Origin of the sequence: Phocaeicola fibrisolvens (assembly GCF_025567125.1) — a bacterium.
GTDB classification, from domain to species: domain Bacteria; phylum Bacteroidota; class Bacteroidia; order Bacteroidales; family Bacteroidaceae; genus Phocaeicola; species Phocaeicola fibrisolvens.
Genome location: NZ_JAOQJI010000003.1, coordinates 1 through 57000 on the forward strand (window position 1 = coordinate 1; position 57000 = coordinate 57000).

General features: G+C 43.6%; 63 protein-coding genes (1 of these 63 only partly in view). 22 read left to right on the forward strand and 41 right to left on the reverse strand.

Annotation, left to right across the window (positions count from 1 at the left end; translation table 11 throughout):
• The coding region (locus tag OCV81_RS01625; protein WP_317259221.1) for a restriction endonuclease subunit S at window positions 1–579 on the reverse strand (579 nt) is incomplete at its 3' end.
• A gap of 36 nt (window positions 580–615) precedes the next feature.
• Between OCV81_RS01625 and OCV81_RS01630 the strand changes: the two genes are divergently transcribed.
• Window positions 616–1542 carry a tyrosine-type recombinase/integrase gene (locus OCV81_RS01630; RefSeq protein WP_057249887.1) on the forward strand — a complete coding sequence of 309 codons (927 nt, stop codon included), beginning with the start codon at window positions 616–618 and terminating at the stop codon, window positions 1540–1542.
• Window positions 1543–1863: 321 nt separating this feature from the next.
• Here OCV81_RS01630 and OCV81_RS01635 read toward each other — a convergent pair whose 3' ends face one another.
• From OCV81_RS01635 to OCV81_RS01675, 9 genes are read right to left on the reverse strand one after another with little or no spacing between them, the layout of a single operon-like run.
• Window positions 1864–2538, reverse strand: coding sequence for a hypothetical protein (locus tag OCV81_RS01635; protein WP_057249771.1), 675 nt, complete (start codon window positions 2536–2538; stop codon window positions 1864–1866).
• Window positions 2535–3080 carry a hypothetical protein gene (locus OCV81_RS01640; RefSeq protein WP_057249770.1) on the reverse strand — a complete coding sequence of 182 codons (546 nt, stop codon included), beginning with the start codon at window positions 3078–3080 and terminating at the stop codon, window positions 2535–2537. Before OCV81_RS01640 ends, OCV81_RS01635 begins: the two co-directional genes overlap by 4 nt.
• On the reverse strand, window positions 3077–3622 hold the full coding sequence (locus OCV81_RS01645; RefSeq protein ID WP_057249767.1) for a topoisomerase C-terminal repeat-containing protein: 546 nt from the start codon (window positions 3620–3622) through the stop codon (window positions 3077–3079). Before OCV81_RS01645 ends, OCV81_RS01640 begins: the two co-directional genes overlap by 4 nt.
• Before the next feature lie 26 nt (window positions 3623–3648).
• Entirely contained in the window at window positions 3649–4389 is a 741-nt protein-coding gene (locus tag OCV81_RS01650; protein ID WP_057249765.1) for a hypothetical protein, read from the reverse strand.
• A gap of 5 nt (window positions 4390–4394) precedes the next feature.
• Window positions 4395–5582: a toprim domain-containing protein gene (locus OCV81_RS01655; RefSeq protein WP_057249764.1), complete on the reverse strand. Its 1188-nt coding sequence runs from the start codon at window positions 5580–5582 to the stop codon at window positions 4395–4397.
• Window positions 5583–5612: 30 nt separating this feature from the next.
• The gene (locus OCV81_RS01660) at window positions 5613–6938 is read right to left on the reverse strand and encodes an ArdC family protein (protein ID WP_057249762.1); all 1326 of its coding nucleotides are present in this window, start codon (window positions 6936–6938) and stop codon (window positions 5613–5615) included.
• On the reverse strand, window positions 6922–7152 hold the full coding sequence (locus OCV81_RS01665) for a hypothetical protein (protein ID WP_005837618.1): 231 nt from the start codon (window positions 7150–7152) through the stop codon (window positions 6922–6924). Before OCV81_RS01665 ends, OCV81_RS01660 begins: the two co-directional genes overlap by 17 nt.
• A gap of 29 nt (window positions 7153–7181) precedes the next feature.
• Window positions 7182–8498, reverse strand: coding sequence for a MutS N-terminal domain-containing protein (locus OCV81_RS01670; protein ID WP_057249760.1), 1317 nt, complete (start codon window positions 8496–8498; stop codon window positions 7182–7184).
• An 11-nt stretch (window positions 8499–8509) separates the two neighbouring features.
• Window positions 8510–9295 (reverse strand): DUF4099 domain-containing protein, encoded by a 786-nt coding sequence (locus tag OCV81_RS01675; RefSeq protein ID WP_081023362.1) that lies wholly within the window; start codon window positions 9293–9295, stop codon window positions 8510–8512.
• An 83-nt stretch (window positions 9296–9378) separates the two neighbouring features.
• Here OCV81_RS01675 and OCV81_RS01680 point away from each other — a divergent pair, with 83 nt between their 5' ends.
• The 6 genes from OCV81_RS01680 (at window position 9379) to OCV81_RS01705 (ending at window position 16558) form a co-directional block, all read left to right on the forward strand.
• The gene (locus OCV81_RS01680) at window positions 9379–10014 is read left to right on the forward strand and encodes a glucosaminidase domain-containing protein (RefSeq protein ID WP_036723701.1); all 636 of its coding nucleotides are present in this window, start codon (window positions 9379–9381) and stop codon (window positions 10012–10014) included.
• A gap of 132 nt (window positions 10015–10146) precedes the next feature.
• On the forward strand, window positions 10147–11955 hold the full coding sequence (locus OCV81_RS01685; protein ID WP_057249759.1) for an FEKKY domain-containing protein: 1809 nt from the start codon (window positions 10147–10149) through the stop codon (window positions 11953–11955).
• A gap of 31 nt (window positions 11956–11986) precedes the next feature.
• Complete coding sequence (locus tag OCV81_RS01690; RefSeq protein WP_057249758.1) at window positions 11987–12457, forward strand: immunoglobulin-like domain-containing protein; 471 nt, start codon at window positions 11987–11989, stop codon at window positions 12455–12457.
• A 34-nt stretch (window positions 12458–12491) separates the two neighbouring features.
• The gene (locus OCV81_RS01695) at window positions 12492–13841 is read left to right on the forward strand and encodes an energy transducer TonB (protein ID WP_005649266.1); all 1350 of its coding nucleotides are present in this window, start codon (window positions 12492–12494) and stop codon (window positions 13839–13841) included.
• 14 nt (window positions 13842–13855) lie between these two features.
• Complete coding sequence (locus OCV81_RS01700) at window positions 13856–14908, forward strand: immunoglobulin-like domain-containing protein (protein WP_260303631.1); 1053 nt, start codon at window positions 13856–13858, stop codon at window positions 14906–14908.
• A 63-nt stretch (window positions 14909–14971) separates the two neighbouring features.
• Entirely contained in the window at window positions 14972–16558 is a 1587-nt protein-coding gene (locus tag OCV81_RS01705) for an energy transducer TonB (protein ID WP_057249757.1), read from the forward strand.
• Window positions 16559–16578: 20 nt separating this feature from the next.
• Here the strand turns inward: OCV81_RS01705 and OCV81_RS01710 are convergent, their stop codons facing one another.
• The 18 genes from OCV81_RS01710 to OCV81_RS01795 all read right to left on the reverse strand — a co-directional run bounded on the left by OCV81_RS01710 (window position 16579) and on the right by OCV81_RS01795 (window position 32565).
• Window positions 16579–17268 (reverse strand): TraX family protein, encoded by a 690-nt coding sequence (locus OCV81_RS01710; protein ID WP_057249755.1) that lies wholly within the window; start codon window positions 17266–17268, stop codon window positions 16579–16581.
• Window positions 17269–17279: 11 nt separating this feature from the next.
• A complete protein-coding gene (locus tag OCV81_RS01715) occupies window positions 17280–19589 on the reverse strand; it encodes a type IV secretory system conjugative DNA transfer family protein (protein ID WP_057249752.1) in 2310 nt (769 codons plus the stop codon).
• A 24-nt stretch (window positions 19590–19613) separates the two neighbouring features.
• Window positions 19614–20087 (reverse strand): hypothetical protein, encoded by a 474-nt coding sequence (locus OCV81_RS01720; protein WP_057249751.1) that lies wholly within the window; start codon window positions 20085–20087, stop codon window positions 19614–19616.
• Window positions 20088–20090: 3 nt separating this feature from the next.
• A complete protein-coding gene (gene traN, locus OCV81_RS01725; RefSeq protein WP_057249749.1) occupies window positions 20091–20978 on the reverse strand; it encodes a conjugative transposon protein TraN in 888 nt (295 codons plus the stop codon).
• A 73-nt stretch (window positions 20979–21051) separates the two neighbouring features.
• The gene (traM, locus tag OCV81_RS01730; protein WP_057249747.1) at window positions 21052–22263 is read right to left on the reverse strand and encodes a conjugative transposon protein TraM; all 1212 of its coding nucleotides are present in this window, start codon (window positions 22261–22263) and stop codon (window positions 21052–21054) included.
• Window positions 22260–22748, reverse strand: coding sequence for a hypothetical protein (locus tag OCV81_RS01735; protein WP_057249745.1), 489 nt, complete (start codon window positions 22746–22748; stop codon window positions 22260–22262). Before OCV81_RS01735 ends, traM begins: the two co-directional genes overlap by 4 nt.
• A gap of 12 nt (window positions 22749–22760) precedes the next feature.
• Window positions 22761–23357, reverse strand: coding sequence for a conjugative transposon protein TraK (gene traK, locus OCV81_RS01740; RefSeq protein WP_005815599.1), 597 nt, complete (start codon window positions 23355–23357; stop codon window positions 22761–22763).
• A gap of 18 nt (window positions 23358–23375) precedes the next feature.
• Complete coding sequence (locus OCV81_RS01745) at window positions 23376–24503, reverse strand: hypothetical protein (RefSeq protein ID WP_057249743.1); 1128 nt, start codon at window positions 24501–24503, stop codon at window positions 23376–23378.
• Between the two features lie 60 nt (window positions 24504–24563).
• Window positions 24564–25214, reverse strand: coding sequence for a DUF5045 domain-containing protein (locus tag OCV81_RS01750; RefSeq protein ID WP_370867199.1), 651 nt, complete (start codon window positions 25212–25214; stop codon window positions 24564–24566).
• A gap of 25 nt (window positions 25215–25239) precedes the next feature.
• Window positions 25240–25893 carry a hypothetical protein gene (locus OCV81_RS01755; RefSeq protein WP_057249883.1) on the reverse strand — a complete coding sequence of 218 codons (654 nt, stop codon included), beginning with the start codon at window positions 25891–25893 and terminating at the stop codon, window positions 25240–25242.
• A gap of 65 nt (window positions 25894–25958) precedes the next feature.
• Complete coding sequence (locus OCV81_RS01760; protein WP_057249739.1) at window positions 25959–26705, reverse strand: hypothetical protein; 747 nt, start codon at window positions 26703–26705, stop codon at window positions 25959–25961.
• Complete coding sequence (locus tag OCV81_RS01765) at window positions 26699–29533, reverse strand: TraG family conjugative transposon ATPase (protein WP_057249737.1); 2835 nt, start codon at window positions 29531–29533, stop codon at window positions 26699–26701. Before OCV81_RS01765 ends, OCV81_RS01760 begins: the two co-directional genes overlap by 7 nt.
• A 15-nt stretch (window positions 29534–29548) precedes the next feature.
• Entirely contained in the window at window positions 29549–29839 is a 291-nt protein-coding gene (locus OCV81_RS01770) for a hypothetical protein (protein WP_057249735.1), read from the reverse strand.
• Window positions 29840–29851: 12 nt separating this feature from the next.
• A complete protein-coding gene (locus OCV81_RS01775) occupies window positions 29852–30208 on the reverse strand; it encodes a DUF4134 domain-containing protein (protein ID WP_057249733.1) in 357 nt (118 codons plus the stop codon).
• Window positions 30209–30277: 69 nt separating this feature from the next.
• Window positions 30278–30712, reverse strand: coding sequence for a hypothetical protein (locus OCV81_RS01780; RefSeq protein WP_057249729.1), 435 nt, complete (start codon window positions 30710–30712; stop codon window positions 30278–30280).
• The gene (locus OCV81_RS01785; protein ID WP_172676545.1) at window positions 30694–31311 is read right to left on the reverse strand and encodes a MarR family transcriptional regulator; all 618 of its coding nucleotides are present in this window, start codon (window positions 31309–31311) and stop codon (window positions 30694–30696) included. The genes OCV81_RS01780 and OCV81_RS01785 overlap by 19 nt, the downstream gene beginning before the upstream one ends.
• Before the next feature lie 3 nt (window positions 31312–31314).
• Window positions 31315–31713, reverse strand: a complete 399-nt coding sequence (locus OCV81_RS01790; RefSeq protein WP_057249728.1) for a hypothetical protein — start codon at window positions 31711–31713, stop codon at window positions 31315–31317.
• A gap of 27 nt (window positions 31714–31740) precedes the next feature.
• Window positions 31741–32565, reverse strand: a complete 825-nt coding sequence (locus tag OCV81_RS01795) for a ParA family protein (RefSeq protein WP_057249726.1) — start codon at window positions 32563–32565, stop codon at window positions 31741–31743.
• A gap of 270 nt (window positions 32566–32835) precedes the next feature.
• Between OCV81_RS01795 and OCV81_RS01800 the strand changes: the two genes are divergently transcribed.
• Together OCV81_RS01800 and OCV81_RS01805 are read left to right on the forward strand one after the other, a co-directional pair.
• Window positions 32836–33279 (forward strand): hypothetical protein, encoded by a 444-nt coding sequence (locus OCV81_RS01800; protein ID WP_057249724.1) that lies wholly within the window; start codon window positions 32836–32838, stop codon window positions 33277–33279.
• Window positions 33280–33297: 18 nt separating this feature from the next.
• Entirely contained in the window at window positions 33298–33843 is a 546-nt protein-coding gene (locus OCV81_RS01805; RefSeq protein WP_057249723.1) for a GNAT family N-acetyltransferase, read from the forward strand.
• A 65-nt stretch (window positions 33844–33908) separates the two neighbouring features.
• Here the strand turns inward: OCV81_RS01805 and OCV81_RS01810 are convergent, their stop codons facing one another.
• From OCV81_RS01810 to OCV81_RS01825, 4 genes are all read right to left on the reverse strand, one after another.
• Window positions 33909–34457 (reverse strand): GNAT family N-acetyltransferase, encoded by a 549-nt coding sequence (locus tag OCV81_RS01810; RefSeq protein WP_057249721.1) that lies wholly within the window; start codon window positions 34455–34457, stop codon window positions 33909–33911.
• Window positions 34458–34613: 156 nt separating this feature from the next.
• Window positions 34614–35144: a P-loop NTPase family protein gene (locus tag OCV81_RS01815; RefSeq protein ID WP_057249719.1), complete on the reverse strand. Its 531-nt coding sequence runs from the start codon at window positions 35142–35144 to the stop codon at window positions 34614–34616.
• Window positions 35145–35155: 11 nt separating this feature from the next.
• Window positions 35156–35728 (reverse strand): GNAT family N-acetyltransferase, encoded by a 573-nt coding sequence (locus OCV81_RS01820; RefSeq protein ID WP_057249877.1) that lies wholly within the window; start codon window positions 35726–35728, stop codon window positions 35156–35158.
• 1 nt (window position 35729) lies between these two features.
• The gene (locus tag OCV81_RS01825) at window positions 35730–36482 is read right to left on the reverse strand and encodes a class I SAM-dependent methyltransferase (protein WP_057249717.1); all 753 of its coding nucleotides are present in this window, start codon (window positions 36480–36482) and stop codon (window positions 35730–35732) included.
• Window positions 36483–36701: 219 nt separating this feature from the next.
• Between OCV81_RS01825 and OCV81_RS01830 the strand changes: the two genes are divergently transcribed.
• Window positions 36702–37232, forward strand: coding sequence for a Crp/Fnr family transcriptional regulator (locus OCV81_RS01830; RefSeq protein WP_057249875.1), 531 nt, complete (start codon window positions 36702–36704; stop codon window positions 37230–37232).
• Window positions 37233–37307: 75 nt separating this feature from the next.
• The gene (locus tag OCV81_RS01835; RefSeq protein ID WP_057249715.1) at window positions 37308–37727 is read left to right on the forward strand and encodes a DUF4405 domain-containing protein; all 420 of its coding nucleotides are present in this window, start codon (window positions 37308–37310) and stop codon (window positions 37725–37727) included.
• A gap of 27 nt (window positions 37728–37754) precedes the next feature.
• Here the strand turns inward: OCV81_RS01835 and OCV81_RS01840 are convergent, their stop codons facing one another.
• Both OCV81_RS01840 and OCV81_RS01845 read right to left on the reverse strand, forming a co-directional pair.
• Window positions 37755–39320: a relaxase/mobilization nuclease domain-containing protein gene (locus OCV81_RS01840; protein ID WP_057249713.1), complete on the reverse strand. Its 1566-nt coding sequence runs from the start codon at window positions 39318–39320 to the stop codon at window positions 37755–37757.
• A 118-nt stretch (window positions 39321–39438) separates the two neighbouring features.
• Window positions 39439–39825 (reverse strand): plasmid mobilization protein, encoded by a 387-nt coding sequence (locus tag OCV81_RS01845; protein WP_057249873.1) that lies wholly within the window; start codon window positions 39823–39825, stop codon window positions 39439–39441.
• Between the two features lie 874 nt (window positions 39826–40699).
• Here OCV81_RS01845 and OCV81_RS17750 point away from each other — a divergent pair.
• Entirely contained in the window at window positions 40700–40912 is a 213-nt protein-coding gene (locus OCV81_RS17750; protein ID WP_057249711.1) for a hypothetical protein, read from the forward strand.
• Window positions 40913–41002: 90 nt separating this feature from the next.
• On the opposite strand, the gene OCV81_RS01850 is transcribed toward OCV81_RS17750, so the two are convergent.
• Together OCV81_RS01850 and OCV81_RS01855 are read right to left on the reverse strand one after the other, a co-directional pair.
• On the reverse strand, window positions 41003–42499 hold the full coding sequence (locus tag OCV81_RS01850) for a tyrosine-type recombinase/integrase (RefSeq protein WP_057249709.1): 1497 nt from the start codon (window positions 42497–42499) through the stop codon (window positions 41003–41005).
• A gap of 518 nt (window positions 42500–43017) precedes the next feature.
• Window positions 43018–43476, reverse strand: coding sequence for a helix-turn-helix domain-containing protein (locus OCV81_RS01855; protein WP_005649185.1), 459 nt, complete (start codon window positions 43474–43476; stop codon window positions 43018–43020).
• 144 nt (window positions 43477–43620) lie between these two features.
• Between OCV81_RS01855 and OCV81_RS01860 the strand changes: the two genes are divergently transcribed.
• From OCV81_RS01860 to OCV81_RS01890, 7 genes are all read left to right on the forward strand, one after another.
• A complete protein-coding gene (locus OCV81_RS01860) occupies window positions 43621–43812 on the forward strand; it encodes a hypothetical protein (RefSeq protein ID WP_005649187.1) in 192 nt (63 codons plus the stop codon).
• Window positions 43813–43830: 18 nt separating this feature from the next.
• Window positions 43831–44145, forward strand: coding sequence for a hypothetical protein (locus OCV81_RS01865; RefSeq protein WP_005649189.1), 315 nt, complete (start codon window positions 43831–43833; stop codon window positions 44143–44145).
• A gap of 205 nt (window positions 44146–44350) precedes the next feature.
• Window positions 44351–44554 carry a hypothetical protein gene (locus tag OCV81_RS01870; RefSeq protein ID WP_005649194.1) on the forward strand — a complete coding sequence of 68 codons (204 nt, stop codon included), beginning with the start codon at window positions 44351–44353 and terminating at the stop codon, window positions 44552–44554.
• On the forward strand, window positions 44551–47829 hold the full coding sequence (locus tag OCV81_RS01875) for a DNA primase (protein ID WP_057249799.1): 3279 nt from the start codon (window positions 44551–44553) through the stop codon (window positions 47827–47829). The genes OCV81_RS01870 and OCV81_RS01875 overlap by 4 nt, the downstream gene beginning before the upstream one ends.
• Window positions 47830–47985: 156 nt before the next feature.
• Entirely contained in the window at window positions 47986–49074 is a 1089-nt protein-coding gene (locus tag OCV81_RS01880) for an AAA family ATPase (RefSeq protein WP_036723629.1), read from the forward strand.
• 4 nt (window positions 49075–49078) lie between these two features.
• Window positions 49079–49759, forward strand: coding sequence for a hypothetical protein (locus OCV81_RS01885; protein WP_005649199.1), 681 nt, complete (start codon window positions 49079–49081; stop codon window positions 49757–49759).
• 268 nt (window positions 49760–50027) lie between these two features.
• Entirely contained in the window at window positions 50028–50276 is a 249-nt protein-coding gene (locus tag OCV81_RS01890) for a hypothetical protein (protein ID WP_005649201.1), read from the forward strand.
• 20 nt (window positions 50277–50296) lie between these two features.
• Here OCV81_RS01890 and OCV81_RS01895 read toward each other — a convergent pair whose 3' ends face one another.
• The 3 genes from OCV81_RS01895 to OCV81_RS01905 all read right to left on the reverse strand — a co-directional run bounded on the left by OCV81_RS01895 (window position 50297) and on the right by OCV81_RS01905 (window position 52360).
• Window positions 50297–51190 (reverse strand): helix-turn-helix transcriptional regulator, encoded by an 894-nt coding sequence (locus tag OCV81_RS01895; protein ID WP_057249797.1) that lies wholly within the window; start codon window positions 51188–51190, stop codon window positions 50297–50299.
• Between the two features lie 116 nt (window positions 51191–51306).
• Window positions 51307–51795 carry an SLOG family protein gene (locus OCV81_RS01900; RefSeq protein WP_057249795.1) on the reverse strand — a complete coding sequence of 163 codons (489 nt, stop codon included), beginning with the start codon at window positions 51793–51795 and terminating at the stop codon, window positions 51307–51309.
• Window positions 51796–51799: 4 nt separating this feature from the next.
• Window positions 51800–52360 carry a phosphoribosyltransferase gene (locus tag OCV81_RS01905; protein WP_057249793.1) on the reverse strand — a complete coding sequence of 187 codons (561 nt, stop codon included), beginning with the start codon at window positions 52358–52360 and terminating at the stop codon, window positions 51800–51802.
• 763 nt (window positions 52361–53123) lie between these two features.
• Between OCV81_RS01905 and OCV81_RS01910 the strand changes: the two genes are divergently transcribed.
• A complete protein-coding gene (locus OCV81_RS01910) occupies window positions 53124–53345 on the forward strand; it encodes a helix-turn-helix domain-containing protein (protein WP_007835189.1) in 222 nt (73 codons plus the stop codon).
• On the opposite strand, the gene OCV81_RS01915 is transcribed toward OCV81_RS01910, so the two are convergent.
• Together OCV81_RS01915 and OCV81_RS01920 are read right to left on the reverse strand one after the other, a co-directional pair.
• Window positions 53342–53725, reverse strand: a complete 384-nt coding sequence (locus tag OCV81_RS01915) for a hypothetical protein (RefSeq protein WP_057249791.1) — start codon at window positions 53723–53725, stop codon at window positions 53342–53344. The two genes, OCV81_RS01910 and OCV81_RS01915, sit on opposite strands and share 4 nt — an antisense overlap.
• 99 nt (window positions 53726–53824) lie before the next feature.
• Entirely contained in the window at window positions 53825–54184 is a 360-nt protein-coding gene (locus tag OCV81_RS01920; RefSeq protein ID WP_057249789.1) for a DUF2958 domain-containing protein, read from the reverse strand.
• A 1376-nt stretch (window positions 54185–55560) separates the two neighbouring features.
• Between OCV81_RS01920 and OCV81_RS01925 the strand changes: the two genes are divergently transcribed.
• Window positions 55561–55860, forward strand: a complete 300-nt coding sequence (locus OCV81_RS01925) for a helix-turn-helix domain-containing protein (protein ID WP_005649220.1) — start codon at window positions 55561–55563, stop codon at window positions 55858–55860.
• 16 nt (window positions 55861–55876) lie between these two features.
• Window positions 55877–57000: the beginning of a type I restriction endonuclease subunit R, EcoR124 family gene (locus OCV81_RS01930; RefSeq protein ID WP_057249785.1), read on the forward strand. 1705 nt of this gene lie beyond the right edge of the window; only the first 1124 of its 2829 coding nucleotides appear in the window; the start codon lies at window positions 55877–55879; its stop codon lies off the right edge, out of view.

Below are 57000 nucleotides of genomic sequence, written 5' to 3' on the forward strand. Positions count from 1 at the left end.
CTCAATGATTTTGTTTTGAGTAGTAATGCGTTGTTCAATAAGCAGTAATAAATCTGCAATTTTCTTTTGTTCTTCTACTGATGGCAATCCGATTTTAATAGATTTGATTTGCTCAAAATTTAGCCCCTGTCTATTCCCTCCAGCTTGAAAACTTTCTATTTGTTTTTGACCATATTGAGACAGCAAAAAATTGCAAAGAAAAGAGGGTATAAGCTTTTTATTCGCACGAATAATGCAAACGTGCTGATTTACGTTACCACCCACTATCTGTTGATTTACCAAGGCGCTACGACCAATGGAAGCTCCCGTTATATTAAGAAGTACGTCATCTAACTGTAATTCTGTATTCTTTTGCCGTTGATGGGTATCTTCATCTATATATGCAATATCATCTAATATCAGATGTCCTAATCCAATATTCTGACTACGGACAAAAGGATGACCTTCAGATTTATATACAGCTTCACCTCCTCTTGGTGTCACCCCGCTACCTACTTTAGTAGTTAATTCACCTATAATACACTTTTTCCATTCCCCCGTAAACTCAGGGAATCTCAGATTTGGAACATCTCTTATTATATTTCTTTAATTATGAGAATTAATTATCAGAATTTTATGAATAACAAGACTATTAGAGAAATTGCGGTTGCCTGGAAAGAGTACAAGCGACCTTACGTGAAGCAGTCCACAATGGCTGCATATTTATTGATTTTGGAAAACCACCTCCTTCCTGCTTTTGGAGAGAATGACTCACTTCCAGAACAGAGTGTACAGAGTTTCGTATTAGAAAAGATTGAATGTGGATTGAGTGTTAAATCAATTAAAGACATTCTGATCGTTCTGAAAATGGTGATGAAGTTTGGAGTAAAGAATGAATGGATGAACTACTATGAGTGGGACATCAAATATCCTACAAATTCAGCGAACAAGGAACTGGAAGTATTGTCTGTTTCTAATCATAGGAAAATACTTGATCATATTCAGAGTCATTTTACGTTTACAGGGCTTGGCATTTATATAAGTCTTAGTACAGGTTTACGTATCGGTGAAATATGTGCCTTGAAATGGAATGACATCAATATAACAGAAGGTACTATAACTGTTAGCCGTACCATTGAACGTATATATATGGTTGAAGGAGAAAAGAAACATACAGAACTTGTTATCAGTTCCCCAAAAACAAGAAACTCATGCAGAGAAATCCCCATGAGCAAGGAATTGCTTGCTATAGTTAAACCACTAAAGAAGATTGTCAATGATGATTTCTACGTACTTACCAACGATGAACATCCCACAGAACCACGTACGTACCGTAACTATTATAACGGACTGATGGAAAAGCTCGGTATTCCCAAATTGAAATATCACGGTTTACGTCATAGCTTTGCAACACGCTGTATTGAGGCCGGATGCGATTATAAAACAGTGAGTGTTTTGTTAGGTCACTCTAATATTTCTACCACACTTAATCTTTATGTTCATCCTAATATGGAGCAGAAGAAACGTTGCATTACAAAAATGTTCAAATCATTAGGAAAGTAAGAGTATATTTACCTTTTATATAAGATTACAAAAAATCAGTAGATTATAAATACAAAGCCAAATGCCTTTTTCACATAGAGGCGTTTGGCTGTATTAGTAGGGGTGTATATAGGTTATACTTGTTACATAAGTTAACATTTCTTATATGCTATGGTAGGAAGTGAGCATCAGCTCACTCCATGCCAGTAAAGGTAATAAAATTCTTTTCAGTTTCATAACAGAGGGATTTCAAATCAAAATGCACAAAAATAAATGTCTGTTAAGAAGAAAGTCTAAATATAGTATCTGAAATTCTACAGATAACTATATTTAGACTTTTATTTATTTGGTCGTATATATAGAAATTACCGGCCTGGATTTATGAGGTTGATCTTTCGGTGTCTCCTGAATAGTTCCTGACTGCATAGAGTAAAGCCAAGCCTTATTCTCCTTTTGCCCTTCCACTTCAGTAGAAGACCATAACCAGCATTCACCCGGATTCAGATTAATCGGAGTTCCCCCGACTTCAGTTATACATTTATTAATCTGATGCCGAACAGAAAACAAATAATAGAGTTGCCGGACAGAAGGAATATAGGCCGATTGTCCATAACTCCACAGATCAAAAGACTTGATAGCCATTGGTGATTGGACTTCATCATTGTTGAACAAAGAATAGGTATTCTCATTTCCGTCCTCATCAGTCAATGATGCAGAAGTCCCCTGGTCAATACCGAGACTGTCGGCAAAAGCCAGCGGTTCCATATCATGAATGTAAACTGCATAACCAAGATTGTCAGCATCAGGACTACGGTTTACATGGAAAACTATGGCAACAGCTTCTTTGTCAGATTGCTTGAATTTGTCCATGGACAATATATTTCCGTCCGAACAAACTACATTGCCGACTTGAAGGGAAGATAAAAGACCGTCATCTTCTTCATGTTCACAATGACAGGAAGTGAGCAACAGCCCACTCCATGCCAGAATCGGTAATAAAAATCTTTTCAGCTTCATAACAGTGGAATTTCAAATGACCTGATAACACATTGCGCTTCCTTATCCATAATGAACCAGTATTCAGAACGGTATGGCTGTCCGTCAAAATCAGTGGCTTCATACTCTATCTTTACCTTCCAACCGCTGAACGGCTTGCGTTCCTGAATGGCTTCATCACCTGCAGGCTTCAGCTCCCCCGTAACCATCAGAGAGCGGAGTGCCGTCATGGCATCCATCTGACGCTTCATCTGCCCTGACATCCCGTGACATTCTACGTTCGGATTATCAAAATCCGTATCCTCCATAAACCTGCGGCTGATTTTCATCATGGCAATAGAAAGAGCCATCTTCTCCTTCATGGTAACATACTCACGGCCAAATACAGAATCCGGTTTGCTGATTCCGACAATCTTTACGGATTCCGGATTGTCCACCGAAGCCATCAGTGCCTTTTTGGCCATATCCTGTGCCTTATTTTCGCTGTTGTCGGAACAGCCGGTTCCCATTCCGAGCAGAACTGCCACTGCAGGCAGTATCAGTAGTTTCTTTCCCTGTTTCATATCTTTACGATTTGAAGTTTGTCCGGAGCAAGACCGAGGCGTTTGCGGTAAATGGAACCGTCCTCCCGGTACATCTCCAGTTCGGATGAAGTAATGTTCTTCTCACAGAGCTCTTTCGCCTCTTCCAGTGTCAGCTGATGGCCTCCTATATTCCTCCAGATGGCGAATGAACACGGTGCTTCCTGATTGCTGTAGTTGGAACAGTTGAAAGCCCTTGTTCCCACACGTACCTCGCCGCCGCAGTGCGGACACCTGCCGATAACAGACTGCATATTGACTGCACCGTCATCAGCAAGTTCCAGCACTGTCGGGAAAGTCTTTCCTTCCTTGGTGGAAAAGCCGTCCAGAAGGATACGGCGTTTCTCTAAAAATTCAGCAATCTCCCCGTCATTCATTTTCCGGTTGCCGATGATGGCATTGATGTTGAGCATACATGAAGGATGCTCACCTGTGTTGTTCTCGCAGCGATAGCCCTTGCATGTCTTCACCACGTTGCCGCCGCAGAACGGACAGCGTCCTATAATCTTCTTTTCTGAATCCATATTCCTGATAAATTACAATGTTTGAATTAATTGAATGAGAACCCCTGGTTCCAGTCCGCAACGATTCCTCCTATGATGTTCTTGCCGGACATCACGTTTGCCCATCCTTCCGGGTCAAGAGAGAACCAGAGGTCGTTCCATGAGAGTGTGCGTACCTGCCATGCCAGGATAAAGAGGTCGGTATTAACAGCCTCCAGTCTGGTCAGTACCTCGTTTGCTATGTAGTACCGCTCGGAAGAACTGAGCAGGTTTACCTTGTGCTTCTCCTTGCCTCCGTCAGAACCGCCTGTATCATAGCTTCCGGAAGTCACCAGCTGCTTCATGAACGGATAAAGCGCAGCCATCTGGGTTGCGGCATCAGCCAGCTCGTCCGAGACGATTGCAGCAATGGCCGTTCCCTTCAGGTTACTGCCGACCGATTTGAGCAGCAGGCTGCAGTTCTGAGGTATCTCCGTGGCCACCAGTTCCCCGGCACGCTTAATCTGATAGAGATTCTGCATGGCACCCTGTGCATTGGAAAGATATTCCAGCATCTTGTTCTCCACACTGTGTACCCTGTCGAGAGCGACCGTTACGGCAGTCTCGGCAGCAATGATTTTCTCATGAGCCTTCTGACGTTTGTCATAGATATTCTTCAGAGTGGAAGTCTGTGCAAAGACAGCCCCCGTCAGAGTCGGGTCTGTCTGTTGTGCAAAAGTGTCTGTACCTTTCAGCAGAAAAACCGCCAAAGCAGTCACTACCGTTATTCTTAACTTGATTTTGTCCATATCATTCAGATTTTACGTCCTTTATTCCTTTGTTCGCTCAGATTCTGTTCACGTTCCTCTTTGTGTGGTGAAATCACCGGCTCCATCGGCCTGTTCAGCAGACAGTCGTTCCAGTCCTTGAAAACCTTCGGAGGAAGCCACTGTCCCATACGGTAGCGGATGTTCAGCTGTCTGGCAACCTGAGCCAGTAGGGGACGCTCCATGTCAGGCTCGAATACCTTTCCTTTCGCTTCAATCCGGATGCCGCCGTCAGTCCTGCTTATCTTCATCTGAATACCTTCCTGCAGAGCCATCATGCGCAGTCCGTATATCCTTCCGGCCAGGTCGTTGTCAAAACAGTCGAAGGCACGTGCATTGGGAAAGCGTTCCATAACTCCGGTTATCTGCCTGTCGGAAAATGTGCCGCCCAATGAAACCAGAGCCGCACTGTCCCCAATCTGTATCCGATTCATCTGGTAGAAGGCCATGGCATCAAAAGCTGATTCACAGAAAAACACGCTTCTTACATTGTCCGGACTGATACCCGAAGGAACAGCCACCCATGCCGAAGATGACGAATCCGTACCGGCAGCCTTTGACTTGTAGCCGCCATGTCCTCTGATTTCATACCCTCTGACTTCATTTCCCTTTCCGTCAGTATATGGGAATCCGATATTGTAGCCTTCAAACTTCCCGTTGTTCCTGTCCCTTATAAGGGAAATAAAGGGTGAAAGAACCGTAACTGTCGCTTTGGACAGTCCGCGCCGGAAGAACAGTCCCGGTATTTCACCTGTATCAACCGGCTTCACCTCATATCTGGAAGCGTCAAACACACCGCATGATTTTCCCGCCGATTTAACATACTCCCTGTCCTCCCTGTATTCCGGTTCCGGCATGTTGGCAAAGCGTGCCATGACCTTGGCTATCTTCTGCCATTCATCCTTTCCCGAAACGGTAAAGGAAGACAGATTCTCACGTATGAGTGTCACCACATCGCCCTTGGAACCGTCACGGCGGAAGAAGGTCTGTGCCGCCTTGTCGTTCGGATGGCTGACAATCAGCGTATCCCTTTTGTTACCGCCTTCACCGAGTACCAGCTCGATATAACGTCCGACACCGGCCTTCCTGTCCAGACGGTATCCCAGGGCGTATGCAATGTCATCAATCCCCACACGGGATTTCATTTCCCTGAAATTAACCTTGTAGTCACTCATGCTTTCCGATTTAAGATGTCATACAGAATTTCATATACCAAGTCCTGTACCGGCATTCCGGTTTCTGCCCATCATAGTAATCTCCGGTTCGTATGTCTTCCGTGCCGTCATGTTCAGGAAAGCCTCCTTGTCCTTCCAGTCCGTAAGCTGGAAGAATGTTCTGGCCGTTTCCTTGGAAACCTTCTTCAGCCCCAGCTCTACACCATCGTATGACGCACGGATGGCATAGTCTCCGGAACGGGTCTTGACAATAGCTGCATTCTTGAAAGGCATCTCCTCGTCCGCACTAACAGGAGTCAGCGGGTCATTCTTTGCCAGATAAGGCTGCTCGCCGAGAGCCAGACGTTGTTTGTCCACATGGTCAAGAATCAGGTCGGAAGCCTTGTTCACGTCAGCCATGACTGATACTATAAACTTCGGTTCCTGTTTCAGTACACCAATCCACGAGTCCAGATAAGCAGCCGAGTTGTCCGTTATTCTGGAATCAAAGCCCATGGAATGGCTGATCATGGCAGCCGTAAGTTCCGCCACCAGCTCCTCCTTGGCATATTTCGGGTCACCGAACCTGCCGCCCATCTCCCTGTTCAGACGCTCAGGTGTCATGGTGGAGTGAGTCATTTCATGGAGCATGGTAGAATAATACTCCATTCCACCACGGTAGGTTTCTTCCAGGGAATCACCGATATTGAACTGCGCTTTCATGGGCAGCACCACAATATCCTTTGAGGGAGAATAATAGGCACCGTTCTCACGCTTGTCGGCACATATCGGACAAAGCCACTGTTGCGTCTCCACCATACGGTCGAGTGCGGCATGTGTGTACATACCTTCCGTATCCCGAAGTTCCGGAACCTTGAATCTGTCCATGAGCTTCTGCATCCTCTCCGGCTGTACTTCTGCCAGATTGGTCTGCGCCACATTGTACACCGGGAATGACTTGATGAAAGGAATGACATCCATATTCTTCTTCTCTTCCTTGCTCATTGCACGGTATTCCTCCGTGCTTATCCTCTTGCCGTGACTGTCTTTTATCATCATATCCCAGTACACCACCGGGAAGGCCTTTTCACCCTTCAGGACATGAGCCTTCAGATTATGCGCCTGCTTGAAGGTCAGATATACCGGAAGCTGGTAGTTCATGGCTGCGGTATGCATCTGAAGAAAGAAGGAATTGGAACCTGAATAGTTGCGGCCACCCACATTCTGCGGCAGTCCGGCATAACCCGATGCGCCGCCAATCCATCCCTGTTTCCATCCGGTATCCTTCATCTGCTGCATACGCTCAATCATCATTGCAGCGAAGCGGTCTATGGCCGCCTGTCCGCTGTTTCCCTGAGAGTCAGTTCCAGATGCCATAGCTGTCGTCATCCATTACCTGACGGTCCATCTGCTCGATGTCCGTCTGTTCCACATAGAACTCGGCCGATTCATCCGAAGGGTCAGTACCGTGTGAACGGCACCACTCCAGATAATCATCTGCATTCTCACTGTCCATAACAAAGCGGAGGAAACCTATCTTGCCCTCCTGCAGAAGCTCCACAAGCTCCTCATGATTCATTTTAGCTGACATATAACTTGTATTTTATTTTTCTGATTATGTTACATTTTCATAGAAGCCGTTTTCTCCACCTTTGCGGTATTGGCTGCAAGCATACCGGTTATTTCCGTATTCAGATATTTGGCCGCAATCTGTTCCCTTGTGGCTGTCTTGGTCTTGAAAAGCGAATAACCGTCATCAAAGGAGATTTCATGCCGGGAAGTCTGTCCCTTTTCTCCGAGGTCAACCGACACCTTCCATTTGTTGTCGTTCCTGTCCTTGGCCACACGCACACCCTTGGGGTCAACACCTTCAGGAAGCTGATACTTCTCGTATGCGGATTTCAGATGCAGACGTTCCCCGAAGTTCTTCTCAATAAGCTGGTTTGGAGTGGCCACCCTGTCGAAGTAGGCATTCAGGTCCTGGCGTGAAGCCACGGCAGACATGTTCGTATCCCCAACCTGAACATAGAACTTGTATTTCCCAAAGTCAGGACGCTGCTCGTTTTTCTCCTTATAGACATTGAACTTGTTAACGGTTATGGAACCGTCCGGTCCTGCAATCTCCATTGGCATACGGAAGGCTTCCTCAGAAACCTTTGGCATCAGCTTTGTCGGATAGTAGCGTTCCATGAGTTGCGGTACAGTCATTTCCTTGTTCTGATAGGCAGCAAGGTCTGCTGCATCCATCTTCTGCGGCTTGAGCTGCTGTCCGTCAATCTTTGCGGTAAAGTACCATTCGGCAGGATTCGTGGTACTCTGGTAGGCATGGCCGTGAGTAACCTTCTCACCGTTGGCAGTCACCATCTGCGGCTCACGGGGCTTTCGTTCCTGGGCTGTCTCCGTTTTCTGTTCGTCCTTCTTTTCGGTCTTTACCTCATTATCCGTCCCGGTCTCAGCTTTGGTTTCAGCTTTGGCTTTCGACTTCTTTTCCCTTGCTGGTTTTACATCAACAGTGTTCTCCACTGTTCTGTCAGGAGCTTCCTGCATACCCTGTTCCTTTTTCTTCTTTCCCATATCTGTATTGTTTTGAATGGTTCTGTCATTATTCTCAGCCTTGTCCTGTCCGGTCTTCTTCAAAGAACTGTCCAGTGCATCACAGATTGCAACCCTTATTCCGGAACGTATCAGTCTGGGCAGATAAACGTCAAGTGCTGATTGAGGGAATGATGCAACCTTTACAGGTCTCTTGTAGTCAGGCAGCATCCTGTCTGTAATCTCGATGGCAAGCACTGCGGCAGCCTTTACGGCATCCTGCTTATAGAGTTCATAGAAACTGTTCCGTCTGAACAGCAGCATGGCATCCGGATGCTTCTTCTTCAGTTCGTTGAACTGCCGGATGATACCGTTATTATTATCTGAATCTGTCTTTTTGGCCATAGAAATCAGTATTAAAGTTTAAGGCAGTTTGCTTTTGTTTCCTTTCTGGATGGAGAGAGGGAAATGGCACGCTCCACGGTCTGTTTGTCTACCACCTTCTGATACTCCCATCGGTTCTTGTCAGTCATGACAAGGCCGAGGTATTCAGGATGAATCTCGTCATAGCGGAGCTTCTGCTGCCTTTCCCATTCCTTCATGTCACCCTTGATAAGCCTGAATCCCTGCTGCTCCTTCAGGTCAATGCCGACTGAAACCTTCTCGCCGCCCACATTCAGCTCAACCGGTTTTCCCTCCCGTACCTGCTGCTTCTGCTGCATACCCAGTTCAATGTCGTTTACCTTCTCCATGTCCTTCAGACGCTGCTCCAGCTTGATGTCTGTAACACGTCTGTGAATGACGGATTTCGTTTCCGGATCAAGCTGGAGATACTGCTGAGTCTTTTCACCGTTTACGTTGACCGCCTTCTGTATTACCTCACCTCTGGCCAGGCGTTCAGCCTCCTGCTGAGTGAGATTGAGAACCTTGTTGCGTTCCCGGTCCAGTTCGGCACGTACCGGATAAGCTATAAGAGCCGGAGCACCGTTCTTGTCTGTAGTCATCTGTAGCTTCATCGGCATGGTAATGATGCTGCCGTTCCTTGCGTTGATGGATACCTGCATGATGGGAGTCACTTCACCTGCCATCAGCTTCTCCTTCACTTCCATGGGTAAGCTGTCCGCTTTTTCACGGTCGATACCCAGTATTGCCAGTTTCTCGTATGGCAATAAATCGGACTGATTTCTGTTGTGCATTTCCATATTACTGTAATTAAGCTGTTATATTTGCGGTTCTAACCGCCTGAATGCCACAAATGTATTTACGGCAATCCCCTGAAAAAGAAATGCGCAACACTATTCTGATTTCACTGCTTCTGATGCTACTGCCGGTAAGCGTATCGGCACAGTTCTATACGATAACCAGAGATTCGGAAATTCTGCCTACAGAAAGACGAAAAGAGTCTTATAACCGTGCAGCAAAGGATGTTACAGAAGGGAAAAAGAATAAGATGATGGTAAAAGATACCCTGATTGTCGGGCCGGACAATCAGAAAAAATTGGAAAATATCAGCCGGAATAGTGACAGGAATGCATCCCTAAAAACAGAACTGCAAAAGAAAACAGATGATATTACTAAATCAGAAAATCATCTTCCTGAACTTACCATCCCCAACCTTTATAAAGAAATCATTAGAAACGGAATCCTATATCCCAAAATCGTATTGGCTCAGGCTATACTGGAAACCGGATGGTTCCGTTCATCGGTATGTCGAAATAAGCATAATCTTTTCGGACTTACCAATCCACGTACAGGGAAATACTATGAATTCAATCATTGGACGGAAAGTGTTCGGGCTTATTATACAAAAGTTCAATACAAATATAAAGGTGGTAACTATTTGCTTTGGCTTGATGAGATCGGTTATGCGGAAGATAAGGATTACATTACTACTCTTACAGATGTAATAATGATATTATAGATTAAAACTCAGCATTATCTATTTACTCTTGTTGAAAGTAAGGCAAAGTATAAAGTATACGGAGAAACCTTGTATTTTCAAATAGTTTTTGCTATTTTAGAGGGGAATATCATACATATGAGTAAATAAGCTATGCGTATAAAATTTTTTATTGTTGCGATATTACTTTCACTTATCGTCACCTTTGCAAAGGCTACAGGACAATCGGGTGATGTGATTCGTCTGGAAGGAGAAGAATGGGTTTTGATGGCAAAGCCGATAGGATACGACTCCCTGCTATGCAGGCGGATGGGAGATTTTCTTCCGGAAAATGTCAGTCGGTCCACTGGCAATTATAGCGGATATACCGCTTTCTGGGAGGTGCGTGACGGGTATCTTTGCCTGCAACGGGTAGAGGCGGATGTCTATGAAGAGGTCGGCAAGAAGAAATCTACACGGGTGTATGAGGTGAAGGACTTGCAGCCGATTTTTGCGGCCTATTGTCGGGCGGGGACGATTCAAGCCCGCTGGTTCAGTGGGGAACTTCGGGCCGGAAAAGGTGATTTGGTGAGATACGTGCATGACGGTTTCGACCGTAACATGGAAACGGAGCAGGTACTGACCGTCCGGAACGGTAAAGTGCTGGAAACGCAGACTTATCATAATTACCGGAGAGCCGGACTGAATCTGGCAAAGGCATATGGGGAGATTGTGCGTCGGTTTCCTTGGGAGCGGTTTCCTGAATACCGTGGAGAACGGTTCCTTTTTTCGCTAAGTGATTTTCAGACGACGGAGGACGGTCACTTCGTAGACTGTGACGTACGTTTCATTTTTCTGCGTACTTCGCGAAAAATGATAAACGACGGAAATCACCCGCTGGCTCTTGCCCTCAAAGAAACACTGAAATCCATTTATCCATGGGAGGTGCTTTTTATCAACGGGAAGTACACTATGGAATATCGGAGTTTTACTATGCCTTTGAGGGGGGATATAACGCATAATAAGGGTGATTCTGCAAAATACACGATTGTGGGTCGGGTGTATGGTGAATCTGTCCGTCAACGTCCTCCTTATGATGTAGTACATGATGTACTGGTAGGCTCCAATTTGAGCATAGCTGAACAACCGTTTCAAGGATGGCTGACAGATTCTACCGGCTGCTTCCGGATAAAGGGACTGGAGACCGGAACTTATCATCTGAAAGCGGAATATGTGGGACCGGCTCCTTGTGATACGGTAATAACTCTCCCTTCGCAGCATAATGACACGCTGCGTATGGTGCTTCCTTTATGGTATGATTATATTTTGAAATATGACTGTTCGCCGGAGTTGTCGAAAGAAAACATCCTCAATGGACATCCCAAGTTGCGTCTGGTAATACCGGAAAAGCATGAACAGAAAATCCGAACACACTTTTTCTGGAAAAAGTACGGCGTGGGTTATGACGTTTTTTATCCATTGAAGAAAGATGGAACACTGGACTGTTATCTAGGTGTTCCCAATCATCTGCTGACGGCTTATAATCAGGTGGTTTTTGATTATCTGGATAAGAAGTTTGGCACTTCATGGCGCAAGGAGGCTCCGAAAGGAATATTTGGTCTGGATAAATCTTTAGATGAATTTCGTGACTATAAATGGTTTATTAAAACCTTACATAAGGAAAGCAAATATCCGGTAAAGTTGCTGAGCAAGGGAAAAGAGTGTCTGCTTCGCATTGAATATGCAGTGGACAGTAACGGATATATCGTGCAACCGAAAATCATTTCTTGCAGCAACCGCTCGTTTCGGAAAGCAGCATTGGACACTTTTAAAAAAGTGATGAATGTCCCTACTTTATTGAAGGCAGGTAAAGATACACTTGTAATTCAATATAAACTGGACTCTTCTACTATTGTTAATCCGGAAGCTGATGTGCTGGTTATCGGCTATACATCGTGGGATAAACCAGTGCTGATGAAATAGATATTTTTAATCAAAATAGAATGTGTAGGACATGAAAAGCAAATATATTTATTTCGTGACGATAATGGCAATATGCGGACTGGGATGCAATCGCACGGCATCAAAAAAACAGGTTGTACAGATTGGACCTGCCGATGCACAATGCCTGAACTGTGATACGTTAGGGACTACTGTGCGGATGAATATGATACAGAACCATTATCCGCTTGATACGAAGAATGTGTATTCTATCCTATTGAATCCTAAGCGTAAGTCGCTGATTTTTGGTGGTGACTGGACATTGCAGAAATGGGAAAACGGCTCGTGGATAGGTGCAAAGATGAATGGAATGTATGGCTTTGGAGATGTAGGTATGCAGTTAAACTTTGCTCCTGATTATTATTGTTTTAGTTATCCTGTCAGTTGCTATGGAATTACATCCGGAAAATATCGGATTATTCAATCATTTCATGACGGGAGGGAAGAAATTACAGTAAGTGCCGAGTTCTGGATAGACAAATAACGGAAAATTGTTTCACGGAAAAATCGATAATACAATGAGAAGAAAAGGACTATATTTACCGGCTTGCGTTTTCTTGCTGATGGTAGGCTGCATCAGTAATGCGGAACAAAAGAAAGCGGAAGCCTCAGAAGTCGTACCTTATGTGCCTGTTCCTAACCAGGCTGAAGGTCATAAAGTTATTGATGCCTTGAGTAAGGCTTACGGTGATGATCCGAACAGCATCGGAGATTTTATCGGGAGTCCCCGTTGTCCGGATTTTCTAGAGGGACATTATTTTGACGGAAACACACTGGTCCTTCAGGTACGGGGTGATACGCTGCGGGCACGGAAGATACTGGAAGAGGTGTCGAGAAGCAAGGCTTTCCGTATCGAAATGATGACCGACAGTATTTTCTCAGAAAAACAGCTTAAAGATTTATTGGATGAACTGAACAGACGGTATAATGCTTTGCCGGAAGGTAAATTGAAAGCTAATATGATGATGTGGGGAAGTACGCTCCATTTCATTGAAGTGACCTTTATCCGTAACACTCCGGAAGCCCGTGCGGAATTCCGCAGGTTGCTGATGGATTCGCCTGCCATTCGTTTTTCTGGTCCGGAAGAGCCCGTTCGGAATAATGTCACTGGTGTGTCCGAAGCGCACGGTATTTGCCTGTATCCGGAATACACTGTTTATGCTGATACGGCTTCCACTGCTTCATTCATTCTCATGAACGGAAGTAATGAGGCGATTACTTGTGGAGAGCATTATTTCATTACTTACGAAGGGAAAGATGGTCAATGGTATGAACTGCCTATTAATACATTTGCAGTGGATATTGCCTATTATGTTACTCCTGGTTCATCACGTCAGTTTGTTGCGAGATTGTATCCAGAAGTCAATGGGAATGCATCGGGACGCTACCGATTCTTCTATGAGGTGTCTTTGGAGTCAAGAGAAAATATCCGGATGATGGCAGAATTTCGTCTGACGGACAATTACGAGAAAGCCAAACGGGCTGAAAAAACTCCGATACCAAAAACGACAGTAAAGAATTATGTGGAGGCTCCAAAGGAAGATGAGCAAACAGTTTATCAGGTAGTGGAGGAGATGCCAGAGTTTCCCGGTGGTATGCCTGCTTTAATGGAGTTTATCCGGAAAAACCTGCGGCATGACAAGGCTGAAAAGAATGAGCGTGTCATCATTCAAATAGTAGTAGATAAGAAGGGAAATGCCACTAACCCTGTGGTGTTGCGGAGTACAAATCCGGCGTTGGATGAAGAAGCCTTACGCATCGTTAGTCTGATGCCGAAATGGAAACCGGGCAGACAAGCCGGGAAGAACCGGAACGTACAGTTTGTTTTTCCTGTTGCATTTAAACCTTCTGTGCAGAATACGAATTAAATTGAGTGTGAATAATGAACAGAAACAGATTTTTAGCTTGTTTTTTCTTATGGGGCATTCTGGTAGCAAATGGATTGCTGGCAGGTTGTATGGAAACCCATCATCAGTCGAATACATCAACTGATAAGAATACGCATTTGGCGTCAGACGATTTGATTGATATATCGGCAGAATATGATTATTATCCGTTGAAGACGACGAAAGTGGTGCTTCAAGTGACTAACCATTCTAAGGATATTTGTGGAGGCCGGCAAGCATATACTTTGGAATATTATGATGAGGACCAGAATATGTGGGAAGCCTTGCCGGTAGATACGGTTCCGGATACTCCCTTGCTCATTCCATCTGGATATAAAGGCGTGTGCCAGCTTGTTCCTTTGGATATTACTGGTTTAAAAAAACGGGTGGGTAAATACCGTATTGGTAAATGTTTTGTTAATAGTGTGAAGAAGCATTATGCGTTTTTTGAATTGGTAGATTCCAAGGGAGTGTTGGAGTTACGCAGACGAATCGATGACTATAATAGAAAAGGTGCAAACGATAAGACTGATACAGTAGCACAAAATATTCTTATGACTTATACTCAGGGCGATACTATTTTTGTAATGTTGATGAATAACGACCTCCGGTTTCAGGAAATGTTTCGTCGTAAAGTATTAAGTTATTCGTCTGTAAGTCACGGTGCTTTTCGAGGAGATATACCGTTGATTCAAGCTACTTATAGCGATACGTTGCAGATACGGATGAGGACAGAGCATCAATCTTATCCGGTTGGGACGGAAACAGTATCGGTGACGTTGACCAATCATAGTAAGAGGACTCTTTTTTTCGGCGAGGATTATGGAGTGGTCCGTAAAGAGGGCAACCAATGGATTCTTTTGAATGGTAACAATTCTTGGTTAGATATTGGAATTGGGGTTCCCTCGGGTAAGGATTACCATTTTGATGCGTGTCTTTACCCTATCTTTAATGAAAATTGTCCGGGTATTTATAAGGTATTTAAGGAGATTTCTTTTATTGGCGGGCAAAAGAAATGGTTGATGTCGGCAGAATTTGAGATTAAATAATGCGTTAAATACCCTTTTATTCTTATTAGGTGAACAGGGAAATAGAATTTTATTGTATAGCGTATGAAAACAAATGCACTTTTTCAATTGTTTGTGGCGGTGGCTTGCATGATGTGTACCGGCTGTACGGGCAAGCGAAAAGCACAATCGGATGTTGCTTTGGTAAAGGAGACTCCTCCGGCAGTACAGAGTCCGGAAGTAACGGATGACACACTTGCAGTAGAGGAACCGGATACGGAAACTTCGACAGACAATCTGCCTCGACCGGTGGCGATGGTGCTGGAACCGGTGGCACGGGATATTCCTGTTGGCCGTCCTCTTTCTGCAGATTCGCTTTCCATGCGTACGGAATATGATTATTATCCTGTAGCGACTTCCAAGGTCAAGGTCTTCATTACCAATCGTGCAAATCAGAAATATGACAGTGGGGAAAGGTATAGTCTGGTATATTACAACGAAGCACTAAAGCAATGGGAACCTCAGCCGACCAATCCGATAATCAACGATGTATTGTGGGTGTTTACGCCCGATTACCCTACGCACCGGCAGACCATTCAGTTTTATACGGACAAGAACCGTCCCGGCAGGTATCGCATTTACAAATCATTCAACCGGAATACACGTACGGCATACGCTGAGTTTGAACTCGTATCAAAGGCCCAGCATCAGAAATTGCTTGACAAAATTAACTGGTATGGAGAGAAGCATCCCAAGGACCGTGTCATAGAAAACCTGAATACTTGGGGATTCCAGGACAATGACACATTGTATATGTCGTGTATGGTGAACTCGGAGGCATTGCAGAAAGAGTTCCGGCAGAAGGTGCTGAATTATGCGGCAATCGTGGTGAACGATGGAAAAGAGGATGTGGTTACTTATTTCACCCAACCGATGTGTACGGATACTTTCGGCATCAAGATGTACACGGAGAAAGCGGTGTATCCGCTGAATACAGAATCCGTAGCGGTGAGAATCGTGAACCGGAGCGGACGGAGTATCTCAATGGGGTCGCCGTACCAGGTACTTCGGAAAGAAGGTGAAAAATGGCTGTCTTTGCCTGGAGCAACGGTTTGGACACTTGAAGAACGTTTTCTTCCATCCAATAAAATCTATCCCTTTTCAGCCAGTTTGTATCCGTCACTTCATGTGCTTACGCCCGGCATCTATCGTGTGGTGAAGGAAATGGATATTGGGGATAATTATCGCGACTGGTATTTTGCTGCGGAGTTTCGGATTGGCAACGAGGTGGAAGAGCGGGACGCAGCGGACAAGGAGCCTTCTTCAAAGCCTTTGCAGGAAGTTGTAGAGGAAAAGGATATGGATATTGCGTATGACGTGGTAGAGGAGATGCCGGAGTTTCCTGGAGGTATGTCGGCTTTGATGGATTTTATTCGGAAGAACCTGAACTATGACAAGTCGCTTGTGCCTGAAACAGTTGTAATTCCTCGGGTCATCGTGCAGTTTGTGATAGATGAAGAAGGAAACATTATTCATCCAGTGGTGCTGCGGGGACTTAATCTGGAGTTGGACGAAGAAGCCCTTCGTGTAGTGAGACTGATGCCGAAATGGAAACCGGGTCGGCAGAGTGGAAAACCTCAGAAAGTGAGGTATGCCATTCCTGTTTATTTTTCCTCGTACACAACAAACTGAAAGTTATTAAATATATGTTATTAGTATTTCATATAGAGATTGATTAGCAAAATATGAATTGGGTAAAAAGCATAGAGACCATATTTGGCTATGCTTCCCTGTACAAACCCTCTTGTACCATTATACAGATATAGAATCATGCAGGCCATTATAGCACCAATTATCCCGTAGTGCATCATCAAAACAAATGTGCAAAAAAATTGCATACCTCTACTATATGGGAAAGAGTGACCATATACATTAAAAAGATAAAATATAACGATAACAATAATCCCTCTCCATTCATAATCCACTCCAAGCCAAGAAGCGAGTCCGGCCATGCCAATTGTCCAAAAGAATCCCAGTACCAGACTACGTTGCAGAAGATTTTCAAGAACCATAAGCGTGGCCACACCCAAAGCCAGTGTAAACATCACATTATGTGTCCTGTCAGCACCATTCAGCAGATACCAGGGTATTTCACTGATTACGGCAAAGCCCAGCAGGGTAAAGAAATACCTGTACCTGCTTCTGGTATGAATAAACCCTTCCGCTATCAGGAAGGCAAATACAGGAAAAGCGATGCGCCCTACACAGCGCATCGTTTCGTATAATACGGTACCATGCTCCATCAGATAGAGAGCAATATGGTCTATCACCATGGAAATCAAAGCAATGACTTTCAGCGCACTGCCGCTAAGTCCGAATGCCGGTTTTAAGGTCAGATTCATAGGCTATATGTTTAGCTGATACCGAGAAGTTCCTTTACCATATCCTCCACTTCCTGATTCACACGCTTGAAGTTACGGTTGAGCAGGATTTCCTTCTCTTTGTCATTCTTGAACTCATAGATTTTAGGAAGAGGAACATAGTGTTTTTCCTCGTCCTTAATCTTCTTCATGTCAAAATGCGTCTTGCAGAAATACTTTGTGGTCTTGAATTCTTCCGACTGTTCGATGTCAAAATGGTCAAGCATACTGTCATCGGTAGCCGTAAAGTCACGTGCAGCCTGTCCGGCCAGCCAGCCTGTTGCCATATCCGCAATCTTGGCTGCAGGAACCAGAAAGTCCATCTTCTCAGATATTGTGGTTGATACCTTGTGGTCATTGATGGAAATGGAGCGTGAAGTCTGCTTGGCCTTTCCGAACACATCATTCTGTGCCCACTCCAGCGTTTCCTTGTTACGTGCCGCACCCATGAAGATATTACCGCAGGTGGTGATAATCTTCTGCATACCTACCTTGCCGTAGTCAGCTTCCAGCTGAGGAAGCTCCTGGAAACCTAAAGTCACGGCAACCTTGTTGGAACGAGCCGTACCGATAAGACGGTCTATCTTGTGAAAGTACAGTGTCGGAAGTTCATCCACGATGATGCTCACCGGGATGTTACCCTTTGAGTTCACCCTTGTAATCAGGCGGTTCAGTACCAGGGCATTGAGCGAGCCGATAACTTGTTCCTTTTCCGGGTCATTGGCAATCACCAGATAGCTCGGATTAGCCTTGTCAGAAATCTTCAGGTCGAAATCATCCCCGGTGAATACCCAGTACGCTTCCGGAGACACAAGACGTGCGGCATTCACACGAAGCGTACCGACCATACCTTCAAGCTGGTCATTCGCCTTATTCTCGTATGCACTCTTGAAAGGAGCCATCAGCGAAGCAATCCTGTCATCCTGCATCAGAATATTGAATACCTGGTCGTATGGTCTCCCAAGAAATGAAAGCACATGCGGCATATCCGAAAACTCTCCGGTTACGGTATCCGGTTCCACCTCATTGCCATGTTCGTCCTCATACCAGCACCTCTGAATCAGAATCTTCCTGCCGGTCCTGTCCTTATAACTGTATCCGTTCAGGTCCACAAACATACGGTCCTCGTCAGTCGATACGTCATTGCCGTTCTCATCCACGAAATCAAGGACCACATTGCCGTCCTTGTCTATGGCATTGAAGTCATCCCAGTTGCGTATGACAATCTCCAGCTTCTTTCCCTCCAGTGATATGAAACGCTTCAGTTTCCTGCCGTTCCTGAATCCTACCGGATGGAAGTTTACAAAGAAATAGATGATGGCAGCCAGGAAGTTTTCCGCAGAATTAGTGAAGAATGCTTCCGATCCGCCCTTCTTCTCTCCACCTCCCTTGTTGAGCGAGGCCAAAAGAGTAGCCGCCGTTTCAGAAGCGGCAGCCAAATCGGGGATATATTTCCGCTGAATCGGATTGATACGGTTGGAGTATTCCACATCGGTAAAATTTACTATACGGAATCCGCAGTTCTGAGGCAGTTTACCAGCTTTCCTGTTCTTACAGTACTGATAGAAAAGCGTCTGTGCAAGTGTCGGAAACTTGAAGTCATATACCATCATGGCAAATCCCTTTGCTGAATGCTGCCTGATGAACGGGTCAATGATACCGAAAGACTTACCCGAACCCGGCGTACCCAGTACAATCGTGCCACGGAACGGATTGATGATATTGATCCATCCTTTGTGCATTTTCTTTTTCCAGTAGTATATCATTGGAATGTTCACCGAATAATCATTGCTGACCAGCGTTTCAGACTGTTGGAACGATTCGTTCTCAAAGTTGAAACGGTCCTCACCAACCTTGTAGTTGTAATACTTGGCAATGCCGTCCAGTCCCTGATGTACCAGCATGGTACCGACTACCGAACAGACCGCATACATAAGCCTGTTGGCCGGAAATCCCAGCCAGCTGAACCCGAAACTCATGCCGTGGAATACAAAACAAAGCCCTACAAGTGTCAGACCGGCCAGTACCGGATAGATGACCATAGTCCTTACATTGAACTTCAGCGACTTTTCAGCTTTTGTGCCGATACAGACAATACAGATGCATATCAGTTCGGCCACCTTGCATCCCGATACGGAATTGAATACCCTGAACCGTGCCAGCAGGTCGAGTACGAACTGTGTAACCCTGTTGTCTGCCGTAACAGGCAGATTCATGATGATTTCAATAATCAGAAAGATATAGATGCAACTCCTGAAGTAGTTGTACATCTGCTGCTGTTCCCTTGTCTCTTCAAATGCCATACGCTCTAAATGTATATGAATTTGCTAAAATGGAACCTTTATACCCAACAGCAGACCGTTGCGGAAGGTATCCCCATGCAGGAAGTTCACATTGTTCTTCTGTATGACAGAGAACTCCAGTCCGCTGCGGAACACATAGCTGTATTCAAATCCGGCCTCCAGTCCGAAGAAGAACTTCTTCTGTACCGCACCGAACTGAGGCCCCAGACGAAGGCGCATCATGCCGTTCTTGTACCGTGCCAGACGGTGCTTGTAAACCATACTGCCATCCCAGAAATATCCTTTCCAGAAATTGTGACATACCGGCTTCTGCCAGTGATTCCCGACCTCACCGTATACTTCGACCGCATTTCCGTATGAAAGCGGAAACTCATAACCCAAAGTGGCATTCAGCGTACTTGGAAAAAGGAATCCGGCATTGACGGAAACCTTTCCGGTCTGTGCCGATGTACCGATGAATGCAACCGAGCACAACAGAATGAACAGAATCTTTTTCATGGCCTATCTTTTTATGGAATGATCAATATAATAGTAGGGGTAATAGTCGGCACCGTCCAGAATATCCGAGTCGAAGCCGTCTGCATTGAGAATGTCCTCATACTCGATGGTGAGTACCACTACACGTCCGCTTATCTGGTTCTCGGAAATCTCCAGACGGAGCACCTTCTCTTCAGGGAAAGTCAGCTTCGGAATCACAAGCACGTTCCTGTAGTCCTTTTTGAACTTACGGGTGTTGTTCATGGAGAATACCGGAGTAAGCTCTATGGTCTGTGAGTTGGTTGCCTTTGTCTCCTTTTTGTCAGTAAGTTTTACCCTTATTTCCTCAATGTCGTATGCAATCCTAGTCCTGTTCTTCAGCGTATAGTCCAGAAAGAAATAGTCACCGATGGAATAGATGTTGTTGATGTATGCCCTTATTCCGTTTTTGTCTGATACAATCTGGTTGAACTTTCTTCTGCTTCCATAGACAGCCCAGGCATATCGTGCAATCTCGGCCATAGGCATGGAAACCTCCGGATTGATATAGGACTGCGTCTCATTGTAGGATACATTGTAGATGGTAGAAGCACAATCCGGTGATTCGGTATAGAGAATGTCATACTGGGCAATATGACGCTCACCGATAATGGTGAGTGTACCCAGCAGTTCGTTTTCCTTGTAACCTTCCGACGATATGGAATCATTCTCCAGATAAGGCTTGATGCGGACGATATTGTCTGTACACTGGTTGCCTATAATTTTAGTAGTGGAAATATCCACCATTTTGATGTTCTCGGGCATGACAATGTGCGTAGTCACTTCTCGGTTGATGTATATCTTCTCGTTGGCCGACAGATGTACGGCTATGCCTGTGATAAGGCATATTATCAGAAAAATTCTGGTTTTCATATTGAGTAATCTTTATAGTTTATGAATGGTACTGTTATAATCGGATATAAACGCAATATTAAGTAGCGGTATATTAGCGTGCATCCTCCGAATTTATCAGATAAACAATAGTATTGTACTTGATTTTCGCCTTGTTCTTTCTGATATTGGAAGATATGGCAGAAGTTGCAGAGTTATACATATTCTGCAGTGACTGGAGTGCAATGGCCTCCGTGGAAATACCTGTACTGTAACCGTCACTGGATTCAAAACTGATATTCTGCTGTACCGTATTGGAACCTGCATCCTTCATAAAATCACGGAATGCCGATTCAGGCACATAGAAACCTTCCATACCGTCATTGTCAAATACAGAAAGCTTGACCTTGATGAACCTGTCGCCGATAAGGATACTGGTTATGGAAGCCCTGACACGCTGCTGTCCGAAACCTGTTACCGTTCCATAGAGGTAAGTTCCCTTTTTCAGCTTTGTACCGCTTACCGTCACATCGTCCAGAAGCTTGAACCGCAGACGTGTACCTTCATGCGCCTTTGTAGTCTGGTCAATCATGGCACGTATCAGCTTGTTTTCGGCAAATTCATCCGGAGCAGTAACTGTATTGAACCTGTCGGCATTGGTGTCATCAGACTTGATTACCAGACTCGGACGGTTGCGTTCCCTTTCCTCCTGACGTACTCTGGCTATGGAATCAGCCCTGTGCTTTCTTTCCGCTTCCTCTGCTTCCGGGTCTTTGATACCCAGTCCGCTTTCAATGGCCTTCTGCCGTTCATAGCTCCTTCGCTGAATCTCTTCAAGGTCACGTGCAAACTCATCCTGTGAGGAATAGCCCATACCTCCGTAACCCGTTTCACTGTTTCCCGAAGGACCGTTCCCGTAAGCATATGCATTGATATGCTTTCTTGATTCGGCAAGGGAACGCTCCAGTTCTTCAAGTTCCCTCTGCTGTCGCTGTCTTTCAGCTTCGGCTGCATCCAGACGGTTCAGCTCTTCCTCGCTGTAGCCGTGTTCCAGTTCCTCCTTCTTCTGCTCTTCCTCCCCGATACCGCTTACGGCTGTGAAGGCATCCTCGTCACCGAAACGTCTGGACATCTCATACATCTTGTCTCCGGCTTCCTCGGCATTGGCCTGGGGAAGCTCCATGTTGATACGGTCTGTAGCTACCGTTCCGGCAGTCTCCTCACCACCGGAGAAGGTCTGCATCACAAAGTATACCAGTGCGCACAGCGGAACGAATATGACCAGCGGAAAGATATACTTGGGCTGTTTGAAATTAATCTTAATCATGGGTTATCATTGTTTTTAATGGATTTGACTATATTTTCCAGCTGCCGGTATTTGAGGATGATCCGCAAGGAATCCTCACGGCTCTTTACAGGTATGGCAATCATGGAGTCCAGTTCATGACGCAGTAACTGTCCCTTCACCGTCATGTCCGTCAATACACTGCGGTGAATGTCCTTGTTTGCCTGGATGGTACGGAATCCCTGAAACACCGGTTCCATTGCGGCTATCGAACTGACATCCGGCTCACTCTGTTTCCCGTTGCCGGAATCTATGGCAACGGTACTGACAAGCAGTAGAAGCAGTGTCCCTGCTACACCTGCGAATGTCGTTTTCGGATGTTTAGCCGCCCATCTGTTGGCCAGTCTGATTCTTGCGGCCAGACGGTATCTTGTTCCGATGACACCCAGTTTGGGCTGCAACCACGACCTGACAAGCAGTTGCGTTTTCAGACGGCTTTCCTGTATCTTTTTTCTGAATGATTTCATAATATCAGTATATCAATAGTCCAAATCCTTGTTTTCAAGAGTCCTCCAGCCGGTAATGAGCAGACCGTGCGGATTGTTCCTTGTCCTAGGTACGGACTCGATGTAACCTGTTGTCACCATCGAGCGTCTGATGTCCCTGGTCCTGCGCTTGATAAGCTGCGTACCGTAATAGGTAAACTTCCGTTCATGTTCGTCAAACTGAATGGAGTCACACATGATGGTACAGACAGCCGAAGAGGAAATGATGTCCGAGTAGAAACCGTTCTCGTCCATGGCCTGTTTCTGTTTCAGTGCAGTCCCGTCAGCCATATACATCGCTTTCCCTACTGTCCATTTGATATAGTCGTTGTCGGGCGGCAGGTTGAAGAAATACTGGTGGAACAGCTGTATGTGCGCCTTGGCCTCCATGGTGAAGTTGGCTTCCAGCCGTGCACGCTCGGCAAGAAACGGAATGTCTCCGTCAAGTACATAAATCTGCTGCCTTTCCTCGTTGACAAGGGAAATGCAGCACCAGACCGTAAAGGCACAGATGACGGTGCAGCCTCCAATTACCGCAAATACCGTCATCATGGCCAGTCTGGTTTTCTGTGCAAGTGATTCGATAAGCATATAATGAAAGATTTTAAGTTATTTGACCAATGACCTGACAGCTGAACCTGTTCCTTTCATGGCAGAACCTGCCATACTTCCGGCCATACCACCTGCAGCCGAAGTGATGCCCATTGCAGCCGAACCGGCAACGGAACCCGTACCCGAGCTTACACCTCCCGGAATCAGCCATGATGCCACTTCAGGAACGAAGCGTATGATATAGGCACCCACGAGCATACCCATGGCATACATACAGTTGGAGCCTATTCCCTGCAGTCCCAGTGCGCCGATCTGTTCCCATGAGTTTACCGAGCCGTGCAGCAGATGGTCGTATGCCACCAGGTCCTGCTGCAGGTTATAAAGAAGGATGAAGTCTATATAATAGATGCACATATAGGTAACGAATCCCCATAACGAGAGGGAAAGGAACTTGGACATCCACTGGCTCCAGGCCGAGTTCCATGGCGGTGCCAGCGAGAGAGCAAACATGATCGGACAGAATATCATCATGATGGCCATGAAAATCCTCTGTGCCACGAGCATCCCGTAATACGACATCTGGAAAATCAGTTCCCCGACAAAACGTATGACATCGTTTATCCATTCACTGACCTTCGTCTCAGCCGCCACGGCAGCCCTCTGTGCGTAGTTGTTGATGGTCGAGCCCAGATTCTCCACATTATATATAAGCTTGTCCCACCAGGCAGCATCCTGACCGATTTCGGCCACCTGCTTTGCCGTGGCTATGGAATCCTGCACGGTTCTCAACCTGTCAAGATATTCACTCTGTTTCTGTGCCACCTTCAGCTCGAAGGCAGCCACTTCCTTGTTCTTTGCCTTGGCCATAGCCCATGTAGCGGACTCCAGACTCTTTCCCGGAACCTGCAGAGCCGAGCATATCCATGAAGAGGATGAAATACACAGGGAAATGCCGATGATGCGCAACAGCTTCATGACATCCATACCACGCCTTCCGAGCATCATCATCCAGCATTCGTATGAACCGACACACAGGGCCAGACACAGACCGAGAGCCTTTGCCATTGAAACGGCATCACCGAGAACGGCCACATTGGGAAATGTCTCCATAGCTGTCAGCAGCTTTTCCAGACTTTCGTCAATGGCCGGAAGTCCTATTGTCAGCGGAATAAACAGTAGATTCATGTTTGATTTTATTATTTGTTTAATATTATTACCTGAATTGTCATCAATAATAGAGAATGTCTAATAATGTGTAGCGGCAACGGCACAAAGGTGTGCAGTCCTGTTGACCAGTTCTGCCATCCTGGATTTGGCTTCCTCGTATGCCTTCTGCCGCTTGGCGTTCTCCAGTCCATAACCGACACCGGTTTTGTGTATATAGGCTATATCCGCACAGAGTATTTCATTCTGGCGGCTCAGCTCGTCCACCTGATAGCGGAGCTTGCCGTCACTCTTCTGCATACAGTAGAGCAGTCCGTCCGTGATACAGTCCTGCATACGGTTGAACTCGTCCTTGTAAGTGGCATACATCAGGTCAACATTTCTGTCAGCCTCCCTTGCCAGTTCTTCCTTATACAGTTCCTCGATATATTTGCGCTCACTCTCCACTTTCTTGATTTTCTGCCTCTGCGTCTCTTCGGCAGTCACACGCACCGGCATGATACGTTTCACATCAGACTTGGGTTCCTTGAAACGGACACGGAATCCGGAGTTGAACCAGTCCCATTTCCAGTACATTTCCGCACCTGAGTATTTCTTATGCAGGAAAAAGTAATACCAGTCCGGAGCAAAATCCCACGGACCGTTCTCCATTGACTTCCACTGCTTCTGCTTTTCACTGTCACTGACTATGCTTTGGGCATTGGCAACAGTAACTGTACCTGAAACTGACATGCAGAACAGGCATAATAATATAATTCTAACCTGCATATCCCTGATTCCATTTGTTGATTACACGCTCAGCTATCTCATTCTTCACATTGGAGTTCAGTATCTCCCAGATATAGTCCGGCTTCCATCCGCAGTCCGTGACAAGGAAACAGTACAGATTAGCATTGTCTATTATGTACCTTGCCCTGTCGATGGAAGCCTTCAGTGTCATTACCAGATTCAGCTTCTCATCCATGGAAGCCTTCATCAGGTTTATACCCGAAGCGGCTACGGATGCATACAGTCTGTAGCAGTGTTGTATCTCCCTTGATATTGCTACGTTGGCATCGGCATAATACCATGCCACGAAAGGCTTCTTCGATACATAAATGAAAGTATTACCGGTAAAGTCCTTGTATTCCGTTACCAGCTGATACAGTGAGTTGGCTGTTGAAGAAATGGCACCGGCCAGCACCAGGTATGAATAGGCATTGTTCAGCCTTGTATCCAGAGTGCTCCGGACATCATTGAACTTTTCCGCACCCTTTTCAATGAGCGACTGCTCGCCATAGCTTGTGGCCACTCTTGTAAGAGCCTTGTCCTCGTCCTTCTTTATGGCCTTGTGCAGGGCTATGAGTGCTTCGATGGTCGGCAGGTCTTTGGGTATGATGAAAGCGGAAGCCTTTACAGGCAGCAACAGCATTATAATACCGGCTGATATGATACTTATATTCCTGATTCTCATGACAGACACATACATATTAAGGGTTAATAATTTGAAGCAACCAGTCCGTTCCAGTCCTGTACAAGATTCCCCACATGATTCTTCATGGTCACCACATTTGCCCATCCTTCAGGGTCAATGGCAAAGAAGAGGTCGTTTGCAGTGGCATACTGTGCCATCAGAACCATCCCTTCCACCTTATAGCGTATCCTGTTCAGGTCAGTATAGATGCTGTTGGCCAGTGTCAGCCTTTCATACCTGTCCAGCAGGTTGTAGCCGTCATCCTTTTTTTCTGCAGTTGCCTGTCCCTGCAACGGATTGGGAATCCTGGCATTGTTCACAATATTGACGAAGTTGCCGACCAGCTGCTGGGTTTCCGCTACAAGATTGCCGAGTTCGTTCAGACAGAGCAGCCTGTTTGAAAATTTTGCCCTGTTTACCGTACTGACAAGTACCGGAACATTTCGCAGAATATCCAGAGCGCACAGGCCTATTTCCTTATAATAAAGACTTTCAGTCCCGAAACCGGATATATTCTCCATACTCAGCTTGTATAGTTCCTTCATGGTAGCCATACTCACCGTATAGAGTTCCACCTTCTGTTTCTTGGCGGCAATGGTATCCACACGCTGGTTGTGCTGTTCCTCGATAAGCTTCTGTGAAGCGGTATTGGCCATGACAATCTTCAGACAGTTGCGGTCGAATACGATTCTCCAGGCAGCATGTGCATTAATGCAGACAAATGCAGAAAGCATTATAACCGATATGATTCTTAATACTGTTCTTACCATAGTGACATAACTTTTTGATGTTGGTTGACTTTTCTTGCAAACTCCAGATACAGAAGCCCTCCATCCGCCTTGCGGTCTTCCTCAATACGGGTGATGGCCTCCTGCAGCGTACCGTACCGAGCAAGATAAATCTTCAGTGCCTCCTTTTCGGTACGTTCTGTAGTATATGCCCAGTAGCATTCAGGTGCTTCCTCCACGCCGTACACATCCGAGTGTTGTCCCCGGCAAATCCACACCTCCTTGAAGTAGCTTCTTCCCTCATGGTTGTTCAGCGCATTGATGGTGAAAATCTGCTGACGCTGTATGTCTGTGAGTCCCAGAATGGCTGCAATATCCTCATACCTGTCCTTGAACTTGGTCTGGTCAAGCAGAATCTTCACATCCGAGTTGTTGATGATGGCCTCCTTCACGATAGGGGAATCAATCACGTCATTAAGCTCCTGTGTGACCACACCGGCTATTCCGTGGAACTTCCGGACGGTCTTATACAAATATTTTATATATTCTGCCATGGTAGGTGAAGCGATTGCCTTCCATGCCTCTTCAATGATAAGAGCCTTCCGTCCCTTCTTGATACGCATCTTCTGCAGGAACACGTCCATGATAATAAGCACCACAATCGGAAAAAGCACCGGATCATCCTTTATTTTATCTATTTCGAACACAATGAAACGCTCGTCAAACAGGTTGATGTCCAGGTCGGAGTTCAGCGTCATCTCCAGCTCGCCGCCACGGTAGAACTGTTTCAGTATGGCCGCAAAATCATGTATATTGAAACTGATTTTCTCCAGCTGTGTAATCTGCGGAATGCGCTCCAGGGCAAACTCATAGTAGGAATTGAACGATAGTTCCTGAACCTTCAGCCTGCACTTCTGTTCCTCCATGTGGTCAATCTGCCTGTCTATCTTAATCAGCATGGAATTGTTATAAAGTTCCCTCTTATATTTTTCTATGATAGTAAGTGCACGTTCCTTTTCCGATTCTGTGGCCGCTTCATCATTAATCAGGGCAGTCAGTGAGCGGCACTGTCGTATCAGCTTCAGACGGCGTACTTCGGAAGGCAGCAGCAGGGCACGGCTTTCAGCCTTCTCCTGAACCTCTTCCGTATTTATCTGCCTGTCGATGTCCTCCATGCTGTGCGTGTACTGTTCATAGTCATCCTCCATCTTGGCGGCGACCAGCAGTTTCTGCCTCAATGCCTCACGCTCACTGTCACTGAACCCTTCAAACGGATTGAAATAGGCCTCGTAATATTCCACGATGGTCTGGTTTATCAGCATGTCCTCAATCTTTGTTGGAAATGCGTTACCCTTGAATATCAGGAATATCAGCGATTTAAGGAAGTTCTTCTTCTCACCGAAATTGAGTTCATATTCTTCCTTAGTAACCTTGAACGGATTCATGGAGATGGGCTTCTCCTTCGAGTAGGCTATGTATGTACCCTTGTAATATCCGCATATGCCTTCGTAGGAATCACCCGTATCCACCATGACCACATCCGTATTCTGTTCCAGCAGCTGACGTACCACACTGTTCATGTGGAACGACTTGCCGGAACCTGAAGGACCGATACAGAAGAAGTTGGCATTGTCCGTCATCTTCCTTTTGCCTTCCTTGCCGGTAATGTCAATGCAGACAGGCAGTCCCTGACGGTCGGTGTAGTATGTGGTCAGCGGTGTATCCTCAGACTCCTTCAGATGCTCCTTGAAGAAAAAGCACAAGGCAGCATCCGAAAGCGTCAGGAACAGGTCATAGTCCGGGTTGAATGCATAGCCGTTACCGGGAAAACAGTCCATGAAAAGTTCCAGCTGGTTGTAGGCCGTTCTTGACGGCATGATGCCGCACTCATACAGCTTTGTCTCCAGAAAGGAAGTTACAGGAGTAACCTTGTCAGGCGGACAGCTGACCAGAATGTTGAAGTTGCAGTACACAAGCATGGTACTGTCAACGGCCAGCCTGTCCAGCACTTCCTCAATGTCAGCCCTGGCAATACGGTTGCTCGGGTCTGGCATGGAACCGTGACGCTTCGCCTTGGCCTGAAGTTTTCGCAGCAGCTTCCTCTGTCCCGGTATCTGAATGACCTGGTTAAACACCACACAGTCCGAGTAGGGGACACCGGTAAGGAAAGAAAGCAGGTCGGTTGCGATACCGTAGCCGTTGATGTTCATCTGCGTGTACGGCTTTACCATGGAAGGCAGGTTTATCTCGTCAATGTCCACCAGCGGATAGGAACGGATAATCCGGTCACCTGTCCTGAGATATTCGTCTGAAGCCTTGAAGTTGGTCATCGAGAACGGTCCGTGCCGGAACTGGAATGCCATGAAACGGTGGCAGTACTCGCTGACTTCCTCCTTGCCGAGCTTTCTGTGCCGGATATGCTTTTCCGTCAGAATATCATCCGTCTTTGATACCTTGGCATGGAAATCGAGCCATCTCTTCGGGTCGTACTGGATGAACTGGTTCTTCTGTGCCTCCTGGGTGAGGATAAGAAAAGTCCTTATCTCTGTGAACTCTCTTCCCTCGAAGTATCTGAAATAACTCCTCGTCAGGAACTCCGCATCATCCGGCACGTCATGGTGATATGCCTGTTTGCACATAATATCCTGCTTCTGCAGCGCATATCCCTCACCGATGGTCTGAAGGATATTGGATAGCACGTCATGAAACAGCATGTACTGCTGCGCATCCGTACAAAGCTGCTGGACCGGATTGGTTATTTCGAAGATAACGGACGGCTCGCCTCTGGCCGAGAACAGCACGACATTGCCGTCCGTCTCCTCCAGCTGCGCATAGAGTCCGTCAAAAATTCTTTTCCTTTTGTGTGCCATACTGTATAAAGTGATTTACTGTTCTTTTCTCAGACTTCTGTAGATATAGATACCTCTTGCCCTTTTCTTGTTGTGGAGTCCTCCACGCTGCTTGATGTAGATGGTTATCAGTCCCACCAGTGCCATGACCATCATGGCTATGAACCCTGCAATCTTCCCTAAGGCGATTGAGAAACCGATGAAGCCTACGAATGATATGCCTATGGCTGCCGCTGCCAGAGTGAGGAAACGGCCGCGTATGCCCATAAACTCCAGCGGTTTCTGCAATCCCTTGAACACAGGGTATCCTTCCTGATTCATTGTCATGCCGGGTAAGGATTACTGGAAGAATAGCGGAAGAGCTTCCGAAAGTGCGATGAATGCGATACAGCCTCCGATGGTAAGCATGATGGTCTTCTTCACGTCCTGGTCTCCGTTCTGCATCTTGAAATAGACGTTGAAGGCACCGACCAGAACGATAACGGCAGCAATGGCCTTCATCAGGTTCGATACCGGAGTCTGGTAGGAACTGACTTCCTGGGTGGCTTTGGTAAAACCTGCTGCACCCTTGCTTCCAGCCATTACGTTTGATGTGGAAATTACGAGTGCAATGGCAGCCACCACACACTTCTGTCCAAAACTTGAACCGATGAAACGCTCCGTAAGATTCCGGGCACTTTTCTTTATTATCTGCATTTCTGAATAATGTTAAAGGATTTCATCGCCAAAGAAACAGATGTCACTAAAGGAACGGTATATATAATATCAGGCATTCTCACAGCTGAAGATAACGGCACCGAGATCACTGGTACCGGTCTCTGCCAGTCTGTTTATTTCCTGAATGATATTCTCTACCAGAATGCCGTCAGTCATGATGGCCTCCCGGTAAACGTGTCTGGAAGATTCTGATTTGGATGCAGATTTCTCTGTACCATCAGAATTATTGCTTTCATTATTTGATTCGGGATTCTCCGTATTACTCTGTTCTGAACTTTGTTCTTTGGATTCAGGTTCATCCCGGTTTATTTTTATCGGCCTGAAGTTTCGTGCCTCTTCCGATATGTCTATGTCCTCTTCTTTATGGCTGTCCTGCTCGGCATTCTGTGCGGCCTTTGCCCTCTGGAAGTCCATGAAAATCATTGCCGCATAGTAGAATACCATTGCCACGAAGAGAAGGAATACTATCTGTCCGTACTGCATGGCTGTTGTAATATAATGTTGGAAGAAAGGGTGGAACTGTCCTGCGGAAGCGGAAGGATATGCAGTCCCAGTCTGATACCCCGGCTTTCCAGACGTTCCCTGCGTTCCGTAGTGCCGGTATAATAAATCACGTTGTGTTCCTCACTGATGATGTATCCGTTTGACTTCATGTTTGAGCGTACCCTTACCTTTGCCCTGTTTGAAATGACACGGATACCGGTTACAGGTTCCAGTCCGAAGACGATACGCCGTCTTTCCCTCTTTACCATCTGGATACGGATACGTGAGGAAATCCTGTGCTTCTCTTCACTGCTGCGTTTCAGTCCGAGTGCAGCAGCTATGCGTCCGACACTCATCCGGGTAATACCGAGAGCTTTCCCTATCTCAGAGAAGGAACACTCCTGAAAGTGGTTTCTTATATAGTCGGCACGCTCCATCCATCTGGATTTGGCCATTTTTACAAGTCCAAGTTCACGGGCTTTCAGCTTGACGGTCGATTCGCTCAGATTGAGAACGGCAGCTGTATAGGCTGTGGTCTCTATCGGATACAGCTCGACAAGAGCGGCCAGCATCCTGTCAGTCCAGTCTGTTTTTTTCATATCCTACAGATTATAGCTGTTAAACAAAGATTTCTTTTCCCTTCTGTATTCTGCCAGACGTGGCAGGTAGGACTTGAAGAATGCCCTTACAATGGCATTCACCAGGTCAGAGCGGCATCTGCCATGTATATCGCAGTCGTCCAATGAATCCGCAAGGTCACGGTCAAGCTTGCAGACAAGCCTTTCAGTCTTATCCGTTCCGAAACCGTCCGATTGCAGATAATCCATGAAGTCATCCCAGCATCCTGTATCCGAAAGGGAAACAGCAGTATCCTTTTTCAGTGTTTCATTATTATTTTCTTTTTGCTCAACCTGCGTTCCTGCGGTATCTTCCGTCAATATAAGTTCTGAATCATTGATACCTCTTGTCAGGTCATCTATTTCCGGTATATCCTTACTCATAGTGCTATGGTTATTGAAGTTTACTGATTATTCTGGTTCTTTATTCTGATTTTCGTTACTGTCCTGTGAAGCTTCATCAGACGGCTGTGCCTTCTTTTTCTTCTTAGGTTTGGGATTCAGATTTTCCGTCAGCTGTATGCCTTTGAGTTCTTTTTCCCTTATCGGTTGAAGTGTATCGAAGATACTCTGATAGACCTTGTCAAAGACTGGTGTAACGATAGTGGCCTGCATATCCAGTGCTGCCATGGTACTGAAACGTTCCATATCCGCACGTTTGGGAATCTTTGCTGTAACATACCCATAGTTGGAGAAGGTATCCCTTGCATTGTCCCAGATAAGCAGTTCGGAACGCTTGCCGATTCTTCCGTCATTCAAATTGGGAATGATGAAGAGTCTGGCTTTCATCCTTTCACCGACAGCCTTTTTCAGCCGGTCAACAAACATGAGGAAACTGGCCGTGGACGGAACGGTTACCAGATCATAATGAAATGGAACTATGATGATATCCGAGTTGACGAACATGGGTATCAGCCCTTCCGCTTTCAGACTGCCGGGAGAGTCCATAAGCACAACGTCAATTTCAGGATCGTTGTGCAGTTTCTCCATAAGGGAAGTCATCATCGCCTTATCGTTTGCTTCGTATGCCCATACCTCGTATGGCATTTCCTGTTCGCCATATTTTCTGATGTCGGCCTTTCGGCACTTCATGATGGAGTGCTGGAAATCGCAGTCAATCACCACAACCCTTACACCCTTTGTCACCAGATAGTTGGCAAAGGTGACGCAGAGGGTAGTCTTTCCTACACCTCCCTTCTGATTAGCAAATGTCACTATAACCGGAGTCTGTATCATTTCAAGTTTTGATTGATTTTGTGACAAATGTATCAACCAAGGTATTCAGATAAGAAATGCACAACACATTTGTGATTTAGGTTGTATAAACCGGAATATGTAGGATGTCAATTATCGGGTTATTATGATTTTTTTAGCTGAAAATGTTACAGTAAAAAGTCTATTGCCTTAGAAATCTCGTATTGAATTGATATTTATAAAAATATTATAGACAGAAAATCAGGAAATTTTGTACATTTGATGTATATACATTAAATTTTAAGGATTAGTATGGAAGAAAAAATATTAGTAGAACCGCTTAGAGACAGATTATATTATGCATGTGATTCCTGTCTTACCTATATCGACAGCAGAACTTTAATAATTAATTCTGAAGATATTCCTTTGGGAATGGAAAGTAAACCGGAGCTTATCAATACACACAAGTATTTTATCCTTGAATCCGGAGATTTGGTGCCATGCAATGATCTCTATAATGAAGAATGCAGACTTTTTAATGCAATCCGTTTTGAACATGATGAAGAAATCAGAAAATATGCAATGGAGTGCGTTGTCAGAGGACTGCTTGAAGATTATGGCAATGATAAAGAATCTGTTAATGAGGAATTCATTATCACAAAGGCTGTATGTTATATGGATGAAATTGGTCTTCACAACGCTGCCAGATATACAAATGAAATAAAAAACGTTTACCGGAATGAGGTGAAACGCTAATTAATAATGATATAATTGATGACACCAGTATTAAAATTAACAATAAGTCAAGAAGAAAATTCAGAATTGCCCGTAATCTGCAAACTGACAGAAGCAGCTTTTGCAGATATGCAGGAAAGCGATCATCAGGAGCATCATTTAGTGGACAAACTGCATAAGTCCGATACATATATTCCGGAACTGTCGCTGGTCGCAAAAACGGAAAAAGGAGAGTTAGTAGGATATATTTTGTTGACGAAAGTGGAAATCGTTTCAGAAAGTGAAGTCCATACATCTTTGGCTGTAGCTCCGCTTGCCGTTCTTCCTAAGTACCAGAACAGAGGCATAGGAGGAATGTTACTTAAAGAAGCACATAAAAGAGCAGCCGCACTTGGATATGGAACAGCTGTCCTGCTTGGGCATAAAGACTATTATCCACGCTTCGGTTACCGCAAAGCAGCTAACTATGGTGTCACGTTTCCGTTTGATGTGCCTTCTGAATATTGTCAGGTTATCGAACTGATACCTGATGCATTGAAAAGCATTAAGGGAATTGTACGTTACCCAGCTGTTTTCTTTGAATAAATAGATATTGGTTCAGTTTGTACATTCCAAACTTAACAGGGTATACAGAACTGAACCAATATATTTCATCGTACAGCTTTGTTATCCGAAAAGCAGGAAGCATTTATGCGGTATACCTTATGAGGCATTTCTTCTCCACGATAATGCTTGACAACAGAATCAATCGGTATCATACCATTCCTTATCGCAACTTTTTGTGATGCAATATTGTTGTCACGGATTATTGAATACATTGCATCGAAATGCAATGTACTGAATCCATAATCCCGACATGCCGTAGCAGCTTCTATAGCATATCCCTTGTGCCAATATTTGTAAGCCAAAAGATATCCGACTTCCGGAACCATCATATCGTTGTATTCCTGCATCGTTATTCCGCATTGTCCAATCATTTCGCCGCTCTCTTTCAGCACGACAGCCCAAAGGCCAAATCCGAAATCTTTGTAGCGTTGGAGTTGTTTTTGCATCCACACCATAGTTTCTTCATCATTAAAGGCTCCATTATAGGCGTACATTACTCTTTCATCCTGCAAAATAGAACGAAGAGAATCCATATCGGAAACGTTCATTTCACGCAACAGCAATCTCTTTGTTTCTAAAATCAGATGTTCCATATACAAACAGTTTCATTATAAATACAATTCTTCAATAAAATGGTTAGGATGCCCCTCCATATTTACCTTGATATATCCTATTGGAAAAATGAATAAACGAATCAAAAACATTTAAGATGTTATGCGTCCGGAATGGGAATCAAGGGAACGGCATCCCTATTTTGTACTTTCCTTTATAACATCCGTATCTATTTGATATACTTCTTCAATAAGAACATAGTTGTAACCTCTCAATATGCATTGCTCCAGATTATACCTGTTGGTTTTAATCATGTCATCGGCAACAATGTCCGTAGACAACCTTTTCTCTATCACACTTCCGTATTTTACAATGTCCGCAAAGTGCTGTCTTATATACTCTTCGCTGAATATCAGATAAATATATTTTATATCCCGCATATAATCATCCGCAAAGTCTTTTTCCCATCCGAATGGTATATAGCATCCTTCCACTATAAGGTTCTGTCTGTTTTCAATGCAGGTCTTTATGATTTCCCGCACAACAGGCCACAGAAAATCTGTCAAAACTGAATCCGGACTTTCAGGAGACAAATTTGTCTGCCCGCTCCTGATAAGCCCCATCTTCAGATGGTCTATTGACAGATATGAATATTTGTATTTCTCCGACAGTCTTTGTGCAAGCAAGGTTTTTCCCGTATGCGTGTCACCAGCAATCAAAATAATCATAACAAATTGGTCTACAACTTTTCAATAAAATGAATCGGATATTTATCCCAGTATTCTTTATACATCCAGTTTTCTTCTTTGGTAAAATTCAGCTGATACAATCGAAATTCAACTAAAAAATTCTTTGGTTGCCACAATTCCTCATACGTGTAGCAGTATTTTATACCGCAAACCTGCATTACATTACCGCTTCTTGGATTGTTCCTGTCATGTGTGGCAGTAATGTACTTCTTTACTCGTTCGACAACAGCCTTGCCTGCCTCCGAAGCGATACCTCTGTGCCAAAATTCTTTACGGAGCCCATAGCTAAAATCATGGTGTTCTTCCATATCAACTTTAACATATCCTATTGGATAATTGTCGTCTTTCAGACAAATGGCATAAGCGTATGCTTGAGGTTGTTCATATTTGACTGCATACCTTTCCGCATAGAATTTCTTGGTTTCTTCAATATCTTTTAGAGGAAACCAAGGCAGGAATCTGTTGACTTCTTCATCTTTCAGAATAAGGAAAAGAGCCTCAATGTCGTTTTCTGTAAACTTCCTTAATATCAATCTGTCTGTTTCTAATGTAGGGGTATTCATATTATAAACTGCATTCAAATAAAAACATTTCACAACAATCATCTATAGCGATTTCCTTTTCAAAGGAAGAATAGGTTTTGATTTCCGCAAATCCAACTTCCCTCAAAAAGTCTTCCATTTCACCATATTTATAAAGATGGGTTTGAAAGTCCATAAATTCTTGCTGTAACAATTCTGTACCATTATACAGTTCGTAGACACCCGGTGAAAATTGGGTTTGGCTTTGCTCGTCATAGTGATTCTTGCTTTTCAGGATTAAGTCAAATCCTTCTTCCGTTTTTACGGAAACCGAAACTTTATAGTCTTCATCATCCACGCATCTGTTTGCGATTGTATCAACAGCAAAAACAAACTTCCCTTTCGGCCTCAGAATCTCTTTCATCTTCAGCAGAATATTCTTGCATTGACTAATGTCTGTAAACAATGATACCGAACCGGAAGTAATCAGAATATAGTCGAATTTCCCTTCAGGAGAATAGGTAGTTATGTCTGCCTGAAAGACTTGAGCGTTTGGGGATTTTTGCTTTAATTTATCTAGCATTTCAACAGAAAGGTCTATCCCGCTAATATCAAACCCTTTCTCCATAAAAGGAATAAGAAAACGACCGCTTCCACACAGCGGTTCTAAAATTTTTTGTTCTCTTTTGGCGTAAGAAAGGTAAAAATTCAATTCGTCCTGTGGTGCTTTTTTATGCAGGATTTCGTACATTCTGCTACATAAATTCCCGTAATAGTTCTTTTCAAGTATGCTCATATTGTTCTGTTTTTCTATTTATGTATCCGAGATGTTATATGGGTATATATGAATGATTTACTAATTCATTTATAAAAAAGCAAATTTAGGTAAAAACGGAGAGATTTTACACCGATAGATTAAAGAAATCGTTTTTCTTTAGAGAAACGATAACGTTTTATAATGAAAATCCTTTGTTTTATAGCTCTTATGATTCTAAAATTATAACTTTGTCCTATGATGAAAAAACAGCCTGACAATCATCTTTCTATTTTTGAGGGAAGAGAAATATCATTTATTCCATCTAAGACAATGCTATTGGAGGAAGGTAAGGTTGCGGATAGGTTATATTTTATCCGTAAAGGATGCTTGAGATTGTTTTTCTACAACGAAGGAAAAGATATAACCTTCCAGTTTTTCTTTGAAGGGGATTTCGTGGCTTCATTTGACAGCCTGTACAAGGGTACGCCGAGCCTGTTCTCTCTGGAAAGCATAGAACCATCCGAAGTTCTGTTTATAAAGAAAGAAGATTTCTACAAAAAAATGGAAAGCAATCCTTCATTGAGAATGCTATATGAAGAGAAAATTATAGAACGGTTCAGCTTTTACCAGCATCTGTTCCTGTCCCGTATCAAGAATACGCCACAGCAGAGGTATGAAGAACTGTTGAAGGAATATCCCAACATCATCCAGCGGGTTCCGCAACATTATATAGCTTCCTATCTTGGTATCACTCCCGTCTCGCTTTCCCGTATCAGAAATCGGCGCTAATCTCCATTTCTTTACAATTGTTATCGTCCGTTTCCGATAAAGTAGTGATCTTTGCACTATTAAATTTGGAAATGTATGAAAAGAATTTTTGTAATCGACTGGATTTTAATCGTTGTATTCATCGTGTCTGCCATTTCAGGAATTGGTCTGCATATAGCCGGACATGGGAACAGCCACGAAGTATGGCATAACTGGGCAGAGGTTCATGTCTTGGGCAGTATATTGTTCCTTGTTGCCATCATATTCCATGTGACAACACACTGGGGATGGTATAAGGGAATCATAAAAAACGGAATAGGCAGGAAAAGCAAGGTTACAGCAGTCCTGTCTATCATATTTTTATTGCTGTCCGTTACAGGTATCGTATTACTTGGAGTAAGCGGAGCAAACTCTCCACTTGGGTTATGGCATTATAAAATAGGCATCATAACGACTGTTATAGCTGTAGGGCATATTATAAAGCGACTTTCAGTTTTGAAAAAATCATTGAATTAGGAAACTGTGACCAGTTTATCGCGTCTGTCATCTTTTTATTGAATGTCCGTCATCAATATCATCATAGCTACCTTTCTGTCCAACTTCCCACTCACGTTTCTCGCCATGACTGCCACCACCTACATCACGCAGCTTGGTTTTGCCTGAGAAACGTGAAGTAGACTTTGTTTGTTGTTGGTATTTTTGTAGTTCAATATGTTTCACAGATTGTTTCTTTAGCCGGTCAAGATTGAAGTTTTCTTCAGTAAGATTTATAATGATATGCTGCTTGAAATTTATAGCATAAGTTACATCTTCTTCCTGACGGATAATGAAGCCTTCTTCATGCAGTCGGCTTCTGATAGAGGTTACTGTTTCATCATTGAATATCTCACGCAGACGGTTCACTGCATCAGTGTAGTAGTGTGTTCTTTCCGGAGATATATCTACTAAATCTTTCCGTGAGACTTTGAATATCTTACAAAGCAAATCCCGTTCAGCCTCAGTAGCCGGACTGAACACCTCAACCATAGCTATACGGTTGTTACGGTCAATAGCCTCTGCCATAAAAGGTTTCAACGGACGGCTTTGACCATCAAAATAGATGATGCCTTTCTTGATATAAGCACGCTGCTTCCTGATTTTACTGTATATTTCACTCTGGGTAATCTTAGGATTAAGTGTCAGTAATCGGTCAATATAGTCCTCAATTCGATTGAACCGTTCTTCAGGAGTAGCGAAGTCCAGAAGTTCCTCTACAGCCAGCACTCTTGCACCATGAATGACGGTCTTGTTTGAATGATCAACTAGCATATATCCGTATGGAGAATCCTTCTTGCCGAAGAACACAATGTCAATACCGAACTTCGTTTTCAGTTCCTTCTGCAGTTCCTCCTTGTTGGAACTTACATCACGGTACTTCTTTAATATACTTCTGAGCTGACGGCAACGAGCCCTTTCCCGATAACCGCTCTTGAAAAGACTTTCTATTTCAGTAAAAGGGATTTCCTTCTGAACCTTTCCACCATGCTTGACGAATACATTCCCATCTTTCTGATAGACTTCATATCCCATGGAAACCATTATTGCCTTGAACTGGGCAAATGAAGAGAACGTGTATAGCTTGGCCAAATTAATGTCATCTTCCGTTTTCTTCTTCCTGTCGTTACCAAGAATACGGTCTATTACCTCCTGAGAACGTCTGCGTTCATGGCTGTGCTGAATCTTTCTTCCATCAGGTGCCACTCTCGAAGTGATGATATGAAGATGGGTATTCTCCGTGTCATAATGAGAATAAACAAGCAACGGCTGACCGGATTCTCCGTATCCCATTTCCTTGAGATACTGGTGTGCAAAATCCAGCAACTCATCTTCCGACATTTCGTGTCCCTTACATGATATGGCCACATGAAACTGTGGTTTCCTGATTCTGCTGTTCTGTGAACTGTACTTCTGGAGATAACCAACCAGCTCACTCGGGGTAGGTTTGTGAAATGTTCCGAGTGAACCAAAATTCTGAATCTCGATAAGCCGTGCAACACCTTTCGATACTTTATGTTCATTGTAACCTACAGCATGGAAGTTCGTACTTCCCGGTAATATGGTTGCTATCATATTGAATCTTAATTTATCAAGGTTTTAGTGACTGAGTAACCGAAATACTTCAAGCTCATTAATCTATGGTTACACAATAATAATATCAGAAATGATTGAATACCATGTAACTAATAACTCAGATTCTGACAGCTTTCTGTGTCAGAGAATCAAGGTCTTTCTTTATTCGGTTCAATGTTTCCTGAGTTTCGAGGATAATTGGTAACAGAACCTCCTGGATATAGCCGGGTGCGAGTAATCCGGCTACCGCAAGCTCATTGGCACGTTTAACCGACTGATTAAGGTTTCCTCCAGCCCAGGAAAGTTCATTCTGATATTTACGATAAAACAAACCCAAATCATTCATCAGTTCGAGTTGCCTTTTGGTTCCGATATTTGAATACTCTGCCAGTGCTGAGCGTATATAATGACTCACAGATGAATAGGAGGCAGATTTCTCCTTAAATTGTTGTACTTCCTCCGGTGTCATTCTGACCTTGATGTACTTGGTTCTCTGATTCTTCATACTTGGATACATTGGTGGTTAGGTTCCCCGGACCATCTTTCGCCATGCGAAACAGCGGCCAGCCGCTCCGATGCACCAGCATTCGGCAAGTTACTTTTGTGAGTACGAAACGGAGTTTTGTGGCCACAAAAGTACAACTTGCTTGGAAAACTCTGCACGGCAGAAAGATACCTTCCGGGAATGATTATTACACCCAAATTTACCGGGGAAAGCCGTTGCAAACCGAAATCAACAACACAATTCTTTGGAGGCATATTCCAGCTTACCATGAACTGTAGCACCAGTTATATAAGAAACTCCATATAGCGTATTATTGTTATATAGAGTTTTTAAGACGTTTGAAACTAATTTACATGTATTCAGAAACAGAAGCTTCTGGTATTATTTAATCTTTGGATTATACTAATTTTGGTAATCAGAAAATAATATTTCGTATTCTTCGGTTGAATAAACCAAAGTTTCAAAAACACAAAAGATGTAGTTATATGGGATAGATGGCTATTGTTCTCATAAAACCTATATCCAATATAATATGTAGTCCCGATACAATGATAGCATGGTAAAAGTAACCTGCTTATCTAAGTTATTGGAATCTCAATAAAAGGGAAAATGAAATCTTGTAGCTGATTCAGCTGATGAAATGGCTATCGGGAAATCTTATTTTATCTGAACTGTATTGCAGAAACATTCAGGTAGAATAACCCTGTAATCAGAGTCTGGAGAGACCTCGTTATCATGGTGATATAACATTGATAATCAGTAAAAAATCTACTCGAACAACAAGAAAATAGTGTTGCGTAAATTTCTGTATCTCATTGATTTTTAGTATATTTATATAATTAATAAGCTCTTATACTCATAAATATTACACGTTATGTTTGAACTACTGTTTATTATATATCTACTGCCGGTACTTATTATCGGTATGCTACTCTTGAAACTGGTATTCTGGCTTTTAAGGATTGTCATACGTTTGGCTGTATGGCTGGTTAAGAAAACCTTTATACTTATATGGAAGCTCATCATACTTGTCTTTGCTATAATTATAGGCCGTGAAATTATGCTTTGGAATCAACCGGACAAATAGAAAGAACCGCACCAATATGATAATGGTACGGTTCTGATAAAGATAAGTAGAATCCTCCCTTTATGTTAATGGCTTGTTCTGTTTTGTCGATTACATGAAACCTTTTCCCTTGCTTCTTTCATATACAACTTCTTTCTTGGAATCACAATTCATAAGACGGAACTGAACCATACATCCGGTAGGAATATCCTTAGGTAACTGTTCAACCAGTCTGTCGATAACCTGGTCTACATTACTGAAACCAATGTCTGTTATTTCACCGATAACGTTACCTTTGAAATATGCACGTCCATAGATCATCATCTTTTTGGTGATACGGAACATCTTGTCTGCCGGTGTCTCGAAGTCACGTGCTTTGCCCTGTTTGCTCTTCTTGCTACTGAAGAAAATGAAGTCAATCACTTTGGCATTTAGTTCCCAGGCAGGAGTGAAGTCTATCTTAACATAGCCTCTTGTAATATTCAGTCCATGACTGTGGTTCATGCCGAAGGCAACCTCATACAGATTGGCATCACAGTCATTCTGTGCAATGGTAGCCCATGTATGACGAAAAGTATAATAACAGTAGTAATCCTCCTTCTTCATTCCCATATCGGCACATATCTTTCTGATTCCAATGTTTACGTTGGCATTGAAACTGTCCGGATTGCTGTAACGCTTATGGAACTTGAAAAGATATTCGTCATTCTCGTCTGAAAGATACTTATCAAATGTGGCCTGAATGAACGGTTCCACACGCATTTCAATATAGGCTTCGTCTTTCCGACTGTGCTTTGTCTTAGCTCTTTTATATCCGATAACTCCATCCTTATAGTTTTCTTTTTTAAGTTCAAAAATATCTACGGTGTTTATTCCGCCCAAACACAAGGATAGGAGTGCCACGTCTCTGCCCAGTTCCGGAAGAGAGGAAATCATTTTGGTTTCCGGTAGGGGGCGATTGAAGAATTCCCTACATGCCTCTGCACTGATGGCTCTTTGAACCGTACTGTCAGATTTAGGAATGGATACCTTTAACCAAGGATTGTATTTGATTCGCACGATACCACGTTCTTCATCGTTCAGTTCTATAAGTGCCCTTTTGAATATCTGTCTTAAACAGGTTGGGTACATTTCTTTCGCCCTGTTTGTCAACGAAAGGCTATTAATCCATCTTGTCAAAACAGAAGATGACAAGTGAGTAAACATAACTCTGGTTGTTCCCAAATATCTTTCGAGGTGGTTTACAGCCAGGCGATAATTCTTTGCATTACGTTCATGTCCTTCAGAGGCCATGCGGTTAATGAACCTTGTTGCATAGTCACTAAAGCATACTTCCATATCAGAGTTCATTAAGTATTCTATTAATTCTGTTACAGAGTATCCTGACACATCTTTACGATTTACAAGTTCTGTATAACGAAGTATTTCCTGTGCACAATATTTATTTATGACAGCATCCTTAATCTCTCCAGATTTGGATAACTGTTTGTCAGTAACGAATTTATCAGTCTTAATATACCCTGATTTTGAACGATGAAGTACTCGAATGTACACTTGGTAAAAGCCGTCAGCTCGCTTATACCTTACAATAGTCTTAAATGTTGCCATACCTTATTGATTTACAGTTGTTTTACTTTTGTAAGTTCTTTGTAAGCGTACCCTCTCAGTTTTGTAAGCTATTTGTAAGCAAGTACCGTTTATTTGGCTCATTTTTTGCGGACAAATGCACGAACCGCCTAAAAACAACTTAGGCTGTAATGTCTGAAAAACAGCCCATTACAGCCTAAATCAATGATTATCTTATACTATTTATGCTTCCTCTATTGCAGCCTGCGCCACTTTCAGATGGGATTGAAAATCAGAATCTTATGCAACTTTAGCAAGTGATTTGTAAGTTTGTGATTATCATTCCTGGTAATAGTACATAAAAAGTAGTCTTATTCCTCTATCGCAGCTTGTGCCTCTTTAATTCATATCTGAATATCAGTAGCTTTCCTTTGCTTTGTAAGTAGTTTGTAAGTTTCAGGACTCTTCCTTTTTATGGATTACTTAAAAAAGGTAAGCTGCAAAATGGTTTTAATCATTGAATTATCTGTATGGGTACTACAGATGAAATAATTAATATCTTATTCCTTTCTCCTTTCTTTTAATAGTTCAATAATCATATCTTTATCCTTCAGGTTTGAATCAAGACGTAAAATTTGTGAGTTCAGACTCTCTATCTGTTCTTTCAGAAGCTTGATTGTTTCCCTCAGGTTCTCCGTTTCTTTCTTTTCGTTGGATAATTGTACAGCAAGTTCCGCGTCACCTATCAGGTTATTCGCATTTCCCTCCAAGGCAACGGCTGCAAGATGTGCCGATATATTATGTTGTTTCGGACAGAAAAGGGAAAAGAAATTGAAGTCCAATGCTTCGCTGACTTTAATAAGCCTGCTTGTCTCCATTGTCTCCCTTTCCAGTATGCGGTTTATGTGCTGCTGCGGTACACCTATTTTACGTCCCAGCTCAGATTTGCTCAATCCAAGCTCGTTACGTCTTTTGTCGATAGCCTGACCTACATGCACGTGTTTTATGTCATTATCCATGCGATTCCTTCAATAAATACATCTTAAACAATAAATCATCAAACAAATATTTGGTTATATAAACCATTTTACGTTACTTTGTGACGTAACCTATTCATTTGGTGAATACAAAGTTAAACATTAAATATTAAACATCCAACAATTATGTCTGAAAACTTAGAAAAAATCCGTCCGGCACTTGTTGCCCTTGAAGTAGGTGAATCCGTTTCATTCCCCATTTCACGTTTGAAAAGCGTCCGTACACAGGCCTCAGAGCTTGGTGCCATTTATAACCGTCAGTTCAAGACCAGGACTGACAGGGAAAACCACACCATTACGGTCAAACGAATAGTATAGAAATCAAATCAGGTTCATATGAAGATATTACAGTTTCTGGACCATCTTATACCATACGAAACATTTCTGAATGACCTTTCCTCCAGAATTGTCAGGCAATTGAAAGCCGACAAGGATGATCCTGAATTCATCAGCCAGAGGAAGGCATACGAGCTGTTTGGCCGCAGGAATGTAGAACGGTGGAAACGTCAGGGAAAGGTGGTTTCCTACAAAAGACCCGGTAAGGTGGAATACCGCACGGCAGACCTCAGGCTCTTGCAGCGTACCACCCAGGACTATTTTGATGGAAGTCTGCCAAAACAGGCCGAAAGACCAGTCAAAAGAGATAAATGATAAACATATTATGGCTAATATTTTAATAGTGACAAACTATGCATGTTTAGTTTAGCCGTGATACTCTATGAAATATAAAGAAAGCAATTATAGTAGGTACAGGAATGTGCGTCAGTAACCTTTGTTCACCAGCTTATAGCTTTACCACCTAACGATAAAGCCGGACAGGTCTTTTGTATCGCACATTCATAATGATTTTATAATAATGAAAGAAATCAGACCAGCGTGCGATCCAAACGGTGTCTATTCAGTCAAGCGCACCTGTGCTGAACTCGGTATCAGCAACAAGACACTCAAAAAATACAGAGAAAACGGGTATATCCAACCGCTCAATCCTAATAATGTCAGCCGCCCGAAATACTCCGGCCAGTCAATAATCGATTGTTGGAACCTGCTCAGTACGTTATGATAAGCGAAACAACCATACGGAAAGTAAGGGAACTTGCCATAGAAGACGTACTCAGTCCTTATGTCAGACTGTCCCGAAAAGGCTCAACCCTGATGGGACTTTGTCCTTTCCATACTGAGAAGACCGGTTCCTTTGCTGTCACTCCCAGCAAGAATCTCTTCCACTGCTTCAGCTGTAACCGTGGCGGTGATTCCATTACGTTTATAATGGAAAAGGAAAACCTTTCCTTCAGTGCCGCCGTGGAATTTATTGCCAGGAACCATAATATTCCGGTAGAATACATCAGTGAAGAGCGCAGTGAGGAACAGATGGCTAAAGCCAGGCACCGAGAATCACTTCTAACAGTTCTCGATACAGTCCAGACCTTTTTCCTTCAATGTCTCAGGGCAACAGACAAGGAAGAGAGCCTTGATGCCAGAGCCTATGCATACAGCCGGTGGCATGAGGAGTTCTGTGCCTTTGCCGGAATAGGCTATGCACCGAAGGACGGTCAGGCCTTTATGGATTTCTGCAGAAGCAAGGCTCTGAACGAAGAACTGCTGTACGAACTCGGCATGTTCAAGCGTGGCGAGGACGGCAACACATACGCCATGTTCCGACAGCGTATCATGATTCCCGTGAGAAACAGATGGGGACGCATCATTGCCTATACAGCCAGATACATCGGAGACAACAGGAAAGCTCCCAAGTATATCAACTCGGCAACAAGCATGATTTACTCCAAGGGAGAAACAGTATTCGGCATTGACCGTGCAGCCAGACTGCGTGATGCCGACTATTATATCATTGTGGAAGGTGCTCCTGATGTCCTTAGAATGCAGTCGATTGGATACGACAATACAGTAGCGTCACTTGGAACAGCCTGGAGTGACAACCAATTCGAGCAGCTGAAGAGGTATGTATCCTCACTCTGTTTCATTCCTGATTCAGATATTGCGGAAGGCAAGCCATACGGACCGGGATTTGAGGCAGTGATGACCAATGGGGCTGCAGCCATAAGAAAAGGATTCCATGTAACAGTCAGGGAACTTCCTTTTACAGAAATACCATCCGAGGCAGAAGGAGAAGTACAATATGCCAAGAATGATGCCGACAGCTATATCCGCAGCAGGGAGGATTATACTTCACTTCCGGAAAAGCATTTCATTATCTGGCTTGCACAGAAACGTTTTCTGGTAGCCGGTTCCATGGTAGAAGAAAGAAAGTGTGTTGCTGAAATAGCAGACCTATTGCGCTATATAAAAGACCAGCTTGTGTATGACCAGTGCATAGAACAGCTCTCCAGACTGCACGGCAAGGTAAAGCTATGGCGTGATGCCGTTACCCAGGCACGTGGGGAAGCCAGGAGAAGGAACGACAAGCCGACGGCCATGAACGAGATGCAGCGTGAAGCGGAGCTGCTGCGCCAGTTCGGTCTGTTCGTCAGGGAAAACTGTTACTACTCCATCGGTGAAGATGATGATGAACCGTCAAGAATCTCCAACTTCATCATGGAACCGCTCTTTCATATCGAGGATGAGATAAACGGAACCAGAATCTTCCGCATGAGGAATATGTACAATGTATGCAGGGTCATAGAACTGAAGGAGTCAGAACTCTGCTCGCTGAGCAACTTCCAGCAGAAGGTCGGCTCACTGGGCAATTATGTATGGCTGGCCAAGATAGACAAGCTCAACCGTGTAAAGGAATACCTGTATTCAAAGACTGATACGGCAGAGCGTATCAGAAAGCTCGGCTGGAATGCGGCTGAAGGATTCTTCGCTTTCGGTAACGGAATATTTTTTGCAGGCACATTCAATGCCGTTGATGATTTGGGTATTGTCCGTGGAATCAACGGCAAGGCCTTCTATATACCGGCCACTTCAAAAATCTATCTCAACAATCCGGAGATATTCCAGTTTGAAAGACTCATGGTACATGAGAACCGTAACGGAATAAAGCTGCATGACTATGTAGGCAGACTGATGGAAGTATTCGGTGAGAATGCAAGCGTAGCCTTCTGTTACCTTCTTGCCACCCTCTTCCGTGACATCATATTCAGACGCACCCGTCACTTTCCCATTCTGAACCTTTTCGGTGAGAAAGGAACCGGTAAGACAACCCTGGCCACTTCCCTCCAGTCCTTCTTTCTGCACGGAGTAGATCCGCCCAACCTCGGTGTAACTTCCGTACCGGCCATGAACGACCGTGTATCACAGGCTGTCAATACACTTGCAGTGCTTGATGAATACAAGAACGACCTCGACATCCGCAAGATAGCCTACTTGAAAGGACTCTGGGGCGGTGGCGGCCAGACCAAGAAGAATACGAATACGGACGGGATGGCAGCCCAGACCATTGTTACAACAGGTGTAGCCCTTTGCGGCCAGGACAAGCCGACACAGGATATGGCACTCTATACCCGTGTCATCTTCCTTGCCTTTTCAAAGACATCATTCAACCAGAATGAGAAAAGGGCTTACGAAGACCTTGTATCAGTCTGCAACATGGGACTTACGCACCTCACCCTGGGGATACTGGGGCACCGGGAACTGTTTGAGAAGAACTTTCCGGAAATATATTCCATCACCAAGCGTGAACTGGCTACAAAACTGGAGAATGAAACCATCCATGACCGTATATTCGGTAACTGGGTTATTCCACTGGCTACCTTCAGGACACTGGAGACAGTCATTGACGTGCCTTTCAGCTATGCGGAACTGTTTGATACAGCAATCAAAGGAATACGAAATCAGAATGAACTGGCTCAGGAAAGTTCAGAAATAGCGGACTTCTGGAGTATGCTTCAGGGATTCCAGACTTCAGGGAAATGTATTGAGAAGGCACATTACCGCATAAGGTATATGAAATCCTTCCGTCCATTGTCCGTAAAGGAAGATATAGAATTTAAGGAAGCACGTCCTATTCTCTATCTGAACACGGCAGCCGTGGCATCACTGTTCAACAGCCGGAACGCAGGTTCCACCTCCAACCGCTCGAACTGGTCCACCATCATGTCGTACCTGAAATCCCATGCTTCATATTTGGGATTGAAACAGGACAGATTCACCATACTTCTGCCCAGCGGGCTTCCTGACTATACCATTGACATTGTGAATGGCGAGCAGGTTAAGAAGGTAAAGGTAAACCGACCGAAGGCTTTGTGTTTTGATTATCTACAATTGAAGGAAACTTTCGGATTGGATCTTGAAACTGAGGTTATAGCTGAAGCACAGGAGGAAATAGCTGTTGAGCAACAACATATAGTCAAACAGGAGGAATTACATTTTGGCTGATTAATATGCAGTATCAAATTAATATACTGATTAACAAGTTATGTTATGTGTCTAAAAATATGCTTTTTAATTCATTTTTATAGTGAAATTTCAGTATCTTTGTACTTATATGTGCGACCTAGTACAGAATTAGGTGTTTTTTGTAAAACAGACAATATGATAGATACTATAACTGTAAAAAATTTCAAGTCAATAACAGATATGACATTGTCTTTAGGTAATGTCAACGTTTTTATCGGTGCTAACGGTTCCGGTAAATCAAATATTCTTGAAGCTATAGCAATGGTTGCAGCTGAGCGTTCTGCCCAAATAGAGGTAAATTCCATGATACAGAAAGGTATTAGAATTGCGAAACCAGACTTGATGATAAGTTCATTTTATGGTCAGCCATCTAACAGCACCATTAATGTAAATATATCTGGAACTGAAGGTGAACGTATAAAATATGCAGTTACCAATTTAACTCCAGAGGATATTTATTCTACTTGGAATGCTCCTTGGTCAACTGGAGCCAGACGTGGAAATATTAAGGGAGCAGTAGAAAAAACAGATAAGCTAAGGGAATATTTGTCCAAGTATCTTATTTACTCATTGTCAATCAACGCACTTCGTGGATTGACCTCAGAAAGTTTCCAATATCCGCTTGGTTTGAACGGAGAAGGACTTGATGTGCTTCTTAACAACATACCCAAAGAAGAAATCATGCAGATAAAAGAATCAGCTAAAGACTATATATCCTGGATTGAAGATATATTCTTTGACAGTGAGGAAATATACAAGATGCAGGGATATAAATTGGGAAGAAGTAAATCCAACCTTTATTTCAGGGATAAGTTTATGCAGAAAAAGAACAATCTTTTCTCTGCAGAAAATGCCAATGAAGGTGCTTTGGAGCTCTTGTTTTATCTGACACTTTTTATCAGCAGAAAGACTCCTGATTTTTTTGCTATTGACAACATTGAAAATGGGTTGAATCCTCGTTTGTGCAGGTTTCTCATGAAGAAAATCTGTGAATTGGCTGTCAAGAATGGTAAGCAGGTACTTATAACAACTCATAATCCGGCCATATTGGATGGATTGAATCTTAATGACGTCAGTCAGCGATTATACGTTGTGACCCGTAACGATGAGGGAAAAACGCAAGCTAAACGTATCCAGACAAAAGAACAGACAGGTGAACAGCGCATGATGCTTTCAGAAATGTGGATGAAAGGACTTATTGGCGGTGTACCTTATAATTTCTGACGATATGAGATTGGGTATTATAGCAGAAGGTAAAGCTGACATAGCTGTAATAAAGGCAGTTCTGAAGGCCTTGAAGGGTATTGATGGTAGTGATGTCGTTCAATTGCGTCCCAGTGAACAGTTTGACGAAACAGATTTGAATGAAATGAATTTCAGCAACTGGAATCTGGTCCTGAAATCATGTGAGGACAATAGCCTGCTCCAGTCTTTTTTTGATGTATTGGCAGATGATGCTTTGCTTGTTGTTCAGATTGATACTGCAGAACGAGGTGAAGCTGGGTATGATATAAATGAACCATTACGTACAAAAGATACAGATTGGAAAGAATATTGTGATTATCTGTATAAAGCAGTAGAATATAAAATTTCGAACATTATTCCGGAGACTTATCGTGATAAGGTTGCATATGCAATAGCAATTGAAGAGACTGACGCATGGCTTATACCTTTATTCGATAATTCCTGTAAAGAAACTGCACAGTATGCAAATCCAAAAGAACGGTTACATTATCTTATTGGCAGGATTGACGGTAAAAAAAGAGTCAGATACATCAACACCGACAAAAAGAACTTGGACTATGACAATATATCAAAAGATATGAGAAAAGGACTTAGGACATGCCGCCAGAAAAGCCGGAGCCTTGATTTGTTCTGTTTGGACTTGGAGAACAAATGCAATATATAATATTATGCCAATAAAAGATAGATTTTCTCTCTTTTGTTGGCATATAAATTTTATAAGATTCTCATGGTGGTGAATGGGAAGATGTAAGTTTGGGAAAGCATGTTAAATCTCAACTATAGCAGGAATTTCGGATAAACAGTAATATTGTAAAGCTGAAATTCGCAAATAATTTCTTACGGGTTTAGTATTAAATTTCTGATTTTTCAGAATATTTCTGTATATTAGTATAGTAAAAAGACTATAAACAAAGGTATAACAAATAAATCCTATGATTGTGGCAAAAACATTTACTATTACCAGTTATGGTAAGAGTAAGGAATATCCAGAGAGCCAGCGTAAGAAAATGATTAAGGAGTTTGAGACGGCTATGCTTTGCTGTGATGGCAGTGAAGCTGAACGCTACAGGAATATATATGATGACCTGGTTGCCGGTGAGAAGGAGTGTATGGACACAGAACGTCCATTGAATCCTGAGCTTGAAGCAATGATTGAGCGAATGCTTACTACTCAAAAGTAATATTCTACAATTGCAGATTTTTATGTTGCATACCTGTTTCTGATACGTCCAATTTTCTGAAGCAGTTTCATTCTCAACTTTTCCGGGAAAGTAATCTCCACTTTATCACCAAGAGCCAGGATTTCATCCACCAGCTCGTCAGTCACAAGAAGAGTATAATCAAATGACGTAAAAGTCCCCATATCATTCCTTTCCACCTGCGAATGGTGGAAAGGATGCTTTCTCAGATAATCTGCAAATGAACCGTAAGCCCTTAGAGTAACCTCTTCCGGCTGCTGTCCGGTCGGAGCCACAACACCAATAGAGTCTGAAAGACGATTAGCCAGCGAAAATCTGCAGTCTGTCTGAAACCTGTTTCCGCTGAGATAGATTTTGGTCAGTGCATCAAGAGGAACGGCACAGAACTCTGATCCGTTCCTATATCCGAGCAGATACCAGCGGTTATGGAACAGCTTCAAACCTTCCGGTCGGAAACGGCCTTCCACTTCATTACCCTTGTCATTGGTGTAGAATATGTACAGCTCATGCCCATCGCTGATACACTCCGATATATCCGGCAGGTATTCAATACCATTTGACATGTCAGGCAATACAACACGATGGAACAGATACGGACTGCTTTTCAGAGCCACATCAATGATACGGCTGTTGAACAGCCAGTTCCGGCAGCTGTCACCGAGTATTTCATCCAAGTTCTGGATATAATATGTATAGTCCTTTCTGTTGCACGCAATAACTATATCAAAATTCTCCTCAATCATTTTTCGGTGATGATGGAATGTGCGCAGACTCAGCGGCTTTCCATTGTACAGGAAGTGGTGCTTCCATATCTCACAAAGCCTTTCAAAAGTGACCTTTCTTTCCTGATAGACTATATGCAACAGCCAAATGTATCGGTTGTAGATATTATTCATAAAATTACCTCTTATAACTCGTTTAACTATCTAAATATAAGCATTATAAATGAGATATGCAAGAAAATTGCATATCTGTTTTCGTATAATATTTTCACTATAATCCGGGCAGGTTTTCAGTACAGATTGATTATATCCATACATCTTTTCCTTGCCTCCCTGTAGGTATAGAATGTTCCTCCATAAGGCTTGCCGTCATAATAGGCAATCACGCTACATGAATGCTCCAGCATGAAGTCATTGCGTCTTAGAAGACATCCTTTGAAATAGTGTTCACTCAATACGATAACCCGGTCTGCCTGGGAAATTATTCTCTGATGGTGTTCCTTCTCAATTAACGGCCACCGGCAGCTCTGTCTTCTGAAAGGAACAACGGCAATGAGCCGTATATCCGGATACTTTCCCTTCAGTGACAATACAGTTTCAGCAGCCATCAGGTCGAATCCCATGGCCATACCTGAGTAGAAGCAGGTTATACCTGACCTGCATGCAAGCGACACGGCTTCAACAAGCCGTGCCCTTATTTCATCCTGCCTTTCTACGGGAACAGTTCTGTGTCCCGTGAAAGCCAGTGACTTTGATTTTTCTGATAATATTCCGTTCATAGTTCTATACTTTATAATGGGTTCTTGCAAGGAAGATGCCTTCAATGACATTCGCTCCGAAACTCTCCAGCTGATTTGCATACATACCGAAACTGATTCCGCGTGTGATTACATCGTCAAAGACTATGACTGCCTTACCTCTGAACCACTCTTCATCAAACTCTATGATGCTCACCTTTCTGATTTCCTTTTCAGCCTTACGGTTTTCATGAACTGCCAGCCTTTCTCCGCATACCCTTACATGGTCATATCCGTTTATTGCTCCTGTGAGTTCACATACCCTTTTGCAGAAGTCCATATACCGGATTTCATTCTTTCTTACCGATGATGCCGGAACCGGAATGAATACCAACTGTGAGCATCTGCTGCCGTGTTCCTCAATCATTCTTGCTGCCGTCATCTGTGCCACCTCTTCATGAGACCTTCCATCCTTGAAGTCATAAACCAACTGTCTGTCGGCGATTTCCTTCTCGCCCACATTCTGAATACGTTTGGGAAAATACTTGCAGAACCATGTCTGCGGCTTTTCCAACTGCTTTCTGATGCTTTCGTCCATCTGTACCATACGCTCTGATTTTTTTCCCTTCTGTCTGCAAGTTTTTCAGCTTGCCCGAAGGATATTTTTTGCAGTTCTCAGAAGCGCAGGCATTCAATAAGGCAAACTTAAAGGAAAGCTGAAAATACGCTCAACCCCGTTTGAGGAAGATTTTCAGCTCTGTGTTTGACGTTTGCAATGCCGGAGATACCTTTGCAAAAAAATATCTGCAGAGGCATGCTGAACAAACCTGTGGCTGTAACGGTACATTAGGATAACTATGTATCCCTTTCGCATCAGATGTTTTCAGATAATAAAATGCACCCGTTTCAGGGGTGACGGTGTTGACAGAGAGTATCTGCCAGTGTATCAGATACTTCATATAGAAATCATACGTTGACAAACGTTGACAAGTGTAGCCACAATTTTCAGTCCGCTAAAAATCCATAGCCAAACGTTGACACATTATAATACTCTATTCTTTATAAGAAAAATCAGAAAGAATATAATATGTTGTATTACAGCAGTTTCCCAGACTGATTTTATGCCGGATTTTCATTGGATTTGCTGTCAACGCTGTCAACCATCAAATATATGCCTTCCTTATTTCCGTAAAAACAGATTTACCATCAACCGCCTTAGTCCAGCCGTATTGAATATGATGGTAACACATAATCCATCGTATTCCCACAATCTCCGAAATAATCCCATATTTGACGTATTGACAGCTAATAATCAACTGTTTACCTTTACGGCATCCAATAAAAGAAAAGATTAACCAGCATGAGATATAATGAAAGTCGTTCCCGAAAAGACATATTCAGTGAAGGAGGCAGCACGCTACCTGGGTGTTCACCGCTGCACCATCTATGCCTATATCCGTTACCTGGAAAAGCCGCTGGCTTTCCTGAAGATACCTGATAAGGCAAAAAGGGTGTTCAGAGGAACTGACCTGATAGCCTACAAGGAAACCGGCCTGCCCAAACGTGGCCGCAAGCGTAAGAAACACCGTTAGTTCAGTCTGTCCCATGGAATGGTATCCAAAAGATTACATTTGGCATTCATGGCTGCAAGTTCAAGAGCCAGCAGCCTTGCCCTTAGCCTGACATCCTCCATGTCGGAAACGGCCTGAAAGAACTCCGATGGCTCCATTGCTCCCGACTGAATCATCCATTCCCTTGCACATTGTTCAGGAACAGCGGCACTGACGAAAGAGAATATTTCTTTTGCTATGCAGCCGGCTGTACCGTCACCGGCTTCAATGGTAAAGCAGAACGGTACACCGCTCGAAGTCTTCCGTCTGAAATTGAGATACCGGATTACATCCTTGTTTTCCATAGAAACGCTCCACCCATGTCGGGCAGAGAGATTAAAAATATTACGACAATTTTCCATTTACCATACAATTATAGTTTTGTTTTCATTTACCTGCTATAATAAGCAGCCGGTCTTGTCCGTGACGGATAGGACCGGCCACTTCTGTTTTCATACGGCCTATTCAAACCTTGCAAGAAAGTCCTGAAGCCTGCTGTCCTGAATCTGTTTCAGCGGAACCGGCTTAAAGTTCTGCTGCTGCCTTACCTGAAGCTTGCCAAGCCCCTGAGCACTCAGGTCAAGTTCCACATCCGAAAGCTCATTGAGGGAAATATACCCGTATTCATCCTCCAAGAGTCCGACTACGATACCGAATAGAATCACATCGTCATCCTCCCTGTTTCCTTCAAGGATAAACCACCTTACAGCACCAAGGGCAAAAACCGCACGGCAAACAGCCTCTTTTCCCTTGCCGTCCTGGGAGTAGAGCGGATAACCCTCCAGAGCTTCCGCCAGTTGTGTCGTCATTAATCTGCACATATCAGTAAAAAATTAAAAGATAGTTTGATACTTATTCTCCTTGTACGCATAACACTTGATTTTGAAGTTCTGATTCTTTTCCCTCCAGTAAAGCTCATTGAGCTTCATGGCCGGGAAAAAACGTTTTATGTGCATCTGTAACTGCGGACCAAAGGGAGAAAAAGACAAGTGTGAAGTCAGAGAATGCAGACGGAATACCCAAATTTTTGAGGTATGAGAAAATTTGCGGAAGGCTGCCGTCAAGTCCTCCGACTGAAAGCGCAAGCGTCACTTGGCGTTTCTCCAGTCCGCAGTATCTTTGCACATAAGAAACGGTTCCGGCTATGATGCTCCAATGATTTCCTGATATTCAGTATTCAAAGATTTCTGAAGAGCATAGTATCCGTTTTCAGACAAACCACCGGTAACCGGTTGCCAATGTCAGAGCCTTTGAAGTGAAGAGTAGCGCAACCTTAAAGGCTCTGTCTTTGGCAACAGTCCTGATTTATCTGCATGATTGTATGAACCTGTCGGCTGAAATTTGCCTGGTATCGGGATACGAAGCAAGTCAGCCAGTTAGTTTCCGTAGCATAAGGCAATTTGTTCCGGCATCTCATGAAATACGAACAGTCGGAACAGCTTGCCTGTATTTTAAGATAGGTATTCAAGGATATAGGACGTTCCGTCAGTGCAAGCTTTAGCCTGCATCATCGGGACGGCCTTCTTGTTTTCGTTTTCAGACGAGCCACCGGTAACCGGTTGCCAATGTCAGAGCCTTTGAAGTGAAGAGTAGCGTAACCTTAAAGGCTCTGTCTTTGGCAACTGTCCTGATTTATCTGCATGATTGTATGAACCTTTCGGGTGAAACTTGCCTGGTATCGGGATACGAAGCAAGTCAGCCGATAAGTTTCCGCTGTATAAGGCAATTTGTTCTGGCATCGCATGAAATACGAACAGTCGGAACAGCTTGCCTGTATTTTAAGACGGGTATTCAAGGATATAGGACGTTCCGTCAGTGCAAGCTTTAGCCTGCATCATCGGGACGGCCTGCTTGTTTGCGTTTTCAGACGAGCCACCGGTAACCAGTTGCCAATGTCAGAGCCTTTGAAGTGAAGAGTAGTGTAACCTTAAAGGCTCTGTCTTTGGCAACTGTCCTGGTTTATCTGCATGATTGTATGAACCTGTCGGCTGAAACTTGCCTGGTGTCACAGATACGAGGCATATCTGCCGGTCTGTTTTATATATCTTATAGTTTATTTGTGGATACCTGGCTTCTATTCCGTAAACTGATAAGTAGAAAATTGAGTTAATATAGCTACAATACAACTCATTGGTTGTAATTTATCAAATAATTGCATTATCTTTGCATGTAGACGTGCGATAAAGTAATCTTTTTAATGAATATAGCAGCAGACAAAATTTCCTGTAAAGCTTTGGACGTTACAGGAGCAGAAATCAGAATTGAGCAAGATAAAAAGAATTGGGTAGAGTATTCACAGTTAATAGCCGGGGTTATGTCTAAGCGGATGGCGGAACTTGGCTTTACGCAGTTAATGCTTGCTGAGAAGATGAATTGTACCCAACAATATATTTCAAAAATATTGAAAGGGAAAAAGAATATGTCACTGGAGACTATATGCAAAATAGAGAATGCATTAGGCATCGAGATTATCAAAAGTCTAAATAGAAATGAATAACGAATAAAGCAGATTTATGTCAATACAAAGTGAAGCGGCATTAGAAGCCGGACTTATCGCTGCCCTTCAACAAATGGACTATGAATATGTCCAGATTGCAGAGGAAGATAATCTTCAAGCCAATTTCAAACGGCAGTTGGAGAAGCATAATCATAAGCGGTTGTCAGAGCATGGTCGTACTGAATTTACCGATGAGGAATTTGAAAAGATACTTATCTACCTGGAAGGTGGTACGCGCTTTGAAAAAGCAAAAAAACTCCGGGACCTCTATCCGCTTGACACGTCAGATGGCAAGCGCATTTGGGTGGAGTTTCTCAATCGTCAGCAATGGTGTCAGAATGAGTTTCAGGTGTCGAACCAAATTACGGTGGAAGGACGTAAGAAATGCCGTTATGATGTAACCATTCTTATAAATGGTTTGCCTTTGGTTCAGATTGAATTGAAACGCCGTGGCGTGGAACTGAAACAAGCATACAATCAAATACAGCGTTACCACAAGACTTCATTCCACGGACTATTTGACTATATCCAGTTGTTTGTCATATCAAACGGAGTAAATACACGTTATTTCGCCAATAATCCGAATAGTGGTTATAAATTCACATTCAACTGGACTGATGCTGCCAATCATCCGTTCAATGAGTTGGATAAGTTTGCCGTATTTTTCTTAGAGAAGTGTACGCTCGGTAAAATTATAGGAAAATATATTGTACTGCATGAGGGCGACAAGTGCCTGATGGTGCTTCGCCCTTATCAATTTTATGCGGTAGAGAAGATTTTGGACAGGGTACAAAACTCTAACGACAATGGCTATATCTGGCATACAACAGGGGCTGGAAAAACATTAACTTCATTCAAGGCGGCACAGCTTGTATCGGAATTGGATGATGTAGATAAGGTGATGTTTGTAGTTGACCGTCATGACCTCGACACTCAGACACAATCGGAATACGAGGCATTTGAGCCGGGTGCGGTGGATAGTACCGACAATACGGATGAACTTGTGAAGCGACTGCAAAGCAATTCAAAGATTATTATCACTACCATTCAGAAACTCAACTCCGCAGTCAGCAAGACTTGGTATAGCAACAAGATTGAATCTGTCCGTCACTCACGTATCGTAATGATATTTGATGAGTG

Bases quoted from the DNA above. Each gene is read 5' to 3' on its own strand.
- OCV81_RS01680 (WP_036723701.1), top strand. From the start codon at position 9,379: ATGCGCAACACTATTCTGATTTCACTGCTTCTGATGCTACTGCCGGTA.
- OCV81_RS01765 (WP_057249737.1), bottom strand. From the start codon at position 29,533: ATGGCACACAAAAGGAAAAGAATTTTTGACGGACTCTATGCGCAGCTG.
- OCV81_RS01840 (WP_057249713.1), bottom strand. From the start codon at position 39,320: ATGATAGCAACCATATTACCGGGAAGTACGAACTTCCATGCTGTAGGT.
- OCV81_RS01900 (WP_057249795.1), bottom strand. From the start codon at position 51,795: ATGAACGGAATATTATCAGAAAAATCAAAGTCACTGGCTTTCACGGGA.
- OCV81_RS01695 (WP_005649266.1), top strand. From the start codon at position 12,492: ATGAGAAGAAAAGGACTATATTTACCGGCTTGCGTTTTCTTGCTGATG.
- OCV81_RS01870 (WP_005649194.1), top strand. From the start codon at position 44,351: ATGAAAGAAATCAGACCAGCGTGCGATCCAAACGGTGTCTATTCAGTC.
- OCV81_RS01880 (WP_036723629.1), top strand. From the start codon at position 47,986: ATGATAGATACTATAACTGTAAAAAATTTCAAGTCAATAACAGATATG.
- OCV81_RS01700 (WP_260303631.1), top strand. From the start codon at position 13,856: ATGAACAGAAACAGATTTTTAGCTTGTTTTTTCTTATGGGGCATTCTG.
- OCV81_RS01885 (WP_005649199.1), top strand. From the start codon at position 49,079: ATGAGATTGGGTATTATAGCAGAAGGTAAAGCTGACATAGCTGTAATA.
- OCV81_RS01650 (WP_057249765.1), bottom strand. From the start codon at position 4,389: ATGGACAAAATCAAGTTAAGAATAACGGTAGTGACTGCTTTGGCGGTT.
- OCV81_RS01915 (WP_057249791.1), bottom strand. From the start codon at position 53,725: ATGGAAAATTGTCGTAATATTTTTAATCTCTCTGCCCGACATGGGTGG.
- OCV81_RS01845 (WP_057249873.1), bottom strand. From the start codon at position 39,825: ATGAAGAATCAGAGAACCAAGTACATCAAGGTCAGAATGACACCGGAG.
- OCV81_RS01790 (WP_057249728.1), bottom strand. From the start codon at position 31,713: ATGAGTAAGGATATACCGGAAATAGATGACCTGACAAGAGGTATCAAT.
- OCV81_RS01820 (WP_057249877.1), bottom strand. From the start codon at position 35,728: ATGAATACCCCTACATTAGAAACAGACAGATTGATATTAAGGAAGTTT.
- OCV81_RS01920 (WP_057249789.1), bottom strand. From the start codon at position 54,184: ATGTGCAGATTAATGACGACACAACTGGCGGAAGCTCTGGAGGGTTAT.
- OCV81_RS01710 (WP_057249755.1), bottom strand. From the start codon at position 17,268: ATGAATCTGACCTTAAAACCGGCATTCGGACTTAGCGGCAGTGCGCTG.
- OCV81_RS01925 (WP_005649220.1), top strand. From the start codon at position 55,561: ATGAATATAGCAGCAGACAAAATTTCCTGTAAAGCTTTGGACGTTACA.
- OCV81_RS01815 (WP_057249719.1), bottom strand. From the start codon at position 35,144: ATGATTATTTTGATTGCTGGTGACACGCATACGGGAAAAACCTTGCTT.
- OCV81_RS01745 (WP_057249743.1), bottom strand. From the start codon at position 24,503: ATGAATCTACTGTTTATTCCGCTGACAATAGGACTTCCGGCCATTGAC.
- OCV81_RS01785 (WP_172676545.1), bottom strand. From the start codon at position 31,311: ATGAAAAAAACAGACTGGACTGACAGGATGCTGGCCGCTCTTGTCGAG.
- OCV81_RS01655 (WP_057249764.1), bottom strand. From the start codon at position 5,582: ATGAGTGACTACAAGGTTAATTTCAGGGAAATGAAATCCCGTGTGGGG.
- OCV81_RS01675 (WP_081023362.1), bottom strand. From the start codon at position 9,295: ATGGAAATGCACAACAGAAATCAGTCCGATTTATTGCCATACGAGAAA.
- OCV81_RS01780 (WP_057249729.1), bottom strand. From the start codon at position 30,712: ATGCAGTACGGACAGATAGTATTCCTTCTCTTCGTGGCAATGGTATTC.
- OCV81_RS01810 (WP_057249721.1), bottom strand. From the start codon at position 34,457: ATGGAACATCTGATTTTAGAAACAAAGAGATTGCTGTTGCGTGAAATG.
- OCV81_RS01645 (WP_057249767.1), bottom strand. From the start codon at position 3,622: ATGGATTCAGAAAAGAAGATTATAGGACGCTGTCCGTTCTGCGGCGGC.
- OCV81_RS01660 (WP_057249762.1), bottom strand. From the start codon at position 6,938: ATGGCATCTGGAACTGACTCTCAGGGAAACAGCGGACAGGCGGCCATA.
- OCV81_RS01715 (WP_057249752.1), bottom strand. From the start codon at position 19,589: ATGGCATTTGAAGAGACAAGGGAACAGCAGCAGATGTACAACTACTTC.
- OCV81_RS01665 (WP_005837618.1), bottom strand. From the start codon at position 7,152: ATGTCAGCTAAAATGAATCATGAGGAGCTTGTGGAGCTTCTGCAGGAG.
- OCV81_RS01895 (WP_057249797.1), bottom strand. From the start codon at position 51,190: ATGAATAATATCTACAACCGATACATTTGGCTGTTGCATATAGTCTAT.
- traM (WP_057249747.1), bottom strand. From the start codon at position 22,263: ATGATTAAGATTAATTTCAAACAGCCCAAGTATATCTTTCCGCTGGTC.
- traN (WP_057249749.1), bottom strand. From the start codon at position 20,978: ATGAAAACCAGAATTTTTCTGATAATATGCCTTATCACAGGCATAGCC.
- OCV81_RS01875 (WP_057249799.1), top strand. From the start codon at position 44,551: ATGATAAGCGAAACAACCATACGGAAAGTAAGGGAACTTGCCATAGAA.
- OCV81_RS01910 (WP_007835189.1), top strand. From the start codon at position 53,124: ATGAAAGTCGTTCCCGAAAAGACATATTCAGTGAAGGAGGCAGCACGC.
- OCV81_RS01865 (WP_005649189.1), top strand. From the start codon at position 43,831: ATGAAGATATTACAGTTTCTGGACCATCTTATACCATACGAAACATTT.
- OCV81_RS01720 (WP_057249751.1), bottom strand. From the start codon at position 20,087: ATGAAAAAGATTCTGTTCATTCTGTTGTGCTCGGTTGCATTCATCGGT.
- OCV81_RS01795 (WP_057249726.1), bottom strand. From the start codon at position 32,565: ATGATACAGACTCCGGTTATAGTGACATTTGCTAATCAGAAGGGAGGT.
- OCV81_RS01770 (WP_057249735.1), bottom strand. From the start codon at position 29,839: ATGACAATGAATCAGGAAGGATACCCTGTGTTCAAGGGATTGCAGAAA.
- OCV81_RS01805 (WP_057249723.1), top strand. From the start codon at position 33,298: ATGACACCAGTATTAAAATTAACAATAAGTCAAGAAGAAAATTCAGAA.
- OCV81_RS01890 (WP_005649201.1), top strand. From the start codon at position 50,028: ATGATTGTGGCAAAAACATTTACTATTACCAGTTATGGTAAGAGTAAG.
- OCV81_RS01825 (WP_057249717.1), bottom strand. From the start codon at position 36,482: ATGAGCATACTTGAAAAGAACTATTACGGGAATTTATGTAGCAGAATG.
- OCV81_RS01850 (WP_057249709.1), bottom strand. From the start codon at position 42,499: ATGGCAACATTTAAGACTATTGTAAGGTATAAGCGAGCTGACGGCTTT.
- OCV81_RS01855 (WP_005649185.1), bottom strand. From the start codon at position 43,476: ATGGATAATGACATAAAACACGTGCATGTAGGTCAGGCTATCGACAAA.
- OCV81_RS01635 (WP_057249771.1), bottom strand. From the start codon at position 2,538: ATGAAGCTGAAAAGATTTTTATTACCGATTCTGGCATGGAGTGGGCTG.
- OCV81_RS01685 (WP_057249759.1), top strand. From the start codon at position 10,147: ATGCGTATAAAATTTTTTATTGTTGCGATATTACTTTCACTTATCGTC.
- OCV81_RS01775 (WP_057249733.1), bottom strand. From the start codon at position 30,208: ATGCAGATAATAAAGAAAAGTGCCCGGAATCTTACGGAGCGTTTCATC.
- OCV81_RS01640 (WP_057249770.1), bottom strand. From the start codon at position 3,080: ATGAAACAGGGAAAGAAACTACTGATACTGCCTGCAGTGGCAGTTCTG.
- OCV81_RS01835 (WP_057249715.1), top strand. From the start codon at position 37,308: ATGAAAAGAATTTTTGTAATCGACTGGATTTTAATCGTTGTATTCATC.
- OCV81_RS17750 (WP_057249711.1), top strand. From the start codon at position 40,700: ATGTTTGAACTACTGTTTATTATATATCTACTGCCGGTACTTATTATC.
- OCV81_RS01690 (WP_057249758.1), top strand. From the start codon at position 11,987: ATGAAAAGCAAATATATTTATTTCGTGACGATAATGGCAATATGCGGA.
- OCV81_RS01705 (WP_057249757.1), top strand. From the start codon at position 14,972: ATGAAAACAAATGCACTTTTTCAATTGTTTGTGGCGGTGGCTTGCATG.
- OCV81_RS01760 (WP_057249739.1), bottom strand. From the start codon at position 26,705: ATGGTAAGAACAGTATTAAGAATCATATCGGTTATAATGCTTTCTGCA.
- OCV81_RS01905 (WP_057249793.1), bottom strand. From the start codon at position 52,360: ATGGTACAGATGGACGAAAGCATCAGAAAGCAGTTGGAAAAGCCGCAG.
- OCV81_RS01830 (WP_057249875.1), top strand. From the start codon at position 36,702: ATGAAAAAACAGCCTGACAATCATCTTTCTATTTTTGAGGGAAGAGAA.
- OCV81_RS01630 (WP_057249887.1), top strand. From the start codon at position 616: ATGAATAACAAGACTATTAGAGAAATTGCGGTTGCCTGGAAAGAGTAC.
- OCV81_RS01800 (WP_057249724.1), top strand. From the start codon at position 32,836: ATGGAAGAAAAAATATTAGTAGAACCGCTTAGAGACAGATTATATTAT.
- OCV81_RS01670 (WP_057249760.1), bottom strand. From the start codon at position 8,498: ATGGCCAAAAAGACAGATTCAGATAATAATAACGGTATCATCCGGCAG.
- OCV81_RS01860 (WP_005649187.1), top strand. From the start codon at position 43,621: ATGTCTGAAAACTTAGAAAAAATCCGTCCGGCACTTGTTGCCCTTGAA.
- OCV81_RS01755 (WP_057249883.1), bottom strand. From the start codon at position 25,893: ATGCTGTTGCTGCCTGTAAAGGCTTCCGCTTTCATCATACCCAAAGAC.
- traK (WP_005815599.1), bottom strand. From the start codon at position 23,357: ATGCTTATCGAATCACTTGCACAGAAAACCAGACTGGCCATGATGACG.
- OCV81_RS01750 (WP_370867199.1), bottom strand. From the start codon at position 25,214: ATGTCAGTTTCAGGTACAGTTACTGTTGCCAATGCCCAAAGCATAGTC.
- OCV81_RS01735 (WP_057249745.1), bottom strand. From the start codon at position 22,748: ATGAAATCATTCAGAAAAAAGATACAGGAAAGCCGTCTGAAAACGCAA.